This window comes from Clostridium sulfidigenes, from assembly GCF_000732635.1.
Classification (GTDB): Bacteria; Bacillota; Clostridia; order Clostridiales; family Clostridiaceae; genus Clostridium_J; species Clostridium_J sulfidigenes.
Genome location: NZ_JPMD01000025.1, coordinates 1 through 57,671, shown reverse-complemented (window position 1 = coordinate 57,671; position 57,671 = coordinate 1). Strand labels below are relative to the sequence as shown.

Here is a 57,671-nt window from a genome sequence, read left to right as displayed (position 1 = left end):
AAATTTACCTTTAAAATAGATAATAATTTTAAAGTCAGATAGTATATTAATTATTTAATTGATACATATAGAAAGGAATTAGAATTTATGAATAGTGTTGAGATGAAAACATTAATAAAAGTTATATTTGTATGTATACTGTTATTTATATTTTCTCCATTGATTTTTGGAATTTTAGGAATTGTATTCAAAGGAATCTTATGGCTTATTCTAGGGATTGTAATTATAATAACCCTTAGTATAATGTACTTAAAATATAAGGTGAAAAAGGAAACTAATGAATTTTATTCTTCTAATGAGAATGGAAGGTCACAAGGTAGCCATAGTGCCAATGTGACTCCAGACTCAGAATCTTATATAGACTATAGTGATTCTACTATTGTAGATGTAGAAGAGTATGAAGAAAGTAATGATAAGGAAGAATAGTTAAAGAGAAAATAAGAATTACGAACAAGAAGCACCGATGTTAATTTATTTTACGATTGGTGCTTTTGTACATTAGAGGTGAATATAATGAAGAAAATATTATTAATTGAAGATGAAGAACATATAAGAAAGTTTGTAAAGATAAGCCTTAAGAGAGAGGGCTTCCAGGTAGTAGAAGCAGAAACTGGAGAACTTGGTATTGAAGAAGTTGCAAAAGAGAGCCCTGACATTGTAATACTTGATATAATGCTTCCTGGAATTGATGGATATAAAGTATGTGAAATTCTAAAGAAAAGTTATCCACAGATGGGAATAATAATGCTTACTGCCAGAGCGCAAGATGGGGATAAAATTATGGGATTAGAGTTTGGTGCAGATCACTATATTATAAAGCCCTTCAACCCATTAGAGCTTATAGCTATTATTAAATCTTTACTTAGAAGAATGGAACTAGGTAATGGTCTTAAGAGTAGGGAAATTATATCTGGAGCTTTTAAAATAGATTTGGATAGTAAGGTACTATACAAAAGTGGAGTAGAGATAGAATTAACCCCTAAAGAATATATGCTTATAAAAATGTTTATGGAAAATCCCAACAAGGCCTTTAGTAGAGATGAACTTCTAGATATGGTGTGGGGCTATAATTACATAGGAGAAAATAAAATTATTGATGTAAATATAAGACGTATTAGAAGTAAGATAGAAGATAACTCATCTAAACCTAAATATATTGAAACTGTTTGGGGAACAGGATATAAGTGGAGGGAAGATTAAGTGAAATCCTTAAAAACTAAGATTTCTAGCAGTAATATAATTGTAATAGCTATAACCATATTTATAGTTCAAATTATGGTTTACATAGCTATCAAAGAATATTACTATAGCAATCTAGAGGATACTATATATGGTCAAATAAAGATATCATCAGATTTTTATAATACATACTTGTCCTCCAATACTGTAAAAGAGAATATATTTAATGATAATGATACATTTTGGAGTAATACGGATTGTAGAGTTCAAATAATAGACTTAGAAGGTAATGTTATGATGGATTCTTCGGGATATATTTCAAAGGACAGAATATTAACTAGAGAAGTTAAAGCGGCAGCTAGTGGTGATACTCGAGGAGAAGCAAATATATATCAAAATGAAAATAATAATGAAAAGATTATTTGTGTAGCATATCCACTTTCTTTTGATACATATGTAGATGGAATATTGAGATTTAGCGCCTCTACTGAAGGTATAGATAAAAGCATAAAGGAGATATTGTTTATAATAATTTTATTAGGTATACTAGTAATTTCTATTGCGTCTACTATAAGTTTATTTATTTCTAATAGTATAATGAAGCCTTTAAAACTAGTCTCTGTAGGAGCAGAAAAGATGGCTAAGGGTAACTTTAAAGAGAGTATACCAAATTACTCTAAGGATGAGATAGGAAGTTTAGCTGATACTCTAAATTATATGTCGGAGGAGATACTGAAAAATGAAAGACTAAAAAATGAATTTATATCATCTGTATCCCATGAACTTAGAACACCTCTAACTTCTATTAAGGGCTGGGCAATTGTGTTAGAGTCCTCAGATTTAGAAGATAAAGAAGAAGTAAGAGAAGGCCTTAAAATTATAGAGTCAGAGGTTGAAAGATTAACTTATCTAGTAGAAGAATTATTGGACTTTTCAAAGTTAATTTCAGGTAAAATCACTTTAAGAAAAGAAGTGATAAGTATAGGTGAGTTTACTCAAGATATATTAAGACAATTAGAACCTAAACTACTGTCTAGAGGAATAGAGGTCATATTTGAAGATTTACAGATTAAACCTATAGAAGTTGATAAAAATAGAATGAAACAGGTTTTAATAAATATTTTAGATAATGCTATAAAGTTTTCACCTAATGATTCTAAAATAATAGTTAAACTAGTGGAAGATGAAAAATATTTAACTATATCAATTAAAGATTATGGCTATGGAATTTCTAAAGATGAACTACCTCATGTTAAAGAAAAATTTTATAAGGGAAGAAATATAAATGCAAGCAATGGGATAGGGCTCTCTATATGTGAAGAAATTATAACTCAGCATGGCGGACTTTTAAAGATAGATAGTGAATTACAAAAGGGTACAGAGGTTATTATAATGTTACCTAGAGGAGATATGAGATGAAAAGATTAATAAGAATACTGATAACTTTTATGTTAGCACTTATTCTTACTGGTTGTAATAAATTTAACATAGAAGTAAAGAAACCGAATAATGATTCTATTTTAAAGGGACAATGGCAAGTTAAAAATTATGTGGGAATTACAGAAGAGGAAGTATTTAATTGTAATTTGTTAGACAGCAAAGTGAGTTTTAGTAATGAAGAAGTATTTATGTTTGATAAGGCATACAAGAACATAACTTATAAAGCTAAATTAGTAAATGGTGAACAATACGTTTATAATACTATAGGCTTTATACCTGATTATTTAAAAGATACTAAGGAAGTAGAAGTTGTAACCATATCATCTAAAAATACATATTTAAAGGAAGTTATTGTTATAGATAAAGGTATATTAGTAATACAGGACGATGTTTTACTTTATCTTGAAAAAATAGATGATAACCCCATGGAGAATATCAATGAAAAAACTGGTGTAGATGAAACAGCAGATAGTGAGAAAATTAGTAATGGAGTATTAATAGGTATTAAAGATAAAACTGATGAAGGTTTTACATATAAAACTCTTTGGATAGCCTATGATGGTAAAAAAATATATAGTAAAGAGGTTCCATTCCTGCTTTTACCACGTAAAAATGGATTTTTTAAGGTTTCAATTCATAGAGAATATATTGAAAACAATTATAAGGATAATATAGAATTTGTATTTTTAAGTGGCAATCCATCTGAAAAGCAAGCTGATCTAAAGGTAAATAAAGAACCAAATATAAATGTATCTAAAGAGATAAATTTTATAGGAAATGATTATATAAGTATTAAAATTCATGAAGAAGGAGAAGATCATAGGGCGGAAAAGTTAGGGACATATTTAATTGATACTATGAATATGGAAGGTAAAGGAGCAGTTTCCTTAGGAAATATTAGTGAACAGAAAAATATAACTAAATTTAATAATGATGCACAAGGACTGCATATAGAAGATATAAATAAATTTACGGATGTTTCTATCAAAAGAAATCAAGGAAGATGGCAGATTTATACTGTTCATAGTAAAAAGGATGAAAGTATTGAAAATAATATAAATATTCCTTTAAAAGTATCTAAGAATGTGGCTAGGTATGACAGGCTATTTACATCATGGCAAGGAATCAAAAATCAGGTTCCATCTGCAGAGGATGCATTGTCATCCCCTAATAAAAATATGACTATAATAAAGACAAAATCAAGTTTATATGGATATAAAATAGAAGATGGAAAAATCAGTGAATCACCAGAGTTAACTATTTCTTTAAATGGTGATGAGGAGATAGTTATGGCAGAATGGGCAATGGCAGAATTTGTAGGATATTGGACAGAACAAGTGAATTCATTACTTAAGTCAAGTAAATAGTGTAGTATATAAACCAAGGAAAAGCCAGGCAATAATTTGCCTGGCTTTTTAGTTATCATGTATAATTTTAGCTACATCCAGTGGTTGTTCCACAATCTTGACAAACCTTACATGTACCATTTCTCACTAAGTTTGTACTTGAACAGTTTGAACAAACCTCGGAGTAAATACGCTCACCTTTTATTTCTGATTTCGCATTATCAATAGAAGTAGTAGATACTTCATTATGATGAATTGTTGGTTTTACCATATCCTCAGGATTAGGTTTGATTTGGCAACGAGAATAGTCACCAAGCTCAATATCTATAACCTTACTGATTAAGTCAGAGATGGAGCTAACATGCTTAATGTAAGGATGTTTTTGTACAAATCCATAAGGTTCATATTTTTGGCCTCTAAGCATTTTAGCAATATCTGCTGCAGGAACATGATATTGTAGCATTACAGAAATAGATTTAGAAAGAGAATTTAAGAGTCCAGTTATTATAGTTCCTTCTCTATCTGTAGTTATATAAATTTCAGAAATTTCCCCATTTGTTCTTCTATTAACTGTAGTGTATATTTTAACATCATCTATTTGAGCAGGATGAGTAGTCCCAAATCTAATACCCATTGGTTTTTCACGAGTAAATACAGTAGATGAAGTACACTGGTTTTGTAGTTCTTTAGCTTTAGATAAAAGTGCTTCATAAGTTAGTTTTTCTAAATCTGCATCATTTTCTTCTTCTAAAACTGTATTTAAAGGTTGACTAGCTTTGCATCCATCTCTATAAAGAGATATTCCTTTTACCCCAAGGTTCCAAGAATCAAGGACAACCTTTTTAAAGTCATCTACAGTAGCTGTTTTAGGTAGGTTTACAGTCTTAGAAACTGAACCAGATATAAGAGGGGTGATGGCAGCATCATTAGAACATGTCCCATAGGCTTAATATATCTCTCGCCACTTCCACATTTGTTTGCTGTATCAAAAATGTGAAGATGTTCTTCTTTAAGATGAGGAGCTCCTTCAATCTTACCATCTATAATTTTTTCATACTCATATCCATTTTCATTAACCATTTCTTTTCTAAGAATATAATCTACTATGTCTTTAATTTCATTTTGTGAATATCCAAGGTTATCAAGGGCATCTTCTATAATTGGATTTACTATAGTCATAAATCCACCACCGGATAATTTTTTATAAACAAAGTGGGAGAAATATGGTTCAATAGAAGTAGCACCACAATCCATAGCAAATGAAATTGTTCCAGTTGGAGCTATTACAGATACTTGAGCATTTCTATATCCAAATTTCTCACCATACTCTACAGCTTCTTGCCAAAGAGTTTTTAAAAGTTCAGATAGCTCAGTATTACCTTCTGCCTTAAGAATTTCATGATTAACTTCCACAGGGCTATAGTGAAGGTCTTCGTATTCACTATCTAGCGCTCCTGCAACCCTTCCATGATTTCTTATTACTCTAAGCATTGCATCTTTATTAATGTCATATTTTTCGAATGGTCCTACTTTTTCAGCCATAAGGGCAGAAGTAACGTAAGAAGCTCCAGTAAGCACTCCAATTAGGGAAGCAGTTAATTGTCTAGCTTCTTCTGAATCGTAAGCATAACCCATTACCATAAGAAGAGAAGCAAGGTTTGCAATTCCAAGACCTGTTGTTCTAAACATATATGTTTTTCTTGCAATGTCTTCTGTTGGGAATTGACCCCAGTGAACAGAAGATTCAAGCATAAGTTGTAGTAAAGATACCATATGAACATATCCATCTAAATCAAATACTTTACTATCCTTATTATAGAACTTATATATATTAATTGAAGCTAAGTTACAAGATGTATCATCTAAGAAAGCATATTCACCACATGGGTTAGTAGAATTTAATCTATTATGCTTTGCACCAAAGTCTCCATCTTCACCACCGGGACATGTATGCCAAGCGTTGAAGGTGTCATCAAATTGAGGTGCTGGGTCAGCACATTGCCATGAAGCTAAGTTGAATTCATCCCATAGCTCACTCACTTTAACATCCTTATTAATTTTTTCATCTATTCTTCCCTTTAAAGTTATTACTTCATCTGGGTTTTCAGATAGATTTTCAACTTTTTTCATAAATTCATCGCTGAATCTTATAGAGTTATTACCGTTTTGACCAGATACAGTTTCATAAGCCTCACCTTCAAAAGAAGCGTCGTAGCCCATTTTACCTAAAGCACGAACCTTATCTTCTTCTCTAGCCTTCCAATTTATAAATTCTCTAATTTCTGGGTGATCTATGTCAAGACAAACCATTTTAGCTGCACGTCTTGTAGTACCACCAGATTTTATAGTTCCGGCGTTTCTATCAAAGCCCTTTAAAAAGCTCATAACACCTGAAGAAATTCCACCAGCAGAAAGCTTTTCGTCTTTAGCTCTAAGAGTTGAATAGTTAGTTCCACATCCAGAACCACCCTTAAATAGTTTAGTTTCTGTTACATATTGCTCAGAAATTGAATGAGGTCCTAAAAGTTTATCTTGTATAGATAAAATAAAGCAAGCAGAAGCTTGAGTTCTAGTATAGTTATCTACGCTTTTAACAACTTTTTTTAAGTTCTCATTATAATAAAAATGACCTTGATGTTCACCAGCTATATCATAAGAAAGCTTTAATCCAGTATTAAACCATTGAGGTGAGTTTGGTGCATACATTTGATTTAAGAAGCAATAAACTAATTCATCATAAAGTATTGTAAACTCCTCATCATTAGTTATCAAACCTTCATCCTTTAGAGATTCACACCAAAAATTAACTAATCTATGTGCCACCATTTTAAGACTATTTTCATAACCTACTTCATTAGGTACTAAAGCTCTTTTGAAATATTTAGAAGCAATTATATCACAAGCATTTTGTGAATAGTGAATTGGAAATTCTAAGTCCTTCATATCTACGAGAACGGTACCTTTTTTGTAGTCTTTTAAAATTACATCAACTTTTTTCCACTGGAATAAATCGTATACTGTCAAATCTTTATTAGTCTCTAACTCTTTTGTGTAGTATCTTTTTATTATATTGTTAATACTCTTCATTATAAAAGCTAATCACACTGTTATGATTAGCAAGTCACCCCCTAAATACTTCATATACTATATATTGTGTCCGAAATGTGCTTTTGCACTATATGTTGTATTATATTATATAAATTTTTTTCATACAACTATTGAAATTTCCATTAAACTATGCTTGTTCACACCTGAAAATAGCCTTAAATTAAGTAGATTTCAGTACCCTAACCACTTCAACTGATTAACTAATAAAATTTTATGACAAAGTTATAAAAATTATTACAAACTAATATAATTTCATAATACATATGGAAAAATAAATACATAATTCAGTAATTAGGTGATGAATAATAGGAAAAAATAAATTATTACACAATAGACTTTTAAATTATGGTATCATTACCTTATATAAAAGATAATAATTATTGTTGTGTTCATATAGTTTTAGGAAATTAAAATGGTTGAATGAAAATTATGGAAATTTCAAGTGTAAAGGATGGATGAAAAATGATAAAAGCAATTAAAGGAAAGGCACCAATTATAGATGATACATGTTTTATAGCAGAAAATGCGACGGTAATAGGGGATGTAACTATAGGGGAAAATACTAATGTATGGTATAGCGTGGTAATTAGAAGTGATATGGATACCACCATTATAGGAAAAAATACTAACATTCAAGAAAATTCTACAGTACATAATGATTTTGGAATATCTACTAGGATAGGAGATAATGTTACCATAGGTCATAACTGCATAATTCATGGGTGTAATGTCGGAAATAATGTGTTAGTAGGAATGGGATCAATAATACTAAATGGAGCTGAAATTGGAGATAATACAATTATAGGAGCAGGAAGCCTTGTAACTCAAAATAAAATAATCCCAAGTGGAGTATTATGTATAGGAAGCCCAGCTAAGGTGGTAAGGGAGTTAACAGAAGAAGAAATTAGATCTATAAAGTCTTCAGCTGAGCATTATGTTAATATGGGAAGAGAGCATAAAGAAATTCAAGAGTAAAATAATGCTATCAAAACAATATAAGTAGCCTTATAATAAGCAATTTGAATTTTATGTAGTTTTAGATAATAAAATTATGCTAGGAGAGATAATTTTGATAAAGTTAGATGTAATAAAAAAAATGACTACAGAAGAAAAATATAAATACATGTTAATCCTCTTAGAAGGCCAGTTAAGTTCGGAAAAAGACATATATGCAAATATTTCCAATGCATCTGCCATTATATATGCTATTTTTGATAAATTAAATTGGAGTGGATTTTACTTTGTAAAAAGTGAAGAGCTAGTTTTAGGACCATTTCAAGGTTTACCAGCTTGTAATAGAATAGCTATAGGAAAAGGAGTATGTGGAACAGCAGTAGCAACTAAGAAAATTCAAAGAATAGATAATGTTCATGATTTTCCAGGACACATTGCCTGTGATTCGGCATCAAATTCTGAAATAGTAATTCCAATAATAAAAGATGATGTGGTTTATGGAGTACTAGATATAGATAGTTATGATTTTAACACATTTACAGAATTAGAAGAAAAATATTTAATAAAATTTGTAGATAAGCTTAATAAATATATTGATTGGAGTCAATTATAAATATAAGCAAAGTTTTTAAATTGGATAGGAGAAAATAAATGATAGAATTAGGAAAAATTAATACTCTTAAAGTATCAAGAAGTTGTGAATTTGGATATTATTTAGACGCAGAGGGAAAGACGACTTCTGAAGACATACTAATACCAAAGGGAAATATAGTAGGTGAAATAGACGTAGAGGATGAAGTTGATGTATTTGTATACCGAGACTCTAAGGACAGACCTATAGCTACTATGAAGCCAGTAGAAGCTCAAGTAGGAGAGTTAGCTTACTTAAAAGTAGTAGATAAGACTGGAATAGGATACTTTATTAGCATAGGTATAGAAAGGGATGTATTAGTTCCATTTAGGGAAGCACCCTTTGAATTAGAAGTAGACAAAAAATATTTATTTTATCTATATGTAGATAAAACCAACAGAATAGCTGCAACAACTAGAGTAGATAGATACTTACATGATACTACTCATTATAATGTTGGAGAAGAGGTAGAAGGCGTAGTTTATGGAAAACATTCTAATGGAAATTTAGTTGTAGCTATAGATAATACATTCAGAGGCATAATACTAAAAAGTGAATGTTATGATGACATTTCCATTGGTGATAAAATAAATGCTAGAGTAAAGAAATACTTTGATGATGGTAAAATTCAAATCACCACAAGAAAACCTCGTCTTGAGGAAATGGGAGAATTAGAGGAGATTATTCTTAGCTACTTAAAGAAGAACCAAGGTTCAATGAGATTTAATGATAAGTCTAGTCCAGATGATATAAAAAAATATTTTAAGGCTAGCAAGAATGCCTTTAAGAGATCGTTAGGGGCACTGATGAAAAAAGGACTTATAGAGCAAGATGAAAATGGTACTAGGTTAAAATAAAAAATATAATTAAAGTTAAAAGCTATCTCAGAATTATTTTGAGGTAGCTTTTTAAGTAATATAAATATTTATTGAATAACAATAAATATTTATTGACGTAAATAGCCTCTTGTGATAAGCTTTGGTTAGAGGTGATAAATTTGAAAAATATGTTATTTAGAAAGATACTATATATTGTATCAGTTTTATCCGTAGTTATAACTATAATAGCTGGAGCAACATTACCTAATATAGTAAATTGGTATCTTAGTAATATATCTACTGCTGGGTTAGAAATAGGCGGAGGAATAAAAATATTCTTATATATAACTTATATACCATTTTTATTAATACTTATTTCAGTAATGAAATTAAGTGGAAAGTTATTAAAAGGAAGTCCTTTTTGTAAAGAGAGTATAAAGTCGCTAAAGGTGATAAGTATATGCTCATTCATAGCTTTTGTTACTTATTTAGCAGGAACAATATTCTTATATAAGAATTTAGTTTGTATAGTTATAACTTTTGCTACCATGATGGTATTTATCATTTCTTCAGTAGTAAGAGAGCTTATAAATAATGGAATTGAACTACAAGAAGAAAATGATCTTACTATATAAGGAAGGTGGATTAATTGATAATTGTTAACGTAGATGTAATGATGGCTAAGAGAAAGATGAGTGCTACTGAACTTTCAGAAAAAGTTGGCATAACCATGGCTAACTTATCTATTTTAAAAAATAATAAGGCTAAGGCAATAAGATTTACTACATTAGAAGCTATATGTAAGGCCTTGGATTGTCAACCTGGTGATATATTGGAATATAAGGAGGAGTAATGAATAAGAAAGTTTTAGCTACAATATTAGGTATTGTAGTTACGATAATTTTACTATTAACTTATATTAAAGTAAGACCTATAATATTTCCAACCTATACAGAATGCCTAGAAGCCAATTGGAACATAAAATTACCTAAACCAGATAAACTAACTCTCATAGGAAGTACTAGAGGGGGTTTTGGCGGTGATGGAGATGAAATTAATGAAGTAATTTACCATGATGAAGAAGACTTAGAGAAATTAAATAATTCTTTTCAGTGGTTTAACTATGAGGAGATACCTTTTAGAATATCCTATGATGGTGTTACGCTATTGGAAGATAGAGATAAAATAAATCATAAGGAAATTAGTATATCTGATGGTAATACTGAAAAAGTACTAGAAAAACTAAGCAAAGAAGCTAAATATTTTTATATGGATAAAAATAATAAAGATGATTTTATTGTATTTATTTTAAAAGGTAATACTTTAGAAATATACGAATCTTATAGATGAATTAAGACGGAATAAAAAGATTGGAACTTCCAATCCTCTTATTTCGTCTTAATTTATATATTATTTACTCGGAAAATAGTGTCTAACTTATTATATCCAATACCATCAGGCAAAAGGTTAGAAAGTTTTGAGTATATCTCCATAGTTATATTAGGATCAACATCTTTAAAGTTTTCTATCATTTCAGAATAGAGAGTTCTAAGTTCTTCAATATCATTTAGTTCTCTATATATTTGTTCTAAAAGACTATAGCCTAGTAGTAAATTTTCAATATCAGAATATTTTTTAGCCAACTCTACTCCATCCTCTATTCGAGAAATAGCTTTCTTATATTCACATTCTTTAATGTAGAATTTTGCTATGTCCATTAACGTATTAGCAAGATTAGGTTTATCATGTGATGTTCTAAAGTGAATAGCTTTATTAAAATACTTTAGAGCATCATTATTATTATTTTCATTTAAATAAGCTAATGCCAAATTATTATATAAATAACCTTTATAAATTCCTAATTCAGACCCAAAGTTATCAAGAAGTTCTTTATATAGGGTTATAGCTTGCAAAGTAGAATTTTTTCTAAGATAACAGTTAGCTTTTAAAATTGTTCCTTGAATATACATGGTTAGCTCATTATTAATATCAATAGTATCTAATAATTTATCTATATAAAGAATAGAATTATCAAAATCATCTAACTTTTTATAGGTTAAAGCTATATTATAGGTACAATTATAATAATTATTTTTATCCTTATTTTCTAAGGTAAAAGAGTGGCATGTACATAGATATGCTAAGGCTTCTTCATAACAAAGGGTTTTGATTTTACACTTAGCTAATTTATTATATATAAATATCATATCATCATCTTTGGTAGGAATAGCATTATATAATTCTAAGGTTTTAGCATAGGATACAAAAGCTTCATTGAATAGATTTTTATCATATAAGAGATTTCCCTTTTTAATATATAGAGAAGGAAGTATATCTATTAACTTATTAAGTTCTCCAACATAAATTACTTCATCAAGTTCATCATCAGTTAAGTTTAACCTAAGTTTATCTGTGCAATAAGTTCTAGCTTTAGTTTCTTCACTTAATATCAAATCATTCATCCCCTTATTCGAGTAAAAGAAAAATCCTTTTACTCATATTTAAGCAATTTAAATTATATTCATATATATTAGTCTATAGTAACTTAACAATTAGTGCAACATTTGGATAATATATATGAAGTGAAATTACTTGCAATAAAATCCTGTATCTACTATAAAAATATAGAACTAATTTCATGTATAAATAAAAAGATGAAATAAAATTAAATATATAGAAAATGATTGTAACTATAAATCCTATGTTGTCATCATTATGTCATTTTTTGAACATGAAAGTTCTAGAAATTTATAATATTTTATATGTTTGTAAAAGGATACATATTTTAAATAAAAAAGTGATTCAAATTTTTGAATCACTATTTAAAAGATTTTTTTAAATTATTAGCTTCGTATAGAATTTCTTTAGACTTATCATACTTTTCCATTTCAATATAGAGTAGAGATAGTTTAATATATATACTTAAAACTTTAACTAAATCTGCATCTTTAAAAATTTTTATTAATATAAGATATATTTCTTCAAGTTTATTATTATCATTTAATTTTATATAAATATCTTCCAATATAGAGTAGCCTCTTATTAAAAACTCTGCATCAGAATATTTCTCACATAAAGCTATACCTTCATACAATAGTTCTATAGCCTTATCATATGAATTTTCTTTTACATATGCAGAAGACATATCTATAATACTCCGATTTATATGTTCAATATCATGTACTTTTTTAAAGTTGATTGATCTAGAAAAAAAGTCAATAGATTTATCTATTTCATTTAATTCACAATAAATCAATCCTATGTTATTGTAAATCATTCCTAAATGAACTCCAATATTTTCACTAAAGTTATTTAGGATATCGAAATATATAGTTAATGCAATAGAGTAATCTTTTTTGTTAAGATAACAATTACATTTCAAGATAATAGTAGATATATATAAATCAAAATTGTGGTTAGTATTACATAAATTCAGCAACTCATCTATATATATAAGAGCATTATCATATTCACTTGATTTTTTATATGAAAGAGCTATATTATATAAGCAATTTCTAAGATTAGTATCATCATTAAACTCTTTACAATAGGAATAGGCTTTAAATAAATATGTGAGAGCTTCTTCATAGGATAGAGTCATAATCTTACATTTAGAAAGCTTAATATATGCAAAAGATTTATTACTGTTATCTTTATTATCATTATGAATTTCTAGTATTTTATAGTAATATACAAAGGCTGTATTAAATGAATTTTCATCATATAGTAGATTTCCCTTTAATAAGTAAGATTTTAAAAGTATGTCTTCTAATTTATATTTTTCACCTATTTTTATAACTTCATCTAAATTTTTGTGACTTAAGACTGAATCTAATTTCATATTACAATAGTTTCGTGCTTCTTCTTTTTCAGGAAGAAGTAGATAATTTACATCTAAATTTATATTAGCTTCAAGCTCATCAGCTCTGTTTTGCATAAACTTAAGATAATTTGCTAAGGTTACTCCAGTAAGATTTCTTTTATCACTTTCAACCATACTAATATAATTTCTAGAAACACCGATTTCTTCTAGTTCTACTTGTTTGATATTTAGTTGTTGTCTAAGAGCTTTTAATCTTTTTCCAGGACTTAAGAAATCCAAATCTTTCACCTCCTTAGTTAAATAAATGTAGTTAATTATATTTTATAGGTAATTATATGTAAAGGCAATGCATAATTAGTTCCAGTATATGTATTAAATTTCCTGTTTACTTATTATACCATTAGTTTTTTTAGCTATATCTATAATAAAAATTTATTATAGATATAGCTAAAATTTAATCAGCTAGTAATTATAAATTTTTAATAATTATAAAATTTTTACCAATTGGACCAGGATCAGATTCAGATAAAATTGAAATTCCGATAAAAGCAGTTAAAGTTAGTGCACATAAAAATACTATACATTTAGTAAGTTTAGTTTTCATAAAATTCACTCCTTTAATATTAATATTTATATTAAGCTTTACAATTATGAACAAGATAAAATTGAGATTTATTTTAATGCACAATGCATCTTAAAAAGTATTTAATTAACAGTTTTTAATAAAATATTGTTTATATATAAATACAAGTTGAATATTGGTATATATTTAAAATACAATTGCAGTAATTAATTATATTTTATAACATAATATGTATAATTACAATGATAAAATATAAAAAGTAACAACAAATTTACGTCATAAATCTTTCTTCATTGTATAAATATGTATAAAAATGAAAAAGTAATTAAAATGTATTATAATTTAAAAGTAACTCATAAAAGACATTAATACTGTCCTTTATGAGTTACTTGTAATTTTATTGAAATTTGTCTTTTTTTATTTATCTTTGATAAATAGTTTAATTATTTCATTTATAACTAAAGGTATTAAGCTTAGAATAATAACAAGTCCCCAATCTGCTAAAGTTAATGGTATAACATTGAACATTCTAGCAATTGGTGGTATATAAATAACTGCCATTTGTAATGCGATACCAACAACCATTGCATAGATTAAATACATATTTGAGAACAAACCAATTTTAAATATGGATTTATCAGAGCTTCTCATATTTAAAGAATGAATCAGTTGAGTTCCACTAAGAACTACAAAGGCTATAGTTTGAGCATGCATCAAAGCTTCAGGATTGTTAGCTATGTTAACAAGAGTAACTCCGGCATCTCCGTATTTATTAACTCCATAAATGAAACCTATAAGGGTTAATATACCAATTAACACACCGTTAAATAAAAGAGTAAATAAAGAACCCTTAAATAAACTATCCTTAGGATTTCTTGGTTTATCTTTCATAACATCCTTATCACCAGGGTCTACACCAAGGGCAAGAGCTGGGAAGGAGTCTGTTATAAGGTTAACCCATAATATATGAGTTGCATTAAGTGGTGCAGCCCATCCGAAGAGAATACCAAAGAATAGAGTAACAATCTCACCAGCATTACACGAGATTAAGAATATTACAGATTTTTTTATGTTATTAAATATATTCCTACCTTCTTCAATAGCTGCTACTATGGTAGAGAAGTTATCATCTGTTAATACCATGTCAGAGGCTCCTTTAGCAACGTCAGTACCTGTGATACCCATAGCTACACCAATATCAGCAGCCTTTAAGGATGGAGCATCATTAACTCCGTCGCCAGTCATAGATACAATATTTCCTTTAGATTTAAAGGCTTTAACTATTCTAACCTTATGCTCAGGAGATACTCTAGCAAAAACTCTTAGATTTTCACATCTACTTGCAAGTTCTTCATCAGTTAAGTTATCTATGTCAGCACCACTAGCTACTTGGTTTATATCCTCTGCTATAGATAGTTCTTTAGCAATGGCAAAGGCTGTATTTTTGTGGTCACCAGTAATCATTATAGTTTTTATACCAGAAGTTTTACAAATTTCTATAGAGTCTTTAACCTCTAGTCTAGGAGGGTCTATCATACCAACGAGACCAATGAAGGTTAAATCCTTTTCCAACTCATCAACTTCTACATGGGTAGAGTTAACAGTTTTAAAAGCAGCACCTAGAACTCTTAAAGCATCGTCTGACATAGCTGTAGCAACTTTTAAGAAACCATTTTTAATTTCTTCAGTCATAGGTACAACTTCACCATTAATATAAGCAGAAGTACATATATTAATAAGATTATCAGTAGCACCCTTAGTCATTACATTAAATTTATCTTCATAAGAGTTTACCGTAGTCATTAGTTTTCTATCAGAATCAAAAGGTATTTCATCAACTCTTTTATGAGTTTTATCTAACTCTTCTTTAAATACATTAAACATATTACCCATATCTAAAAGTGCTATTTCTGTTGGATCTCCAGTTTTTGATGAAGCAGTAGAAGTAGCATCATTACAAAGGACTATGTTTTCAAGTAAAAGTTTTTCACCTTTATTATTTATGTTAAATTCTTTAACTTCTTTTAGTTTATTATCTGTAAAGTATTTAACTACTGTCATCTTGTTTTGAGTTAATGTACCAGTTTTATCAGAGCATATAATATTCACAGAACCTAAAGTTTCTACAGAAGGTAATTTTCTGATAATAGCATTTTGCTTTATCATTCTTTGAACACCTAAAGCAAGAACTATAGTTACAATAGCAGCAAGACCTTCAGGAATAGCCGCAACAGCAAGGCTGATAGAAATCATGAACATATCAGTAACAGCTCTATCTTGTAATAAACCTACTGCAAACATAACAGCACAGATACCAATAGCAGCAATACCTAAAACTTTTCCCAGTTGTTCAAGTTTCTTTTGAAGAGGTGTAAGCTCATTTTCACCTTCATCAAGCATTTTAGCTATTTTACCAATTTCAGTATTCATACCTGTAGCTACAGCTATACCTGTAGCTCTACCATAGGTAGCTAAGGTAGACATAAATACCATGTTCTTTTTATCACCAAGAGATACTTTTTCATCTTCAAGGATAAGATTTGCATTCTTGTCTACAGGAACAGACTCACCAGTAAGGGCAGATTCTTCTACCTTAAGGTTAGCACTTTCTATAAGACGGATATCACAAGGAATAAATCTACCTGCATCGATAATAATTACATCACCGGGTACTACTTCCTCGGAAGGAATTTCTACTAATTCTCCATTACGCTTTACTATAGCCTTTGGTGTTGATAATTCCTTTAATGCATCAAGGGCCTTCTCGGCTTTAGACTCTTGAATCATTCCAACTGTTGCATTAACTAAAATAACAATACCGATAATAATTGCATCACTTATTTCTTTTCCTACAACTACAGATAGTATAGCTGCAACTATAAGGATATAAATTAGAATATCATTTAGTTGTGCGAAGAATAGTTGGACTTTAGTTTTTTTCTTTTTTGATGCCAGTTTATTAGACCCATACTTGGACCTAATTTCCTCAACTTGAGATGAAGTAAGACCAGTATCTGGGTTGGTGTTAAACTTACCTATAACATCGTCAATAGAGTCATTAAAATACATAAAATCACCTCATAATTAATAGTGTTAAGCCATACTCTAAATCTAAGATTTAGTTAGTAAAACTTACTGAAATTTAATAAAAGATATTCTTTTATTAATATTTGCAAAAACATAATCACATATGTAGGTAATGTATGTAAAAAGAAAAGACTCATATATAGCGTAAGCACTATACATGAGTCTCATTATTTAATGCAAAGCCAGACTTAAAGCCAAGATGTTGACATTGCCATAGGATAATCCTACTAATTACTCCCTCATATGTAATTATATTTTATACATTAATTATAAGGGATGTACTAATAAATTACAAGATATTTTTTATTAAAATTTAGCAAGCAAATTAGGTATCATTCCATAGAATAATATACCTAAAAATGCTGCAATAACAATAATTAATATAGGATGAATTTTAGTTTTATAAAGTAGAAAACCAATAATTGCAGCTATTATTAAACTGTTTAAATCTCTGTAGGATTCATAACTAAGAGTTATAAATACAGAGATTATAAGTCCAATAAGAGCAGGTCTCATTCCTTTTAAAGCATGAGCTAGTATCTTTGAATTTTTAAATTTATTAAAGAAGTAGTTAGCAAAGGATATGAGTATGAAGGATGTAGTGACAACCCCTAGTGTAGATAGAACACTTCCTATAATTCCGCCAGTTTTATAGCCTACAAAGGTTGCAGCATTTATAGCTATAGGACCCGGAGTCATTTGAGATATACCTATGATATCCATGAAATCAGTTTGAGATAGCCAAGCATTGTTGTCCACAATTTCCTTTTGAATTAAAGGAAGCATAGCGTATCCACCACCAAAGCCGAAGGTTCCAATTTTAAGAAATGCTAAATATAGCTTTAGGAATAGCATCTAATTTTCCTCCTTTGTATTTTTATAATTATCAATGTGGTGATTTCTATTAATATATATTCCATATACAGCAGCAATAAGAATTAAATATACTGGATTTACATTCATAAATACACTAAGAATTACAGTGATTATTACAATAATTATATTAACAGCTGTTTTATCTAAAACCTTTGCCAAGCTATTTACACCTACTAAAATTAGAAGAGGAACGGCAGCATTGATGCCTTTAAAGATAAGTTCAATGACATAAAGGTTTCTAAATTTACTAAAGGCCATAGCTATAATTACTATAATGATAAAAGAGGGAAGAGCTACACCTAAAAGTCCTAAGATAGCTCCTAGAACTCCATTAATTTTGTATCCAATGAAGGTACAGCTATTTATTGCTAAGGCTCCAGGAAAGCTTTGAGATATAGCTATTATATCTATAAATTCATCTTTGTCTATCCAATGGTTTTTATCTACAACTTCTCTTTCAATAAGTGGAATCATGGCATAACCACCACCAAAGGTAAAGGCACCTATCTTAAAGAAGGTTATAAACATATTAATTAAAGTTTTCATAATTGCCTCCTAAATTAATTTAATCTGTAAATAGTAAGAAAATATAGCTAAAATCCTTAACCTTATTTATAATATAATTAAAGGACAAGGGGGTGTTCACATGGAGATATCAAAAGTAGGAAGAAATACTCCAATACAAAGAGAAAGTAAAGTTGTAAATAACAAACAAGACTTCTCTAAAAATTTTAGCTTTGCTAGAGAGCAAAAATCAGAAGAAGATCTTAAGAAAATGCTTAAAAATATAAAATCTAAAGGTAGCAGACTTGTAATTTCAAAGTGCTATGCTGATGTTAGAGCTTATAAAAAAGAAATAAAAGAATACCTAGAATCAGTACTTTCATTTATGTATTCTATAAAAAAAGATATAAGCTTTTGGCAAACTCAGTACTTTGTTACAGTAGAGACTATTGACAATAAATTAGAAGAACTAACTCAGATGCTACTTAAAGAAGAAAGAGAAAACTTAGATATAGCTAGCACTATAGATGAAATTTCAGGTCTCATTGTAGATATTTATAGATAATTATAAATTAATATCTCTAATTATCTTCATTATTAAGTTATAGTATAATTTTATACTTTACATATTAAGTTAAGGACCACTGGTAATAAAAAGACAATTACCAGTGGTATTTAATTATATTTTTAAAGTTAAAGAAATCCGTTATAGCTAGCATCTGATGGCATTCTTAAATCTCCTCTCGGAGAAAGGCTTATAGATCCAACCTTAGGACCATCAGGTAGAGCAGAACGCTTAAATTGTTGAGTAAAGAATCGAGTCATAAATTTATTAAGCCATTTACTAATTACATCATCATCATATGTCCCCTTAAAAGCAACCTTAGCTAAGAATTCTATACGTTCCTTAGAAGCACCGTGCTTCATGAAATGATATAGGAAGAAATCGTGAAGTTCATAAGGACCTACAATATCTTCAGTCTTTTGAGTAATGTTTCCATCTTTGTCTTTAGGAAGTAGTTCTGGACTTACAGGAGTATCTAAAATATCAATAAGGATTTTACTTATCTCAGGAGTGCTTTCATGGTCAGCCACATAATCCACTAGGTATCTCACAAGGGTTTTTGGAATAGAACAGTTTACAGAATACATGGACATATGATCTCCATTATAAGTACACCATCCAAGAGCTAACTCAGATAAATCCCCAGTCCCAATTAACAGTCCACCTTCTTTATTAGCAAGGTCCATAAGAATTTGTGTTCTTTCCCTTGCTTGAACATTTTCATAGGTTACATCATGTTGCTCTACAGGATGACCAATATCTTTAAAATGTTGTAGGCAAGCAGGTACAATATTTATTTCTCTTAAGTCTGTACCTAGATACTTGCAAAGATCTAAGGCATTATTATATGTTCTATCTGTAGTACCAAAGCCAGGCATAGTAATGGTTACAATATTTTCTCTAGGCATTTTCAACATATCAAAGGTTTTTACTACCACTAGAAGAGCTAGAGTAGAATCAAGACCACCAGAAATTCCTATAACTGCCTTCTTTAAACCAGTATGCTCAAATCTTTTAGCTAGAGCTGAAGTTTGAATATTAAATATCTCTTTAGATCGTTTATCTCTTTCAAGAGGATTACTAGGTACAAAAGGATGTTTATCTATATATTTATCAAAATTATTAATAGCTATATTATTAAATTCAAAGTATATAGTTTCCATATCAAAAGGAATTAGCACTTTATTATCTCTAAAGCTTATATTTTTTAATCTTTCAGCCTTTAATTTATCTACATCAATAATTGCAGTAATAATTTCATTTTTGCGATTAAATCTTTCATTTTCAGATAAGATTCCACCATTTTCACTGATTAAAAGATGACCACTAAATAATACATCAGTAGTAGATTCAAAGACTCCACTAGAAGAATAGATATAGGAACTCATACATCTAGCACTTTGATTTTTAATTAAGTCTCTTCTATAATCAGCCTTGCTAACCAATTCATTAGATGAAGATAAATTACATATTACATTACAACCAGCTAAAGATAAGAAGCTACTTGGTGGAATAGTAACCCAAAGGTCTTCACAAATTTCCACTCCAATACTAATATCACCACTTCTAAATATTAGGTTAGTTCCAAAATATATATTGTCTTGGAAAGGAAGTTTAACTATTCTAGAAGTTATATTAAGACCACTGCTAAACCAACGTTTTTCATAGAATTCAGAAGCATTAGGTAAGTAACTTTTTGGAACAATACCTAAAACTTTTCCATTAAAGATAAGATAAGCTGCATTATAAAGCACATCATCATATTCAAAAGGAGCACCTACAGCAAATAAGATATCTCTTCCTTCGGAAAATACACAAAGATTTTCAATAGCTACTTCTGCTTTTTTTAGTAGTTTTTGTTGAAAGAATAAATCAGCACAACTATAGGAGGTTATAGATAATTCAGGAAAAACTAAAATTTTAACTTGTTCTTCTATAGCTTTTTCAACACATTTTTTTATTTCATTTAAGTTAAAGTCAACATCTGCTACCTTAGTAATAGGACAAGCAGAACCAACCTTTATAAAGTTCATTAAACATCGCACCTTTCATATTAAAGATATTTCTTATATACGAGTTCTTTTTTTAGTTTTAGTTTTTTTAGGTTTATTACTCTTAATATTTTTTTTTATTATGTAATTGTTCTTTCTCCACTATGGCAGTTTTTGTGGTTTCGTTATGTTTTTTTATGCCTTTATTTTTAAGTTTAATAGTAGCTTTTCTAGCCACAGAATATCCGAATTTTCCAATAGGCTTAGGAGCTAAACTAAAGTATTCACCATGAGAGTATGAAAGTAGGTCTCCTTTATCAAAGTGAATTTTTCCTTTTTCATCGATAAGTGTATTCTCCACATGGCAGTTAACTATTTCAGCTAAAAATAAATCATGGGTACCTAGGGGAGTTATAGATTTTACTACACACTCAAAGGCAACGGGACATTGATTAATAATACTACAGGAAATATCCTTAGCTTCACTGAGAGACAAGTTCATATCCTTAAACTTGTCATTGGTTCTTCCGCTTTTAACTCCACAGTAATCCACAGCTTTAACTAGATTACTAGAAGCTAGATTTACTACAAAGGAACCACTTTCTTTTATATATTCATAGGATAATCTTTCAGGACGAATAGCAACTGTAATCATAGGGGGCTTAGTACAAGCTGTACCTATCCAACCTACAGTAAACACATTATCCTTTCCTTCAGAATTTCTACTAGTTATCATTACTGCTGGAACAGGATTTAGCATAATACTACCCTTAAAAGTAGTTTTAGCCATAATATCACATCACTTTCTAATTTTAACATAAACCTAATATAAATAAACTTAATTATTTTTGTCTCATATGTATTATATAGCAAGTTGGGTATATTTATCAAAAATAATAGCCATCTAAGCTATAGATATTTATTATAGTACAATAATTTAAATTAATCTTTAGTTTTGATTACCCGTTTTAGTAGGTGTAAGAAATTTTGGGGAAATTTTAAGTATAAACAGTATGTTTTTATTCATAACTCTAGATTATAATATAGTTATAGGGAAATTCTTAACTTATATTAAGGAACATTTTGCTTCAATGAGTTAGGTTAAAATAGCAAGACATATTGACCTATAAAAAAATTTAATATATAATCAACTTGAACATAGTTCAAATGAGGAGTAGATATAATGAATAAGTTCTCAGAAAACCCAAGAGAGGTTATACTTGAAGGAGCAAAAGAAATTGCTTTAGAGCAAGGAATTTCAGCAATAAATATAAGGGCTGTAGCCAGTAGATGTAAAATTTCTGTAGGAACAGTTTATAATTCATTTTCCACAAAAAGTGAATTAGTGGTGGCAGTGGTTGAAGATTTTTGGAGAGAAGCATTTAATGATTTTCATAAGTGTTTAAAAGGAGAAAAAATATTTTTGAAAAGATAGAGCTATTATATAATAATCTTTTTGTTTACCTAGGTAAATTTCAAGAAAATTGGATTGAGCAGTTAGCTTTATTAAGTAGTAGCGAAAAATCTCTAGGAAGAAAAAGAGAACATGAGTTTTTTGAAAAGGTCTGTAAAAGTATAGTTATTCTTTTGGATTCACAAGACATTATTAGTGATAAAACTTGGACTGATAATTTAACTAAGGAGAAGATGGCTAAATTTATTTTTAGTAACATGTTAGCTATGCTTAAAGCTAGAGAAGAGGATATAACTTTTTTTATGGATGCTTTAAAGAGAATTATTTATTTAAAATAAAGTTAAACAATCATGCTGTACTAACGTATGGCATTTTATATACTTTCAAAATGAACGATGTTCAAATAAAATATGAGGTGATATATTATGCAAGGAATTATGGAAACACTTTTTGACATTCTTTATCTTTCTACAGTTATAATAATGGGAATTATTATGATTAAAAAAAGTGGACAAAATAAGCAATATAGATTATTTGGAATTATGGCAGTGATTTTAGGATGTGGAGATGCATTCCATCTAGTACCAAGGGCATATGGATTACTTACCACTGGTTTAGAAGCTAATGCTGTGGCTTTAGGCATAGGAAAACTAATTACATCTATTACAATGACTATATTTTATGTGGTGCTATATCATATATGGAGAATTCGTTATGATGTTAAAGCTGAAAAAAGATTAACTAATATTATCTATGGATTAGCTATTGTTAGAATTATATTATGTGCATTCCCACAAAATCAATGGTTATCATATAATGCTCCAGTTTCCTGGGGAATATATCGTAACATTCCTTTTGCGTTAATAGGACTTATAATCATATGGATTTTCCATAATAAAATTAAAGAAAACAATGATAAAGGCTTTAAATTTATGCCTATTGCAATAATTTTATCCTTTGGATTCTATATTCCTGTTGTGCTATGGTCAAATACTTTACCGAGCATAGGAATTCTTATGATACCTAAGACTTTAGCCTATGTATGGATTGTATTTATGGGATATAAAGAGATGAAAAAACTCTCAAACCCGCATGGTGTAAACAACTAGTTAACTATTTTAATATTTATATAGTTCTCTAGGTGACTATTTAAATAGTATCCTAGGTAAAATTTTAAATAGTTATATAAGATAAATTTTTTAAATTATAATATTTAGCATATTAAATGTTTTTAAATTATAAATTCTTAAACCGTTTGAAATAAATTATCCCTTTTAAAGACCTACTTAAAAATAAAATTTTTAAGTAGGTCTTTGTTATGGAGCTATGTAGTATAATATGTAAAAATAGTATAAAATATAGTTATTGAAATAGGTATAATGAGGAGTGATTAGGTTTATGGAATTAAGTTCGATTGATGTAGATAAAATTATAGAAGATCACTATAAGTTTTTTGAGTCAAAAAAAAGTCGTGATATAGATTTTCGTATTAATCAATTAAGAAGTTTAAAGTCTGCTATAAAAAAGTATGAATATAAAATATATGAAGCATTATATAAAGATTTAGGAAAGTGTGAGTTTGAATCTTATACTACAGAGGTAGGCTTTGTATTAAGTAGTATTAGTCACACTATAAAGAATTTAAAGAAGTGGGCAAAGAAAGAAAAGGTAAAAACGCCTTTGTACTTATTTCCTGCAAAAAGTTTTGTAATTTCTGAGCCCTATGGAACGGTTCTAATTATAGGACCTTATAATTATCCATTTCAACTTTTGATAGAACCTTTGGTGGGAGCACTTGCTGCTGGAAATTGTGTAGTATTAAAACCATCTGAAAATGTGCCCAATTTATCAAGAGTAATTACAGAAATGATTACTGAAACATTCCCTAAGGAGTATATACGCTCAGTGGAAGGTGGAATAGAAACTAACACTTCATTGATTAATGGTACCTTTGATTATATCTTCTTTACAGGGAGTGCTCAAGTTGGGAAAATAATAATGGAAGCTGCTGCAAGAAACCTAGTTCCTGTTACTTTAGAATTAGGGGGGAAAAGTCCTGTAATTGTAGATGAAAGTGCAGATATTAGAGTGGCAGCTAAGCGTATAATTTGGGGCAAGACTATAAATGTAGGTCAAACCTGTGTAGCACCGGATTATGTAGTAGTAAATAACAAGGTGAAAGATGAATTAATTAAGGAATTAAAATTGCAAATTCAAAGCTTCTATGGTAAGGATGCTATGGAAAGTAAAGACTACGGAAGAATTGTTAATGATAGACATTTCCTAAGGCTTAAAAACATATTAGATAAAGAGGCAGATAAAATAATATATGGTGGAAAAGTAAATAGAGAAAAAAGATATATTGAACCTACACTTATAGATGCTTCATGGGAAGGTGCAGCTATGTCAGAAGAGATTTTTGGACCTATTCTTCCAATTATAAGCTTTAGTAATTTAGATGAGATAATAGGGGAAATTAAGAAATTATCAAAGCCATTAGCTCTGTATTTATTTACTGAAAACTATGAAGTAGAGGAAAAGGTTTTGGAAGAGATCTCCTCAGGTGGAGCTTGTATAAATGACACAATAACTCATTTAGCTAATCCAGAGTTACCTTTTGGAGGAGTTGGAAATTCAGGTATAGGAGCTTATCATGGTAAAGAAAGTTTTAAGACTTTTTCTCATAGAAGAAGTGTTGTAAGAAAAACTACTAAAATAAATATCCCAATAGTTTTTCCACCTTTTAATAAAAAAAATCTAGATAATGTAAAAAAACTTATGAAATAAACGGCTGTATGTTAACTAAATCAGTATTAGAACTTATTATACAAGAGGATTTCACTAGGGGCTTTTAAATATATATAAATAAATTATATGGTGATAAAGGGGGATTTTCATGAAGATTTATATTTCTGTGGACATTGAAGGAATCAGTGGAGTAACTAACTGGGGTTTTACTCATGAAGGTGGCTATAATTATGAAAGAGCAAGAATGTTTATGACAGAAGAAGTAAATGCAGTTATAAGAGGAGCTAAAAAAGCAGGAGCAGAAGAAATATTAGTAAATGACTCTCATGGACCTATGACAAGTATCCTTATTGAAGAATTAGATGAGGATGTAGTATTAATTAGTGGAAATAAAAAAATCCTTGGCATGATGGAGGGCATAGATAATACTTTTGATGCAGTTATGCTAATAGGATATCACGGAAGACATAATACTTCAGGAATCTTAGCTCATAGCTATAATGGTTCAGTGGTATCGGAAATAAAGTTAAATGGAAGAGTAGTAGGAGAATTTGAATTTAACTCCTTAGTGGCAGGATATTTTAAAGTTCCAGTGGTAATGACGTCAGGAGATAACATTTTAACAAGTCAAGCTAAAGAATTTAACAAGAATATAGAAGCTGTAGAAGTTAAAAAATCTCACAGTAGATATGTAGGTGAATGCATACAGCCAAAGAGAGTTCATAAAATGTTAGAATTATCAGCAGAGAAAGCTATTAATAATAAATCAGTAATACCTAACATATTAGAAGGTAAGGTAGAATTAGAAATAGCTTTTATGGATAGTGGAATGGCAGAAGGAACCTTATGTATTCCGGGAGTTCAGCTTATAGCACCTAATAGAATTAAGTACAAGGCAAAGGATATTATAGAAGCATATAAAATAAGAGGTGGTTTATTAACTTTAGCTGGGGCTTGGATGCGATAAAGCTTTAATAAAACATATAAAACACATAAAACCTTAAAAAAAGTAGAAACTATTTAAGGAAAGGATGTGTTTATTATGAAGAGAAAATCAGGTTCTAACAACCCAGCTCAGAAGGGAAAAAGAAGACAAAAGCTTCATGAGAATCAAAACAATGTTGGAGATCCTCAAAATAAGCCTGAATTTAAAGATTTCAATGGAAATGAAATAAAATAGTTAAATTGTGTTTTAAGAAGCTGTCTCAGAAGTAGTTTATTTTGAGACAGCTTATTTTATTTCATTTATATATTCTCGGGGTGATTTGTGAAAGAGCTTTTTAAAGCTACGTAGAAAACTAGAGTAATCCTTAAATCCACAGAGGGAACTAACCTTAGTTACTGGCTCACCAGATTTTATAAGTTCTTGAGCCATAAATAATCTCTTCTGAATTATATAGTTATGAAGAGTATACCCAGTTTCATTTTTGAATTTATGCATTAAATAATATTTACTTATAAAGAATTCTTTACATATAAGTTCAATGGATAGATCTTGTGATAGGTTATTGTTTATATATTTTAAAATCTCTTCAATTTGTTTATCGTATTTTAAAGAATCCTTAGTAGTAATATAAGTTTTATCAAGATAAAGTCTGTTAAGATATATAATTAGTTGAATAAAGAGAGAGTTGCCTAAAAGTTTACTTCCAAAATCTTGAGAGTTAAATGATACTTCTAAGGAAGATATGATATTTTTAAGGTTATTTTGAAATTTATCTTCAAGTCTTATTAAATTAAAACTCTTCTCTTTTGCTAGTTTAAAGCAAGTTGATAAATCGCAACCTTCATAATTATGATTTTCAATAAAACCTGAATTAGCCCAAATAATTATACGTTCATAGGTCTCATTAGAATCGATAATAGGCTTGTGCACATCATGATTGTTTACAAGTAGAATATCCCAAGGCTTTAAATAATAAGCCTTCCCTTCAATTAAATAAGTAACTTTTCCAGATAAAAAGATTATTATTTTATTAAAGTCATGATAATGAAACTCGAACTCTTGATTTTTTTTGTCCTTTATATGAAAAAGCTGAAAGTCTTTATTAAGATATCCAGATTTGTTACTTGAATATGTGTTATCCATAAAGATACCTCCAAAACTAAATATACTTCATTTATAATATTATTAAAAAAGCAGTTTTTGCAATGTTTTAAACAGTATATTCAATATTTATTGTACATAGTGTTGAATATAATAAGATTATAACATATATGAGAATTAAATTACTAATTATATTATTTTATTTAAGGAGAAGGAAAAATGGAGATTTTAAAAAATTATAAGTCCTCGATATTTTTAATAATTTCAGTTATTATAGGTGGAGTTATAGGGTTGATCATGGGAGAAAGGGCAAGTATTTTTGCCCCACTGGGAACAATATTTCTAAATTTAATATTTACAATACTGATACCATTAGTATTCTTTAGTATTTCATCGGCTATTGCTAATATGGATAGCTCAAAAAAATTAGGAAAGATACTTGGGATTACCATAGTAGTATTTGCATGTACGGCTATTATATCAGGAGTAATAGGGGTAACTAGTTTCAAAATTTTTAATCCTGCACAGGGATTAAATTCGTCTATGTTTATAGAGTTAATGAATAGTGCTCAAGTTGTAACTAGGGAGCAAGTAGGATTTTTAGAAAAAATAGTTTCTAGTATTACTGTAGGTGATTTTTCACAGTTGTTATCTAGAAGTAACCTATTGGCACTTATAATATTTTCTATGCTTATAGGTTTTGGAACTATGTTAGCAAAAGAAGAAGGAAAGGAGTTTTCTAATTTTTTAAGTAGTGGGGCTATAGTAGTAAATAAGGTGATAAATATAATAATGTATTATGCTCCAATAGGATTAGCAGCATATTTTGCCAACGTAGTTGGTCAATTAGGAAGTCAAATATTAAGTGGATATGCAAAGGTATTTGTACTATATTTGATAGTATCTATAGTATATTTTATTATATTCTTTACTCTTTATGCTTATATAGCAGGGGGAAAAGATGGCATAAAAGTTTTCTGGAAAAATTCCACAGGACCATCAGTGACAGCATTAGCTACTTGTTCTAGTGCAGCCTGTATTCCAGTAAATATTCAGGCAGCTAAAAATATGGGAGTATCTAGTTCCTTAGCTAATATAGTTATGCCTTTAGGTGTAAATATCCATAAGGATGGTTCAGTGATAGGTGGAATATATAAGATAATGTTTTTATTTGCTATATTCGGAAGAGACATTAATAGCTTGGGAACCTTAACTATTATTTTCATGGTGGGTTTACTAGTAGGAGCTGTTGTTGGTGCTATACCAGTAGGTGGTTCCATTGGTGAGATGCTAATTTTAAGTATATTTGGATTTCCTCCAGAGGCTTTAGCAATAATGTTAGTTATTGCAACTATAATTGATGCGCCCGCAACCTTATTAAATTCTGCAGGTAACACGGTTTGTACCATGGTAATATCTAAATTTACAGAAAAGAAAAAAACACTAAAATAAAGGTAGGAGTAATTCTTATATAAAGGTATCATACTAAGTGTATTAGTATAAAAAGTAGTAGATATTTAAAGGAGAGGACTTTTATGCCTTATATAAACTTTAAAGAAGAAGTGTTTAAGGGAAAGGAAGAGCTATATAAAAGAATAGAAAATAATAAGGAACTATTTAGTGAAATAAAAAATAATAAGAACAAAATTAGTATCCAACCAGATGAAAAGTATAGTTTTAGAATCATTAAAGATAGAACTATAAATAATTCTAAAACTGAAAATGAGGGGGATTTTTTAGAGATTACTGATAAAAATATCGTATGTACTGAGTTTATAAAGTGTAAATTTTATAATATAAAATTTAAAAATTGCACATTTGTTGCATGTAGGTTCATAGAATGTGACTTTGGGGGTGGAGGAGTAATTTTTGAGAATTGTACTATGATTTTAGAAGAAATTAATAATGTACCATCACTAAATAAAAAGGATAATCTATCCTGCAGTTTTGAAAAATGTAAATTATACTGTAAGTTTTTAAGCTCTAATATCACTTATTTAATAATTGATGAATGTGAACTTAAAGATACATCTTTTGAACTTACAGATATGTCTAATGCTATAATTATAAATTCTTATATGAAAAGAATTAATTTAATGGATGTGGACTTATCAGGAGGAAAAATAATATCAACTTACATTGAGGATTTAGAATTTAATGATAAGTTAAAAAGCAAACTAGATCCAAAAACTTTTTTTGATAAAATTCAGCCAAAGAAAAAAACTAAGGATGAATATGAAGGGATATATGAAGTATATGAAACCATTGCTGATAAATATAATGAAAATAATTTGAAGAACAACTTTGGAGAATACTATTATCTTTGTAAGAATATGCAAAGAAAGAGTTTGAAAAAGCTATTACCCAAAACAATATCTTATATTTATTGGTTTACCTGTGGGTATGGAGAACGAATATTATATCCATTAATAACCTCTTTAGTTTTAATACTAATTTTTGCAACTATGTATTTGACTTTGGGATATTCATCACAAAGCCAAATAATTAGTTACTGGTGGGGTATAGGTTTACCAAAAAGCTTCAATGAATTTCTAAGTCAAGTAAATCAATGTATAAATATAAGTGTTGAGGTATTTACAGGACTAGGATCTGATAATGAAACGCCAATACCGGCTTCTTTTATAGTAGCTAATACTGAGATGATAGTTGGAGTAATTATGATGGGGGTTGGAATAGGTACCTTAACAAGAAAATTAGTAAGATAAATAAAAATTTAGTTGCGTAACAAAAGTTACAGACCTATTATAGAAATCTAGTTATAATTAAGCTATATTAAATATAGTTTAATTTAAATTTGGTGTTGAAATTAAACAAAAGATAAGTGTGATAAAAAATATAATTTTGAGAAATATGATAAATTAGATTAAATAATAGGTTTAGGAGGATTTGTTATGAAGAGAAAAATAATTAAGATCCATGAGGAAAAGTGTAATGGCTGCGGATTATGTGTTACGGCTTGTCATGAAAAAGCTATAGAACTAGTCAATGGAAAGGCAAAGCTTGTTAGTGATATATATTGTGATGGATTAGGTGATTGCTTACCTAATTGTCCTACAGCAGCTATAGAGATTATAGAAAGAGAAGCAGATGAATATGATGATGATGCGGTAAAGGCAAGAATTTTAGAATTGGATAATAAGTCTAAAGAGATTAAACACATAAACGTTGGTGGGGAAGAAAAGTTGCCATGTGGATGTCCTGGGACAATGGCTAAAACTATTGAAAGAAAACCAATAATCACGATGGAAACTATGCCTAAAAAAAGAGAGAATACTAATGAAAACAACTCTGAGCTTATGCAATGGCCGGTACAATTGAACTTAATAAATACTAGTGCCCCATATCTAAAGGATGCTAACTTGTTAGTAGCAGCAGATTGTACAGCTTATGCTTATGGAAATTTCCATAGAGATTTTATGAATGGTAAAGTTACAGTAATAGGATGTCCAAAACTTGATGACAATGAACATTATAAGAATAAATTAACTGAAATACTTAAGAAGAACAATATAAAGAGTATAACTGTAGTTAGAATGGAAGTGCCATGCTGCTCAGGAATAGTAGCTTCAGTTAAAAGTGCCATGCTTCAAGCACAAATAATAGTTCCTTATAAAGAAGTAATCATTGGAACTAATGGCGATATAATAGAGGGATAATTGAATATATTTTAAGTGTGGAGCTATTTATAAATCGGTTAACTTAATAGATTTAACTAATTTATAGATAGCTTTTATTGATGTGTAAATATTTACAAATTTTAAAGATGGGCAATAGAAAATTAATGGATTAAAAGGATAATATAATGTATAGTAAATGTAAAGATGAAAAAATCCATGGGAGGAAATAAGTACCTATGTCAAATTCAATAATAACAAAAAAAGCATTAGCTAAATCTTTGAAGGAATTAATGAATTCTATACCTTTAAATAAGATATCTGTTAAAGAGATAGTTAATAACTGTGGATTAAATAGACAAACATTTTACTATCATTTTCAAGATATATACAATCTACTGGAATGGATTTATGAAACAGAAGCCGTAGAAAGCATATCACAATACAGAAGTTATAACACCTGGACTGACGGATTTCAAAAGATTTTCAACTATATAGAAAGCAATAGAAGATTTTGCATGAATACTTTAAATTCTTTAGGAAAGAATCACCTAGATTCATATCTTTACACAGTTACTTATGATTTAATTATTGGAGTAGTTAATGAAGTTTCTCAGAATATGAGAGCTACAGAAGACAATAAAAAGTTTATTGCAAATTTTTATACTTTAGCATTTACAGGTTTGGTAATTCAGTGGATGAATGGTGGAATGAAGGAAGATTCTCATAAGATTATTGAAAAGTTAAGTGAATTAGTAGAGGGTAACTTTATGAGAGCTTTAGAGAGATATGAAAAGGATGCATAATAAATATATCCATCATGCATCCTTTAAAACTGATATATTCTTTAAAGGATTAGTGTAATTATAAAATAACTCATATAACTATGATTTAAAAGTTACTTTAGTTTATTACCAGCTTCATCAATATAAAACCATTGGTTATCTAATTTTACAGATATAGGAGCTGTATCCCCAAAAGAAGGAATAATTTCATCATATATGATATCTGTAAATTTATTAGAGAATTTGTTAAAAAGACCCCATTTATTATCTTTACTTACTAAAAATATATTTTCAGTGTAGGGGTTAATAATATCATATTCGCATTTTAAAATTTCCTTTTGGGTTTTATCTATAAGACCCCATTTACCATTTAGGCATACTTGAAATATATTTCTAGATGAATCAATATTATAAACCTCATCATAAATAGGAGGAACTACCTCAATTCCATTAGAAGCTAAGATACCACATTTGCTTGACTTATAAACGGTAGCAAAGCCATCATAGAATGGATAAATTTCAGTATAGTCTGTGTTAAGTATAATTTCACCTTGTTTATTTATAAATACATTCTTACGGTTACCATCTTCATCTACATAGCTAGCAGCAAACATATCATCTTCAGAACCTAATTCAATATGTTCAAACTTAGGTTCAAAGAGCAATTCTCCTTTAGCATTCATAAGAGCAACCTTGTTGTCTAAGGAAGCTAGCAAAACATCACTTTCCCAAAAGGAGTTTATATAATCATATTTAAATGGAATGACAACATCACCATTCTTGTCTATACATCCAGTCTTACCATCAAGATATACTGTAGCTAGTCCATTAATAAATAAATCAGCCCTATCGTAAATAGGTTTAATTATCATTTTATCGTTAGTATTTATATAACCAAACTTTCCATCTATATCTACAGGAGCTAAATCATCATTGAAGCTTAAGTAATAAGAATATTTAGGTTCTACTATAGTTTTACTTTCTAGATTTACAAAACCAAATTTTCCGTTACTTTCAAGATGAACTATAGAATTGTTAGGCATTATGGCAGTATACTTGGGCTCTACCTTTAAATTAGTATTTAAAGCTATAAAGCCTTGGTAATTGTTTTCTGTTATAATGGCTATATTTTCCTCTCCACAATTATATATTGAAATGGGGGTTTCAGATACGAAATCAACTACTATATTGTTTTTAAAGTCTATACAACCATACTTACTGTTCTTTTTAACAGAAATGAGAGTATCAGATTCAATAGTAGCTTCTTCATAATCAAAAGGAATTATCACATTATTTTTTTTATCAATAGCACCCCAAAATCCATCTTTTTTTACAGGGGCTATATTGTTATAAAATGAATGTGCTTCGTCATAGGTTGGAGTTATAACTAGATTTTCTTCTGTATCAATAAATCCCCAGAGGCCTCTAAGTTTAACTGCTGCTAGGCCATCAGTGAAAGAGGAGGCTTCTTCATATTTATTATTGTTATTACAACCACTTAGAACAACACAGAAAATTAATAATACTATTAATAGAATTTTATTTAAAATCTTCATATATCCTCCTTTTAAAATATTATTTACTATATTTTAACATTATATTTTCTATAGGTATACAAGATTTAGCAAAAAATAAAAAATGCAGTATTATGTAAAATACCGCATTTTGGCTATATATTAGATGTAAATCTATTTTCTTTTATTAGATATTTCAATGTTTACTTTTCTTTTACCAAACATTTTTCCTTTAGAATTCTCTAATATTATATTTACAAGATTGCTAGGTACATCAACAAAGGAGAACTTATCAAGGATATCAATTCTTCCAATTTCTTTACCTTTAACACCGGCAGTGTTATCTAAAAATTCAATAACATCTTTAGCTCTGGCCTTGTCGAGCTTTCCTATAGATAAGAATAATCTTGTTGTATCATCTACATCTACAGACTCTTCAGCATAGTTACAATTTAATTCTTTATCAAACATTAGTTTAAGTAAAGAAGCAGTAACATCTTCAGCACCATACTCATTTATTAGTTCTTTAGCCATAGGTAAGAATGTGTTGTATGAGTCTTCTTGTAATACATTCCCAATGTTTTCTATTAAACTTCCAGATTTAGCAGAGAATATATCAGCTAAAGTAGGAATGTCTTTTTTTACTATTTTACTTTTAGTATGATTTTCTATTTGTCTTATAAAAGAAACTTCTTTTCTTGAAGCAAAGCTATAAGCAATACCTTCTTTATTAGCTCTTCCAGTTCTTCCTATTCTATGCACATAAGATTCTATATCTTGTGGCAAGTCATAGTTAATAACATGAGTAACATCTTCAACATCAATTCCACGAGCTGCAACATCAGTAGCTACAAGGAAATGTAGTTGTCCGCTCTTAAATTTAGCTAATGTGTTCATTCTTTGGCTTTGTTTCATATCTCCGTGCATACCTTCAACACTATAGCCTTTACCATGTAAAGCATCAACTAATTCATCTACACCTTTTTTAGTTTTACAGAACATTATTGTTGTAGTTGGATTATCTACGTCTAAAATTCTACAAAGTGAATCAAATTTATTAGATGAGTTAACTAAAAAGTATGATTGTTGTATTTTGGATACAGTCATGGATTTTTTAGCTATTACAATATGTTGAGCATCAGGTTTCATGTAATTTTTAGATAGGTTTTTTATTGGTCTTGGCATTGTAGCAGAGAATAAAAGCGTTTGTCTTTCCTCATTTAAGTTAGATAGGATACTTTCAATATCCTCAATAAATCCCATGTTTAACATCTCATCAGCTTCGTCTAAAACTAAGAATTTAACATTTTGAAGTTTTAATGTTCTTCTGTTAATGTGATCTAATATTCTTCCAGGAGTTCCAACTACAATATCTACTCCTCTTTTTAGAGCAGCAAGTTGTCTATCAAAGGATTGACCACCATAGATTGGTAGGATTTTATACTTTTCATACTTGCATAATTTCAAAAGTTCTTCGCTAACCTGAATAGCTAACTCTCTTGTTGGAGCTAATATTAAGGTTTGGATAGCTCCACCCTTAGGGCCCATGTTGCTAAGAATAGGTGCTCCGAAGGCAAGGGTTTTACCAGTTCCTGTTTGCGCTTGACCTATTATATCGTAACCTTGTAAACTTACAGGAATGCTTTTCTCTTGTATATCACTAGGATTTTCAAAGTTTAAGTCATTTATAGACTTTAATATGGAATCCTTAAGTCCAAGTTCTTCAAATTTAGTTTTTATCATTCATATTCCTCTTCTCTTTTTTCTTTAAATACATCTAATAGTAACACAGTAAATCCATAATAGCAATTGTAAACTGAAATTTTATCCCTAAGTATTTATCCCTAAGTATAATGAAATAAATAAAAATTATGCAGGTGGAAATATAAAACTCTATTACATTTATAGAAAATCATATATTATATTATGTGTAGATATAATTAGAATTATAGGTATAATTATATATAGATATTTTAAAGTAAGGAGAATATATGAAAAAATTTTTATTTGATACAATGGAAACATATTTGGAAAATGGACTTAGGTTAATAACTATAAAAAAAGAAACCCAAATAGCTTCTTTAAATATAGGAGTTATGGTTGGAGCTGTTTGTGAAGAAAAGCAAGAACGTGGTATATCTCATTTTATAGAGCATATGCTTTTTAAGGGAACTGTAAATAGAGATAATGAAAAATTAAATAGTGATTTAGAAAATTTAGGTGGAGAGTATAATGCTTATACAGATTATATGTCCACTGTTTTTAATACTACTACTTTAAACGAAGAATTAGATGTAAGTTTAGAATTGATTAGTGACTTACTTCAACATCCTACTTTTTTAGAGGAACACATTGAGAAGGAAAGAGGAGTAATATTAGCAGAATTAAGAAGTGGTAAGGATGATGTAGAAGATTTATCTTTTCAAAAAATAAATGATATGGCATTTACTCATAGTCCATTAAAAGTTGATGTAATAGGAAAAGAAGAGATTGTAAAGTCAATTAGTAGAGAAGATTTGATAAGATATTATAATAATCACTATGTTTCTAATAATACAGTGATAACAGTGGTATCATCTTATGAACATGAATATGTAATAGAGTTAGTAAAAAAATATTTTAGTCAGTGGAAAAGAAAAGAAGTAAATAAGCCTATTTTAAATTTTGAAAAAAATAAAGACAAATTTAAGATTACTCATAGAGATAATATGGAGCAGAGTACAATAATATATTTATATACCTTTAATGATCTAACTAAGAAGGAAGAGTTAGCTTTAAGAATATTAAATCACAAGTTTGGTGAGAGTTCTAATTCTATATTATTTAGAGAGCTTAGAGAAGATAGGGGACTTGCTTATGATATTTATACAAGTCTTGACTTAACAAACAACTTGAAAACTTTATATATCTATGCAGCAGTAGCACCAGAGGATGTTGATGCAACTATAGAAACCATAAATAATTGTATAGAAAAGATTAAAGAGGAAATAATTGTATTTGATGGTAATACTATAAATTTAATGAAAAAGGTGTTTAAGACTGCTATAGCTTCTACTTTAGAGGATTCAACAGATTTAGGAAATTATGTAGTACATCAGGCTATGGAAGAGGATAATTTATATCAATTTAATGAAGATATGGAGAATTTGAATTATATAGTAGCTCAAGATTTATATGAAGTAGCTAAGAAGGTACTAAATAAGCCTACAATTCATGTGCTTCTATGTGATAGGGAGTAAGGTATAAAATTTCTATAGATGATGGGAAGGAAGAACAGTGAGTAAAATAATTACTAAGATTGAAGCCCAAAAGAAAAAGGATAACAGAGTCAATATATTTATAAATGGTGAATTTGCCTTTGGATGTAGCAGTGAATTAGTATATTATCATAATTTATCTAAGGGAAAAGAAATTAATATTGAAGAACTAAAGAAAGTTATAGTTGAAGATAATTTTCTTACAGCAAAGACAAAGGCATTAAAGTATATTGAGAGAGCTCTAAAGAGTGAGTTTCAAGTGAGAGGATTTCTACAAAAGAAGGAATATGAAGATAGTGTCATAGACAGAGTTTTAGAATTTCTAAAGGCATATAAATTTATTGATGATGAATATTATGCAAAAGCTTTTGTAACACAAAATATTAGAATAGAAGGCAAAGGAAACATTAGATATAAACTTATAAAAAAGGGTATATCTGAGGAAATGATAAATAACATACTAAATGAAATTTCTTCTAAGGATGAAGAAACAGTGGCTTTAAAGTTAGCAGAAAAAAAACTTAAGGTGCTATGTAAAAATGAAGGCAATATAGTAAAAATAAAAAGTAAACTTAATACTTTTTTAATATCTAAGGGATATAATTTTGATACTATTAAATCAGTAGTAAATAAATTAGAAATTAAGGAAAAAGAAAATATAGAAGACTTTAGGTCAGATGGTTATAATCAGGTTAAGGAAAATCAATGGGGTGAACTTCTCAGTATTGCAGAGAAAAGATATGAACGCCTTAGCAAATCAGAAGAGGATGCAATTAAAATAAAGAAAAAATTACAGGATTTCCTTTTAAGAAAGGGTTATAATTACAGCGATATCAAAACTGTATTAAACAAGATTATTAAAGGTGAAGATTCCTATTATTAAATCTAGAAGAAAATCTAACAGGAGAGAAAAGGAGGGATAGAATGGAATTTTTAGAGGAGTATAATATAAATATTGTTTCATTAGTATTGGTTATAGCATTTGTATATCCTGTAATAATGGGCATTGTATTTAAATTGAAAAGTAAAAGCATGGTGGTTACAATTAAGGGTGTATTAACTTCTATGGCAATGGTTTGTTCAATAATACTAACTACTGTGGTGGTAAAAAATGTGTTTGCATTAGATAAGTATGGATTAGTTGAATATATATCCTCAAAGATTTCTCCATCCTTTGCTTATCTTATTACTAAATCTAAGCTATTTAATGGGATTATACTATTGTTTACATTCTTAATTATTTATCAGATATTTAAAGCCCTTATAGAATTTATCAGCAGGACTACTTTATATCCAGCTTCAGATGCCATTGATACCAGTATTAGGAATACAGGCAGAGGTACTAGAGCTTTATTAGGAGGAATATTTCAAATTCCTAAGGCTATATGTTATATGATAATATTATCAGCACTACTTAGCTATGCATCAATTTTTTTAAATAATCCAAAGCTAGATAATAAATTAAATTCATCTACCATATATAGTTATATTAATAAAAAGATTATAGAGCCTGTTACGGATTCTGAGATAGCTAAAAGTTTCCCCAATATATTAGAGAATTCATTTAAAGTAGTAGATGAGAAAAATAATATAGTAGATGATGTAAATGGATATCTTCAAGGGGTAGTTTTTTATAATGGAGTAACATTAGATGAGGGAATAAGATCTAATGAGATCATAGATAATACTGCGTTAAGTATAACTAGTAAGTATGATAATGATTATGATAAAGCAAGATCTTTATATGAATGGATAGGGAATGCTATAATTTATGATGATGATAAGGCTACAGAAGTTATGAATAATCCCATACCTACAGAGATTAATTCTGGAGCCATAAATACTTTTAATACAGGAAAAGGCGTTTGCTTTGACTATGCATGTTTATATGTTGCAATGTGTAAAGCAAATGATATACCAGTAAGGCTAATTGTAGGAGAAGGTTATAATGGAATGTCTTGGGTTAGTCACTCATGGAATGAAGTGTATATAAAGGAAATGGATAAATGGGTAAATGTGGATTCAACTTTTTATAATGCAGGGAATTATTTTGATAATGATACCTTTAATTCAGAGCATAGAAATAGAAAAATCGCAGGAGAATGGAAGTAAAAATTTAATTAAAACTTAAGTTTTAATTAGTATTTTATATTAGATTTATATAACTTTTATATTATAAAGTTTGTATTATGAAATTAAAATAATAGTTAAATATAAAAAACAAGCTTATATGCTTGTTTTTTTATATTTAGAAAGTATGAAACTTATGGCCTTTTCACATTCAGTATCCGTATTATCTATGGACCATGCAGTATTAAAATAATTTAGGGCCTTTTTATTTTCATCCATCATTACATGACAATAAGCAAGGTTGAAATAATATTTACTTTCTTTTCGTAGATTCAAAGCTCTATGAATAAGAGGTATTGCAGCCTTATAGTTTTTTAGTTTAATAAAACATACAGCAGAATTATAAAATGAAGGTGCTTCATATTCCTTTAACTCTGCAGATTTTTTATACATATCAATAGCATTTTTATAGTCCTTAAGTTTATATAAATCATTACCTTGTGCAAAATAATTCAAGGAAAAGACCTCCTAATTAGTACTTTATCTTAATATTTTCCATTTTGTTCTAAAATATACTATAACATTTATAAATTTATGTAAATTATATTTTAAAATTTGTATTGACAAAAGAGTTGTATTGTATATAATATTATAAAAGAGAAATATATATAATACATAATAAATTGACTGTGATGAAGAGGAGTAAGAATATGAAATATTAAGAGAGGAAAATCCATGGGCTGAAAGGTTTTCTATAGGAAGTATTTTGAAGGTAGCTTCGGAGTTGCTTTAGCGAAATTAAGTAGCTAGAGACGGTGGTTCCTCATCGTTAAAATTAAGAGAGTCTTAAAAGCAATTTTGAGAAATAAAGGTGGTAACGCGCGCTGTCGTCCTTTGGGGTGATAGCGCTTTTTTTTATTAATTTTATACTAATCTATTAAATTACCCTAGTATTAAATATGTTAATAAATGTAATGCTAATTTATGTGTAATAGTTTAGTTAAGGTTTTGTACATTATAGCTACTAAGAACTGTAATTGTTAGAACAAGTAATCAAAAGTAAAAAATAAAAACAATAGAAGGGCAGGTAATAACAATGGATGAAAATAACAATATAGCAAAGAATTATGATCCTAAAGAGTTTGAAGAAAGACTATATAAGTGGTGGGAAGAAAGTGGATTTTTTACTCCACAAGTAGATAAAAATAAAAAGCCATATACAGTAATAATGCCACCACCTAATATTACAGGACAACTGCACCTTGGTCATGCTTTAGATAATACTCTTCAAGATATACTTATAAGAACTAAGAGAATGCAAGGGTATAGCACATTATGGCTTCCAGGAGAGGACCATGCAAGTATAGCTACTGAAGTACGAGTTGAAAAAGCTTTACTAGCAAAAGGAATTAAAAAGAAGGAAATTGGTAGAGAAGCCTTTTTAGAAAAAGTTTGGGAATGGACAGAGGAATATAGAGATAGAATTAAAACTCAGCTTAAAAAAATGGGTTGTTCTGCTGATTTTACAAGAGAAGCTTTTACTATGGATGAAAATTTAAGTAAGGCTGTTAGAGAAGTTTTTGTTAAATTATACAAAGATAATCTTATATATCAAGGAAATAGAATTACAAACTGGTGTCCTAAATGCATGACTGCTATTTCAGATGCGGAGATTGAATATGAAGAGCAAGGAGGACATTTCTGGCACATAAATTACCCTGTAATAGGTAGTGATGAAGTAGTTGAAATTGCTACAACAAGGCCAGAAACTTTACTTGGAGATACTGCAGTAGCAGTTAATCCTAAGGATGAAAGATATGCTCACCTAGTTGGTAAGAAACTTAGGTTACCATTAGTGAATAGAGAAATTCAAGTTGTTGCCGATGACTATGTAGATATGGAATTTGGAACAGGTTGTGTTAAGATAACTCCAGCTCATGACCCTAATGATTATCAAGTTGGTAAGAGGCATAACTTAGATGAAGTTGTAGTTTTGGAGGAAAATGGAACTATATCTGAAGGTTATGGAAAGTATTCAGGTCTTGAGAGATATGAAGCTCGAAAGCTTATTATAAAAGATTTGGAAGAACAAGGATATTTAGTTAAGATTAAAGATCATAGTCATAACGTAGGAACTCATGATAGATGTGGATGTACTATTGAGCCAATGCTATCTAAGCAATGGTATGTAAAAATGGATACTCTTGCAGCACCAGCAATTAAAACCGTAAAAGAAAAAGATATAAAATTCATTCCAGAAAGATTTGAAAAAATCTATTATAACTGGATGGAAAATATTCAAGATTGGTGTATTTCAAGACAATTATGGTGGGGACATAGAATCCCAGTTTGGTACTGTAAAGATTGTGGAGAGATAATAGTTGAAACAGAAGCACCAACTCATTGCAGTAAGTGTAGCTCTACAAATCTAGAGCAAGATAAGGACGTTTTAGATACTTGGTTTAGTTCAGCGCTATGGCCATTCTCAACTTTAGGTTGGCCTGGTGATACAGAGGATTTGAAATATTTTTATCCTACAAGCACATTAGTTACTGGTGGAGATATTATATTCTTCTGGGTTGCAAGAATGATATTTTCAGGTTTGTATAACATGGATGAAGTACCATTTAAAACAGTGTTTTTCCATGGGATGGTTAGAGATGATCAGGGTAGAAAGATGTCTAAGTCTTTAGATAACGGTGTTGACCCACTAGAAGTTATAGAAAATTATGGAGCAGATGCTCTAAGATTTTCCCTTGTTACTGGTAATGCTCCGGGAAGTGATATAAGATTCTATGAATCAAGAGTTGAGGCAGCAAGAAATTTTGCTAATAAGATTTGGAATGCATCAAGATTTGTTATGATGTACAATGATGAAGTTCTTATAGAGAAATATAAAGATTGTAAAAACTATTCTATAGCCGACAGATGGATATTATCAAGACTTAACAATATAGTTAAAGAAGTTACAGAGAATATAGAAAAATATGAAATTGGTATTGCACTTCAAAAGGTTCATGACTTTATGTGGACTGAATTCTGTGATTGGTATATAGAAATTGCTAAACCGTCTCTATATAGTGATAATGAAGAAGTTAAAGGAATAGCTTTAAATGTTCTCAATAAAGTTTTAGTTTCAGGATTAAAATTACTTCATCCAGTAATGCCATATATCACAGAAGAGATTTATACTCACTTAACTAAAGAAAGTGAATCTATTACAATTGCTAAATGGCCAGAGTTTGAAGCTGATTTAGAAGATTTCAAAGCAGAAGAATATATGAACTATATTATAGATGCCATAAGAAATACAAGAAATGCTAGAACAGAAATGAATGTACCACCTTCAAGAAAGGCTAAAACATATATATATGCAACTGAAGCAGCAGAAGCTTTCAAGGAAGGGAAAGTTTACTTTGAAAAATTAGCATCTGCTAGTGAAGTTATAATCTTAAAGGCTAAAGAAGAAGCACCAGAAAATATAGTATCTGTAGTTTCAAAGGGCGCAGAGATTTACATGCCACTTTTAGAGTTAGTAGATGTAGAGAAAGAGCTTGAAAGATTAAACAAAGAAAAAGCTAAACTACAAGGAGAAATTGAAAGAGTAGAGAAAAAACTTGCTAATGAAAGATTTGTTTCTAAAGCTCCAGCTGAGGTTGTTGAAGAGGAAAAAGCTAAGGGTGAAAAGTACAGAGAAATGTATAATTCCGTATTAGAGAGTATAGAAAAGTTACAATAAAAAAATTTAAGAATGTTTATATAAAAATAAATTTTAATATTAATAAACAGAAGGATATCTAAAAGTGTATAGACTATATATTTTATTTATAGTCTTATACTTTTGAGATATCCTTTTTAATATTGATAATTACTAGTGTGATATAGTTGAGTATGGATATGTAATGAGGTAAAATAGGTTATGAAATTAGAATTCAGGAGGGTTATTATGAATTATACTGAAGCTATTAACTATATAAAGGATACTGCTAAGTTTGGAAGTAAACTGGGCTTGGAAAGAACAGAAAAGATACTAGAACTCCTTGGAGATCCACATAAGAAGATTAAAACTATTCATGTGGCAGGAACTAATGGTAAAGGTTCAACCACAGCTATGATTACAAAGATATTAATACATAGTGGGTACAAAGTAGGATGCTATATATCTCCTTATATTGAAGAGTTTGAAGAGCGTATTCAGATAAATAATAAGAATATTCCCAAGGAAGATTTAGCTAGGATAGTTACAGAAGTTTCAATGGCCGTTAAAGAAGTAACCACTTTAGGTTATGGTAACCCTACTGAGTTTGAGATAATAACTTGTGCAGGATTCTTATATTTTTATAAAATGAAGGCTGATTTTGTTGTTGTAGAGGTAGGACTTGGAGGAAGACTAGACTCTACTAATGTTATAGAGCCAATTTTATCTATAGTTGGATCTGTAAGTTATGATCATATGAATATTTTAGGAAATACCTTAGAGGAAATTGCTTATGAAAAGGGGGGAATTATTAAAAATAATACTCCAGTAGTTTTATATCCACAGGAAGATAAAGTGACTAAAGTTATAGAGAACATTTGTAAAGAAAAAAATTCACCACTTATAAAAGTGAAAAGAGAAAATGCATCTTTAGTTAAAGTAGAAGAGTATAAGGAAAATACAGTGGTTCAAAATTTAAACATTATAACAGGAAGAGACAGTTATAATGTTAAATTATCTCTTTTAGGAACTTATCAGGTTCAAAATTGTAATGTTGTTATAAATGTTTGTGAAGCTTTAATAGATCTTGGAGTTAATATTACAAAGGAAAGTATAACAAATGGTTTATCTCAAGTTAAATGGCCAGGTAGATTAGAAATTATGAGAAAAAATCCTTTAGTGGTAATTGATGGTGCTCATAATATTGATGGTATAAGGAAGTTAACTGAAAGTATAGAAATTTATTTTAAGTATAGAAAACTAGTGTTAATAATAGGAATTTTAGCAGATAAGCAAGTAGATGAAATGATAAATATAATATGTCCTAAAGCAGAAAAAATTATAGCTGTAACTCCTCATAGTGAGAGAGCTGAGCTATGTGAAGATTTAAAGGAGAAGATTAATATTTGCCATAAAGAGTGTGAAGCTATTATGGATTATGAAGAAGCTTACATTAAAGCACTTTCTTATTGTGATGAAGATACTTTACTAGTCATATCTGGTTCTCTTTATATGGTGGGAGATATGAGGAAGATAATAAGAAACCATAATTAATTTTAAATATAATATATTTATGGTGTAACAAATTTTTCGTAGCATAATGGGAGGTTCCTTCATAGTATAATGTGAGGAGGGATTCCAATGAGGTACTTATATATTTGTAATACAACTCAAGATAGCATTAACAAAATTGGTATAGAGAAGTTTGCATTAGAAGATGTTATAAAGTTAGAAGGAGTTAATGAAAATAAAGTAGGTCCTCATGGATTGTGTATACAAGGGGATCAATTATTCACTTCAAATTGTTACGATGGTTCAGTGTCTATAGTTAATTTGAAGGATTTAAAATCCTATAGCTATTATTTAGGAAGAAACTGTAGAGATATTTGTGCCTTGGGAAATCATTTATATATTATTTGCGGAGACTCAAATAATGTAGTAACTTTTGATTTGAATAAAAAAGAAATAATAGAGATTATTCCTTGTGGAGACTCTCCACATAGTATTGACTGTTGTAATCACAGCAATGAAATAGTTGTAGCCAATAATGGTGATGATACAATCACTGTATTTGATTCGTTATATGGTAGTGACATTAAAAACATAAAGGTAGGGCAAGCACCAACAAAGGCGTTGTTTACTTTAAATGGGGATTATATTCTTGTTTGTGAAAGCAGTGCAGGTAGCTTGGATAAGGGGTGTGTAAGTGTTATATCAAGCAGAAATCATAAAGTAATACATAGATTATCAGTGGGAAATTGTCCTTTTGATATGTATTGCGATGAAAAGTATTGCTATGTTTCTAATTATGGTGATGGAACTATATCTATTATTGATATTATAAATTTTACAAATGTAAAGAGTATAAGAATTGGTGGTATGCCTAGAGGAATAATTTGTGATGAAAGGTATATTTACGTAGGAGATAGCTATAATGATTTGATAATTAGGATTAATAAAAATGATAATCATGAAAAATTAATCATCCCATTAGAGGGCCAGCCTACAGGGATGATTATAGATTAAAATATTTATGAAAATACTAAGGGTAGATTTATAATGAGCTTAATAAGAATTACTCAGTTAAAACTTTAATAATCTTAGTGTATAAGTCAGAGGGGTTAGCTTTCCATTTGGAACATAACTCTCTGGCTTGTTTATTTGATGCCACTGTTACCTTAATTTCCATGAGAGGGATATTATTTTCAGAAGCACCTAGGCTAACTACATAGCTATTGGAATTTTCAATGGTGTAATCAGCTGATATTGTAGCCTCTTTTTTTATAAGATTCATTTTCCCATCTATATAAGAATTTAATTTACTTAAACTATCCTTAGATAATCTATTTTTAAATAAAGATAGGACTTCTTTACCTTTACTTGATATTACTAATCTATCTTTATCTTTATAATTAATTTTATTTATTAGTTGAGACGAGATTAAATCATCTATATATTCTTGCAGTGTAAAATAATTTATAAAATTATTTTCAAGGACAATTTCTGTAAGTTGTATGTTTGATATAGGTAAATCAACTTTATCTATTATATGCAACAGTAGAAGCTTGTTTTCTGCTAAGTTCAAAGAATTATCAAACATAAAGTAACCTCCTTTAAACCATGTACTTTTATACATATTTATTATATTAAATTATAACACATATTTATTAAATATGAATTAAGTTTACATGATATAGTATAGCATATAATAACTGATTATGAATATAATTTTATAGAAAGTATGTTTATAAGTAAAAAGGAGGAATATGGATAGATCTAATAGAATTAAGATAAAAATAACAACTTATTTAGCATTGTTAATATTAATAGTGTGTATAAGTATTATGGGACGTGTATTTTATAAGGAGACCTTTATTCCAACAGATAGAAAGGTACCTATTTATTCAGTAGACACAAAAGAAAAGAAAATGGCTATAACATTTGATGTTAATTGGGGTGATGATAAAACTAATGAAATTCTAGATGTTCTCGATAAATATAATGTAAAGGCCACATTTTATATTATCGGATTATGGTGTGATGATTATCCAGACAAAGTAATAGAAATTTCAAAGAGAGGACATGAAATAGGAAATCATTCTAATAAACATCCTGATTATACCAATATGACAAAGGAGAGTATAATTAAGGATTTAGAAATAGCTAATGCTAAAATATTAAATTTGACTGGAGAAATGCCTAAAACGTTTAGATTTCCATCAGGCTCATATAATGATGTTTCTGTAGAAGCTATACAAAGTACAGGGTTAAAGGCAATACAGTGGGATGTTGATAGTGTTGACTGGAAGGCTAATGGAGCAGATATAGAATATGAAAGAATAGTATCAAAGGCAAGGGAAGGCTCTATACTACTATTTCATAATGATGGAAAGTACACCACAGAAAATTTGCCGAAAATAATTGAAAAATACCAAGCTATGGGTTATGAATTTATTACAGTGTCTAACTTAATATATAGTGATAATTATTATCTAGATCATACAGGGAAACAAATACTAAATGAAAATTGACAAAATTATTGCATATTTTAATTATAAGACTAAAAAATGTGAATTTTTGAAAATTAAATGTTGTAAAATTTAGACAATTATTCTATAATTAATTCACGGGGGTAATGTAAATAGAACTATAAGAAAAATATTTGATTTTTACTATAAATAGTTATATTTTTATTTTTTATGAATATAAATTATAGTAAATTTTACTAAAAAACCAAGGGAAAGAGGGGTTACCATGGATAATAATATTTTTAATAACAAAATTTACTTAGAGGGAAAAGTTATCTCAGATTTAGAGTTTAGCCACGAAATGTATGGAGAGGGATTTTACAATTTTGAATTTGAGGTTTCAAGACTTAGTGATACTTCTGACATATTAGTAATTACAGTATCAGAAAGATTAATTGCAGGAATTGATGTAAGTATTGGAAGTGAGCTTGTAATAGATGGACAGCTTAGATCCTATAACAAGTTTGTAGATGGTGCCAATAGACTTATATTAACTGTATTTGCAAGAGATATTCGCCAACTTGAAGAAAGAGGAAAAAATCCAAATCAAATTTTCTTAGATGGATATATTTGCAAGGCACCCGTTTACAGAACAACACCATTTGGCAGAGAAATAGCAGATATGTTATTAGCCGTTAATAGATTGTACAATAAATCAGATTACATTCCTACTATCGCTTGGGGAAGGAACTCTAGATTTTGTAAGAGTTTAGAAGTAGGGGATAACATTAGAATTTGGGGAAGATTACAAAGTAGGGAATATCAAAAGAAAGTTTCAGATTCAGAAGTAGTTAAAAAAATTGCCTATGAAGTTTCAATCTCTAAAATGGAAAGAGTTACTGACGAAAATAGAGATAATGTAACTATTATAGGAAAAGTGGACAATGATCCATCTACAGATGAGAGTAACAATATACAAGAAGCAAATTTAAATGATAATGAAGAGAAAGAAGTTATTTAATGAGATAAATCAACCAAAAAGCTATCATGAAGAAGTCCTTCATGATAGCTTTTGGTTGTTATTTTATAATTTATTATTTTCTTAAATCAGCTAAGATTTCAGTTTTACTCTTAGTTTTATCATCTACATGTTTAATTATTTTAGCCGGAGAGCCGGCTACAACTACATTTTCAGGTACATCTGTTGTAACGATAGCACCAGCAGCTACTACTGAATGATTTCCTATTTTTACACCTTCTAAGATTACTGCATTAGCTCCTATAAGTACATGGTCACCAATTTCACATGGAGACTTGCTAGGTGGTTCTAAAACTCCAGCAACTACTGCTCCAGCTCCAAGATGGACCCCTTTACCAAGCTTTCCTCTAGCACCTACAACAGCATTCATATCTACCATGGTTTCATCACCGATTTCAGCACCGATGTTGATAACAGCACCCATCATAATAACAGCATTATTTCCAATAGAAACTCTATCACGGATTATTGCACCTGGCTCAATTCTAGCATTTATACTTCTTGTATCAAGCATAGGTATAGCTGAGTTTCTTCTATCAGATTCAAGCCTGTAGTTATGTATTTTTTCTTTATTTGCATCTAAAAAATCATTTATATCAGCGCTATCGCCAAATAAAACATAGAAGCTGCCTTCGCCAAAACAGTCTACATTTTCAAAGTTACAATCCTTTAGATCACCTTTAACATAAGCTTTCACAGGGGTTGATTTCTTTGACTCCTTTATAAATCTAGCAATTTCATATGGATCAGTAAAATTATATTCCATACCTCTAACTCCTTTCGACAAGTAATATATATTCATTTATATATTATCCTAAAAAACTAAACAATAATTATAAATAAATAAGATATTTTTGAATATAATACTTAGTATATTTAATTTATCAATATAGTATATCTATAGTTATATCATAAAAATCATATATAATGGAATATTTTATTTGTAAATGATATAATAAAATTAAAAAAAGTAGACCTAGGAGGTAAATATATGGGAAACTTAAACAAAGGATATATTCAAATATATACTGGAAACGGAAAAGGAAAGACTACAGCAGCAGTAGGGCTTGCAACTAGAGCTGCTGGAAATAAATATAGAGTATGTATGGTTCAGTTTTTAAAAAGTGATGCAACAGGAGAATTAGAGTCAGCTAAACTTATGGCTCCATATTTTACTATTCATAGATTTGAAAGACCTAGAGGATTTTTCTGGACATTAAATGATCAAGAAAAGTTAGAACTAAAAGAGGATATTCAAGAAGCGTATAAGTTCTGTATAAAGCAATTGGAAGAAGGAAATTGTGATATATTGATAATGGATGAGATAATGGGAACTTTATCTAATGGGTTAATTACAGAAGAACAATTAATAGAACTGATAGATAAAAAACCAGATGATGTAGAACTTATAATGACAGGTAGAAATGTGCCAGAATCAATAATGCAAAGAGCTAATTTAGTTACTGAAATGAAGGATCTTAAACACTACTTTAATGAAGGGGTTCCAGCAAGAAGAGGAATAGAATTCTAAGGAGTATAAGGTATAAATTATGAGATTGTCAAGTAATATAGACAATATAGAAATATCAGGAATAAGGAAATTTTATAATAAGGTTGCTAAGATAGAAGGTGCTATATCACTAACTCTAGGTGAGCCAGATTTTAAAATACCTGAGGAAATAAAAGAGGCTATGAAAAAGTCCCTTGATGAAGATAGAACTACTTATACACCTAATGCTGGGATAGAAGAGTTAAGAGAAGAAATTTCTAAGTATCTAAAATCTTTAAATATAAGTTTCTCCAGTAAAGAAATATGTGTAACTGTAGGAGGAAGTGAAGGATTATTATCTACTTTTACTGGAATATTAAATCCAGGAGATAAAGTTCTAATACCTTCCATTGCATATCCTGCCTATGAAAATTGTGTTAAGATTCTTGGTGGAGAGGTAATAAATTATAGTATTAAGGAAGATTTATCTATAGATATGGAGCAATTGGAGAGAGTCATAGAGAAAGAATGTCCTAAGGTAATAGTAGTATCTTATCCATCAAATCCTACAGGACAACTTTTGACCAAGGATCAATGTGATAGATTATTTAATATATTAAAAGATAAAGATGTATTAATTGTAAGTGATGAAATTTATAGCTCTATTGTATTTGGAGAATTTAACTCTATATCACAGTATGGAAAGTTAAAAGATAAACTTATACTTATAGGTGGATTTTCAAAAATGTTTTCCATGACAGGAATTAGAATAGGATATGTATGTGCTGCTGAATGCATATTAAATAGCATAATAAAGGTTCATCAATACAATGTGTCATGTGCACCGTCTATTGGTCAATATGGAGCTTTAGAAGGACTTAAGAAGTCTATGTACCATATAGAACATATAAAATCAGATTTAAAGATAAGAAGGGATTATGTCTATGATAGACTAGTTTCTATGGGGCTTGAAGCTATAAGACCAGAGGGCGCATTTTATATATTTCCGTGTATAAAATCCTTTGGATTTAGTAGTGAAGATTTTTGTGATAAGCTACTTGAGGATACTAAGGTAGCCGTAGTACCAGGAACTGCATTTGGAAAAGGTGGAGAAGGTTATGTTAGAATTTCTTATTGCTACAGCATGGAAGATTTAAAATTATCTTTAGATTTAATGGAACAGTGGTTAAATCAGATAAAGCTTAACTAAGAGGAAATATAAAAGATAAATATTAAATAAAAGTGTTATGAAAATATAGATTTCATAACACTTTTTATTTGAACTAAATTTGATTTACTATTTAACTACATCGTCCATAGAATATATGCCTTTTGGTTTGTTATGAACATACTGACAAGCCTTTAAAGCACCTACAGCGAATACTTCTCTTGAAATAGCAGAGTGTTTAATTTCAATTACTTCACCCATACCAGCAAATATAACTTCATGGTCACCTATAATATTTCCACCACGAATTGCATGAATTCCTATTTCCTTGTGTTCTCTTTTAGAGATCCCTTCTCTACCATAGTTGAAGGTTGTTTCTTCTTCTATAGAGTCCTTTATAGTATTTGCGAGAAGTAGTGCAGTACCACTTGGAGCATCTACCTTTTGATTGTGATGTTTTTCTATTATCTCAATATCAAAATCTGTATATAGTTTATTGCTAATAGATTTTAATAAATTATTTATTATATTAATTCCTATAGACATATTAGCAGAATAGAACACAGGAATTGAATTTTGTAGATTTTTAATATGAACTATTTGTTCTTCCGTATAGCCAGTAGTGCAAAATACTACTGGTAATGAGTGAGCTAAAGCATATTTTGATATAGAGTCTAAACTTGAAGGTCTTGAGAAGTCCAGAATTACATCTACTTCTTCTGTTACTTTATCTATGGAATCATAAATAGAGTAATTAAAATTAGATTCTGTATTCATATCTACTCCAGCTTGAATATTTAGTGTTTCAGAAGTAGAAGCTACCTTTGAAATCATATGACCCATTTTTCCGTTACATCCAACTAATAAAATCTTTACCATGTATAGTCTCCTTTATAATAAGTGGTAGTTTTTTAGAGCTTCTTTCAAAGTCTCTAAATTATTATCATCCATATCAACTAATGGAAGTCTTAAGTTTCCAACACTTCTACCCATAAGATTTAAGGCAGTTTTTATAGGAATAGGGTTTGTTTCACAGAAACATGCATTAGTTAAAGGGATTGTTTTTAAAAATAACTCTTGAGCTGCTTTTATTTCTCCATTAAAGAATAATTCACATATATTATGAACATCTTTAGGTACAATATTTGCAATAACTGATATTATACCAAGTCCGCCTATAGCAAGAGTTGGTATAATTTCATTATCATTCCCAGAATATATATCTAATTTATCTCCACAGAGATATTTTATTTCTGCAATTTGGCTTATATTTCCACTAGCTTCCTTCACAGCAACAATATTATCTAGCTGACAAAGTTCATGGAGAGCCTTTGGTGAAATATTCATGCCAGTTCTAGATGGTACATTATATACTACTATAGGAGTATTAACAGCTTCAGCAATAGTTTTAAAATGAGCAATTAAGCCTTTTGCTGAAGTCTTATTGTAGTAAGGGTTAATTACTAAAAGTCCATCTACACCAACAGACTCAGCGTAGATGCTCATTTTAACAGAAGCCATGGTGTTATTACTACCAGTACCAGCTATAACAGGGATTCTCTTATTAACTGTATCTACAGTGAATTTTATAGTTTCTTTTCTCTCAGCCTCTGTCATAGTAGATGCTTCTCCAGTTGTACCACATACTATGATAGCGTCAGTTCCATTTTCAATATGCCATTCTAATAATTCTTTTAATTTAGGAAAGTCTACACCATCTTTGCTAAATGGAGTTACAATTGCAACACCAGAACCTTTAAAAATACTCATATATACACCTCTTAAATCATTATATTTATTTTATTAAATTTTCTTTTATAAAAACTTCTGCAATTTGTACTGCATTAAGGGCAGCACCTTTTCTAATATTATCAGCAACAACCCATAGGTTAACACCATTATCAACACTAAAATCACGTCTGATTCTTCCAATATAAACGTCATCCTGACCTTCTATATCTACAGGCATAGGATAAATATTATTTTTTATATCATCCATTACAGTAATTCCAGGTAAAGTTTTAAATAAGTCGAAAATATCATCCAATTCAAAAGTGTTTTCAAATTCTACGTTAATACTTTCGCTATGACCATGGAATACAGGTACCCTTACTGTGGTAGCAGTAACTTTGATTTGATCATTATGAAGAATTTTATGGGTTTCATTTATCATCTTCATTTCTTCCTTTGTATAACCATTATCTAAGAATACATCAATTTGAGGTATTACATTATAGGCTATAGGATATTGAAATTTCTTAGGAGGAACATTAGATACTCCATCCTTTAGATCATTAAACCCTTGAACTCCAGCACCGGATACAGCTTGATAAGTTGAGTATACAACTCTTTTTATTCCATATTTAATATCAAGAGGTTTAAGAGCGACCATTGCTTGAATAGTAGAACAGTTAGGATTAGCAATAATACCATTATGCCATTTAATATCTTCACCATTAACCTCAGGAACTACCAGAGGAACTTTAGGATCCATTCTCCATGCACTACTATTATCTATAACCACGGTATTGTGTTCTACGAATATAGGAGCAAATTCTAAGCTGACATCTCCACCAGCTGAAAAAAGAGCTAAATCAATTTTTTTGCTAATTATATTTTCTTTCTTAAGTTCTTCTACCAATATATCTTTTCCATTAAAGTGTATAGTAGTTCCAGCAGACCTGGCAGATGAAAAAAGATATAAATTTTCTATGGGAAAATTTCTTTCAGCTAAAATATTTATGAATTGTCTTCCCACCATTCCGGTAGCCCCGACTATAGCAACATTGTATTTCAAAAATACCACCTCACTTAACTTATATTTATAATACATTATATAACTTAAGTAGATAAAGTTATATAACTTTATTAAATTTATATATAAAATTTTATTATAGCAGAGATATATACCAAAGATGTAAATGGAAGTAAAAGCATAATACAATGAACGTAGATATTATTAAATCCAGATTGTTAAGAGGAGGATGAAAGTAGAGAAGTGTTAGGTCAATTTAAAGAATAGATAATAAGATTTTAGATATAAAAGAATCATATTAAAAATTCGCAAGATAATATTTTAAATAAAAAGATGCATTTGTTTAAATATGTAAAAATATGAAGGTATATAGAAGATTTAAATATATGAATTTAATATATTATCTAATATTTTGTTGCAATTTGTAATCTTAAGAACAAATTATGTATTAAAATAGTTTGACAACTTACAGAACCCTGTGTTAATATTATAAAAAATGAATTTATTATTATTTTTATTTTCATACTTTTAACAATTATAACTACTAAAATACATAACCACATATTATCTATGAAATATGTATGAATGAGTAAAAAGCTGAGAAATAATTTCTTAGTGTTGTGTTTGAAAAGGCAGTGGCTTTGATATTGTGGCAATTGTCAAAATATTTAAAAGGAACTAACTATTTAAATAAATCATTTTTGCTAATTTCATAATAGCATCTTAAGTGTGTTTTAGTAATGTTAAAGGAATGAAGCCTTACTAGATTTTATTAATAGTGTGGGAGGTGTTAGTAAGGGAAAATAATGCATTACATTTAAAAAGTTGATATGAGACAAAAAAGAATAAAAAGTGCTAAAGTTTTTATAATATCTTAATACAAATGTTGTGTTGCAAATTATAAAACAAGGACTTTGTATACGATATCATTAATAAGCTTAAGGTAATCTTAAATATTTACATTTCATTTATAGGAGTCTGTAGGTGAGATGTAATTTCTAATAATGTCTCATTGTGCTCAAGGTAGAAAAAGGTTAATGTTGGGGGAAATGCAGTAGATGGGGATTTTATTGCATATTTTTACTTAAAATGGAGGGATGACGATGTTTAAATTTACTCTAAAAAGATTTGGATATATGTTATTGACATTATTCATTGCATCATCAATAACATTTATGCTTATCCATGCTATGCCTGGAGATCCACTTGCGGTGGCAGCAAGAAAGCTTCCAGAACAAATCAGAGCTAACTACTATGCTAAATATGGATTAGATAAGCCACTTTTAACTCAGTATAGTTTATTCATTAAGAATGCTGCAAAAGGAGACTTAGGAGAATCTTTAGCATTTGCGGGAAGAAGTGTAACAGGAACTATTAAGAACCATGCACCTATTTCAGCGCAAATTGGTGGACAAGGACTTTTAGTTGGAGTAACACTAGGTATTCTACTAGGTATTATAGCCGCATTCAATAGAGGTAAATGGCCAGATTATTTAGTAATGTTTATAGCTATAGTTGGTATATCTATACCAAGTTTTGTTGTGGCATCACTACTGCAATTCTTCTTTACAGTTGAATTAAGATGGTTACCAACAACAGGATGGGGTGAGTTTAAGAATACAATATTGCCTACAATAGCATTAAGTTTTGCTCCTATAGCTACTTATGCAAGATATATGAGAGCTAACTGCCTAGACGTTATTGGACAAGACTATATAATAACAGCTAAGGCGAAGGGTGTTTCTAAGATTAGCTTAGTATTTAAGCATGTTATAAGAAATGCTATATTACCAGCTATTACACTTCTAGGACCACAGGTTGCTAATATTTTTACAGGTTCTTTCGTAGTTGAAAGCATATTTGCAATACCAGGACTTGGACAATATTTCGTATCATCAGTTACAGATAGAGATTATACTATGATAATGGGACAATCAATATTTGTATCAGCGTTATTTATAATTGCATTATTCTTAGTTGATATAATCTATGGATTAGTTGATCCAAGAATAAGAGTATCAAGTGGTAAGCGTTAGGGGGGAATAAGTATGTCAGAACTTTCAAAAGAAAAATTTCAAATTATAGGTTGTGATAACCTAGATTCAGAGGGGATACTTAGACCTAGTATGACCTACTGGCAAGATGCATGGAGAAGACTTAAAAAGAATAAGGTAGCTATGGTTTCATTAGTGTTATTAGGATTAATCGTATTAATGACGATCATAGGACCTTTGATAGGTAAATTTGAATATCAGGCTACAAATAATGATATGTTAAATTTAAAACCAAACTCAACATATTGGTTTGGAACAGACTCTTTGGGTAGAGATTTATTTTCAAGAGTTTGGATTGGTGGTAGAATATCTATCGCTATTGGAATAATTGGAGCCATTGTGGATACTGTTGTAGGAACAATTTATGGAGGTATAGCTGGATATCTTGGTGGAATTGCTGATGATATCATGATGAGAATATTAGAGATATTAGTTAGTATTCCATACCTTGTTTTAGTTATACTTATCAGAGTTCTTATGGATCAAGGTGGTATGACGCCACTTATTATAGCCATGACCATAACGGGGTGGTGTTATATGGCTAGACTTGTAAGAGGACAACTTTTACAAATTAAGGAGCAAGAATACGTACTTGCTGCAAAAGCGTTAGGGGCAAATGCATCAAGAGTAATAGCAAAACACTTAGTACCAAATACATTAGGTGTTATGATTGTTGCTATAACATTTGATATACCAGGATTTATATTCGCTGAAGCTTTCTTAAGTTTCTTAGGAATAGGTGTTCAATCGCCAATGACTAGTTGGGGAGCTCTTGCAGCAGCAGGACAACAGAACTTAATGTTTTATGCTTATCAATTAATTTTCCCTGCCTTAGCGATATCATTAACAATGCTATCTTTCAATTTATTAGGTGATGGTTTACGAGATGCACTAGATCCTAAATTACGTCAATAAGGGGGGAATGTCAAATGGAAAGAATTTTAGATGTAGAAAATTTACAAGTTTCATTTCATACCTATGCGGGTGAAGTAAAAGCAGTAAGAGGTGTAGATTTTCATCTTGATAAGGGTGAAACTTTAGCTATAGTTGGAGAATCGGGTTGTGGAAAAACAGTTACATCAAAAGCTATAATGAGATTGTTACCAGAACCAATGCCAGCAGAAATTAAGAAAGATTCTAAAATTATCTTTGATGGTAAAAATATCTTAGATATGAATGAAAAGGAATTAAGAAAATTAAGAGGATCAGATATATCTATGATATTCCAAGATCCTATGACTTCATTAAATCCTACAATGACAGTTGGAAAACAAATTGCTGAGAGTTTGATAATTCATAGAGGTATGAATAAAGCAGAGGCTATGAAAGAAGCAATAAAAATGCTAGATCTTGTTAACATACCAAATGCTGATAAAAGAGCTCATCAATATCCTCATGAATTCTCAGGTGGTATGAGACAAAGAGCTATGATAGCTATAGCACTTGCATGTAATCCTAAGATACTTATTGCAGACGAGCCAACTACTGCTCTAGATGTTACTATACAAGCTCAAATAATGGATCTTATAGGAGATCTTCAAAAGAAACTAGGAACTGCAGTTATACTTATTACTCACGATCTTGGAGTAGTTGCAGATACTGCGGATAGAATTCAAGTAATGTATGCAGGACAAGTTATTGAAAGAGGTACTGTAGAAGAAATATTTGCAAATCCTCAACACCCTTATACATGGGCATTACTTCAATCAGTGCCAAGACTTGAAACAAAAAATAAGGATACGCTTTACGCTTTAAACGGTACTCCGCCAGACTTAGTTAAACCACCAGTTGGATGTCCCTTTGCTGCAAGATGTGAATATTGTATGCAAATATGTTTAGAGGAGATGCCGGAAGTTACTAATGTAGAGAGCGATCACCAAGTGTTGTGTTGGTTAAAACACCCAATGGCACCTAAGGTTGAAGTTCCAGAAGCGTTAAGAAGAGGTGAATAAGATGGCTGAATCAAATAAAAAAGAAGTTTTAATTGAAGTAAAGAATCTTAAAAAGTATTTCGAAGTTGGCAAGAATGCTACACTTAAGGCAGTGGACGATGTTAGCTTTAATATATTTAAAGGTGAAACATTAGGTCTTGTTGGAGAATCAGGTTGTGGAAAAACAACTTGTGGAAGAACAGTAATGGGACTTTATGGGGCTACAGGCGGTGAAATATTATTTGATGGAGACGATATTAGTAAATATGATAAAAAGCAGAAAAAAGAATTTACTAGAAGAGCTCAAATAATATTCCAAGACCCTTATGCTTCACTAAATCCAAGAATGACTGTTGGAGATATTATTGGAGAAGGAATAGATATTCATAATCTTCACAAAGGTGATGAAAGACAGGCTAGAATTTATGAATTACTACAATTAGTAGGATTAAATAAAGAGCACGCGTCTAGATTTCCTCATGAATTTTCAGGTGGACAAAGACAGAGAATAGGGATAGCGAGAGCTCTTGCTATAGAACCAGATTTCATAGTTTGTGATGAGCCTATTTCTGCTCTAGATGTATCTATTCAAGCGCAAGTTGTTAACTTATTAATAAAATTACAAAATGAATTAGGATTAACATATTTATTCATAGCTCATGACCTTTCGATGGTTAAACACATATCTGATAGGGTTGGAGTTATGTATTTAGGAACTATGGTTGAACTTGCTAGTAGTAAAGATTTATATGATAAGCCTTTACATCCATATACTCAAGCATTATTATCAGCGATTCCAATTCCTGATCCTGATGCAACTAAGAAAAAAGCAAGAATACCTCTAGAAGGAGAAGTTCCTAGCCCAATAAATCCTAAACCAGGTTGTAGATTTGCACCAAGATGTAGATATGCAAAACCTATATGTACTGAAAAAAATCCTGAGTTTAGGGAAATTGAGCCAAATCACTTTGCTGCATGTCATATATTATAATTCGAATAAAAAAATAAGAGTGCTTTAGCACTCTTATTTTTTTATTTAAAAACTTAGCAAAATCATATTTTTGAATCACTGTAATTCCCGATGAAAAACTTTTATCCAATGACTATCAACTTTATTCAATCATTGAGTTTTATTACCAGGTATATAAAGTCCCTTATCTTTTAATAATAATATAAAAGGAGGTGGCATAATAAT

The 57,671-nt window shown here is 29.5% G+C and carries 53 protein-coding genes, 1 pseudogene and 1 other annotated feature (1 of these 55 running past the window's edge); of the genes and pseudogenes, 36 read left to right on the top strand and 18 right to left on the bottom strand.

From position 1 onward, the window contains the following. From ymfI to IO99_RS10405, 5 genes are all read left to right on the top strand, one after another. Nucleotides 1-2, top strand: a 2-nt sliver of a protein-coding gene (ymfI, locus tag IO99_RS10425) for an elongation factor P 5-aminopentanone reductase (RefSeq protein ID WP_035133138.1). 736 nt of this gene lie to the left of the window's left edge; just 2 of its 738 coding nucleotides fall inside the window; its start codon lies off the left edge, out of view; only part of the stop codon is in view: it crosses the left edge, with 2 bases visible at nucleotides 1-2. A gap of 85 nt (nucleotides 3-87) precedes the next feature. Continuing rightward, nucleotides 88-426, top strand: coding sequence for a hypothetical protein (locus tag IO99_RS10420; protein WP_035133136.1), 339 nt, complete (start codon nucleotides 88-90; stop codon nucleotides 424-426). An 87-nt stretch (nucleotides 427-513) separates the two neighbouring features. Continuing rightward, nucleotides 514-1,200, top strand: coding sequence for a response regulator transcription factor (locus IO99_RS10415; protein ID WP_035133134.1), 687 nt, complete (start codon nucleotides 514-516; stop codon nucleotides 1,198-1,200). Next, complete coding sequence (locus IO99_RS10410; RefSeq protein ID WP_035133132.1) at nucleotides 1,201-2,598, top strand: HAMP domain-containing sensor histidine kinase; 1,398 nt, start codon at nucleotides 1,201-1,203, stop codon at nucleotides 2,596-2,598. It begins immediately after the preceding gene. Continuing rightward, complete coding sequence (locus IO99_RS10405; protein WP_035133129.1) at nucleotides 2,595-3,986, top strand: hypothetical protein; 1,392 nt, start codon at nucleotides 2,595-2,597, stop codon at nucleotides 3,984-3,986. Before IO99_RS10410 ends, IO99_RS10405 begins: the two co-directional genes overlap by 4 nt. 67 nt (nucleotides 3,987-4,053) lie before the next feature. Here IO99_RS10405 and IO99_RS10400 read toward each other — a convergent pair. Continuing rightward, nucleotides 4,054-7,052: pseudogene (locus IO99_RS10400) on the bottom strand (vitamin B12-dependent ribonucleotide reductase). A gap of 483 nt (nucleotides 7,053-7,535) precedes the next feature. On the opposite strand from IO99_RS10400, the gene IO99_RS10395 reads away from it, so the two are divergent. From IO99_RS10395 to IO99_RS10370, 6 genes are all read left to right on the top strand, one after another. Further along, nucleotides 7,536-8,048, top strand: coding sequence for a gamma carbonic anhydrase family protein (locus IO99_RS10395; RefSeq protein WP_035133127.1), 513 nt, complete (start codon nucleotides 7,536-7,538; stop codon nucleotides 8,046-8,048). A 94-nt stretch (nucleotides 8,049-8,142) separates the two neighbouring features. Beyond that, nucleotides 8,143-8,640, top strand: a complete 498-nt coding sequence (locus IO99_RS10390; RefSeq protein ID WP_156964334.1) for a GAF domain-containing protein — start codon at nucleotides 8,143-8,145, stop codon at nucleotides 8,638-8,640. Nucleotides 8,641-8,678: 38 nt separating this feature from the next. After that, nucleotides 8,679-9,515 (top strand): CvfB family protein, encoded by an 837-nt coding sequence (locus IO99_RS10385; protein ID WP_035133124.1) that lies wholly within the window; start codon nucleotides 8,679-8,681, stop codon nucleotides 9,513-9,515. Nucleotides 9,516-9,664: 149 nt separating this feature from the next. Then, complete coding sequence (locus IO99_RS10380) at nucleotides 9,665-10,111, top strand: DUF2975 domain-containing protein (RefSeq protein ID WP_242844116.1); 447 nt, start codon at nucleotides 9,665-9,667, stop codon at nucleotides 10,109-10,111. Nucleotides 10,112-10,149: 38 nt separating this feature from the next. Then, nucleotides 10,150-10,329 (top strand): helix-turn-helix domain-containing protein, encoded by a 180-nt coding sequence (locus IO99_RS10375; protein WP_035133168.1) that lies wholly within the window; start codon nucleotides 10,150-10,152, stop codon nucleotides 10,327-10,329. Continuing rightward, a complete protein-coding gene (locus IO99_RS10370; RefSeq protein ID WP_035133122.1) occupies nucleotides 10,329-10,826 on the top strand; it encodes a hypothetical protein in 498 nt (165 codons plus the stop codon). The genes IO99_RS10375 and IO99_RS10370 overlap by 1 nt, the downstream gene beginning before the upstream one ends. Nucleotides 10,827-10,879: 53 nt before the next feature. Here IO99_RS10370 and IO99_RS10365 read toward each other — a convergent pair whose 3' ends face one another. The 6 genes from IO99_RS10365 to IO99_RS10345 all read right to left on the bottom strand — a co-directional run bounded on the left by IO99_RS10365 (nucleotide 10,880) and on the right by IO99_RS10345 (nucleotide 18,391). Further along, a complete protein-coding gene (locus IO99_RS10365) occupies nucleotides 10,880-11,929 on the bottom strand; it encodes a tetratricopeptide repeat protein (protein ID WP_035133120.1) in 1,050 nt (349 codons plus the stop codon). 365 nt (nucleotides 11,930-12,294) lie between these two features. Then, complete coding sequence (locus IO99_RS10360; protein ID WP_035133118.1) at nucleotides 12,295-13,578, bottom strand: helix-turn-helix domain-containing protein; 1,284 nt, start codon at nucleotides 13,576-13,578, stop codon at nucleotides 12,295-12,297. A 190-nt stretch (nucleotides 13,579-13,768) separates the two neighbouring features. Continuing rightward, nucleotides 13,769-13,903: a hypothetical protein gene (locus tag IO99_RS19655; RefSeq protein ID WP_278245242.1), complete on the bottom strand. Its 135-nt coding sequence runs from the start codon at nucleotides 13,901-13,903 to the stop codon at nucleotides 13,769-13,771. A gap of 396 nt (nucleotides 13,904-14,299) precedes the next feature. Next, nucleotides 14,300-16,951, bottom strand: coding sequence for a cation-translocating P-type ATPase (locus IO99_RS10355; RefSeq protein ID WP_035133117.1), 2,652 nt, complete (start codon nucleotides 16,949-16,951; stop codon nucleotides 14,300-14,302). Between the two features lie 324 nt (nucleotides 16,952-17,275). Further along, nucleotides 17,276-17,824 (bottom strand): chromate transporter, encoded by a 549-nt coding sequence (locus IO99_RS10350; protein WP_035133115.1) that lies wholly within the window; start codon nucleotides 17,822-17,824, stop codon nucleotides 17,276-17,278. Continuing rightward, a complete protein-coding gene (locus IO99_RS10345) occupies nucleotides 17,825-18,391 on the bottom strand; it encodes a chromate transporter (protein ID WP_035133113.1) in 567 nt (188 codons plus the stop codon). A 100-nt stretch (nucleotides 18,392-18,491) separates the two neighbouring features. Between IO99_RS10345 and IO99_RS10340 the strand changes: the two genes are divergently transcribed. Next, nucleotides 18,492-18,914, top strand: coding sequence for a YaaR family protein (locus IO99_RS10340; protein ID WP_035133111.1), 423 nt, complete (start codon nucleotides 18,492-18,494; stop codon nucleotides 18,912-18,914). A 128-nt stretch (nucleotides 18,915-19,042) separates the two neighbouring features. Here IO99_RS10340 and IO99_RS10335 read toward each other — a convergent pair whose 3' ends face one another. Continuing rightward, nucleotides 19,043-20,947 carry an NAD(+) synthase gene (locus IO99_RS10335; RefSeq protein ID WP_035133109.1) on the bottom strand — a complete coding sequence of 635 codons (1,905 nt, stop codon included), beginning with the start codon at nucleotides 20,945-20,947 and terminating at the stop codon, nucleotides 19,043-19,045. Between the two features lie 82 nt (nucleotides 20,948-21,029). Continuing rightward, on the bottom strand, nucleotides 21,030-21,695 hold the full coding sequence (locus IO99_RS10330) for a flavin reductase family protein (protein ID WP_035133107.1): 666 nt from the start codon (nucleotides 21,693-21,695) through the stop codon (nucleotides 21,030-21,032). Between the two features lie 393 nt (nucleotides 21,696-22,088). On the opposite strand from IO99_RS10330, the gene IO99_RS10325 reads away from it, so the two are divergent. The 6 genes from IO99_RS10325 to IO99_RS19335 all read left to right on the top strand — a co-directional run bounded on the left by IO99_RS10325 (nucleotide 22,089) and on the right by IO99_RS19335 (nucleotide 26,247). Continuing rightward, complete coding sequence (locus tag IO99_RS10325) at nucleotides 22,089-22,340, top strand: TetR/AcrR family transcriptional regulator (protein ID WP_051824045.1); 252 nt, start codon at nucleotides 22,089-22,091, stop codon at nucleotides 22,338-22,340. After that, a complete protein-coding gene (locus IO99_RS10320) occupies nucleotides 22,304-22,657 on the top strand; it encodes a hypothetical protein (protein ID WP_035133105.1) in 354 nt (117 codons plus the stop codon). The genes IO99_RS10325 and IO99_RS10320 overlap by 37 nt, the downstream gene beginning before the upstream one ends. 87 nt (nucleotides 22,658-22,744) lie before the next feature. Continuing rightward, on the top strand, nucleotides 22,745-23,428 hold the full coding sequence (locus IO99_RS10315; RefSeq protein WP_035133103.1) for a hypothetical protein: 684 nt from the start codon (nucleotides 22,745-22,747) through the stop codon (nucleotides 23,426-23,428). A gap of 280 nt (nucleotides 23,429-23,708) precedes the next feature. Then, nucleotides 23,709-25,106: an aldehyde dehydrogenase gene (locus IO99_RS10310; RefSeq protein WP_156964336.1), complete on the top strand. Its 1,398-nt coding sequence runs from the start codon at nucleotides 23,709-23,711 to the stop codon at nucleotides 25,104-25,106. A 109-nt stretch (nucleotides 25,107-25,215) separates the two neighbouring features. Continuing rightward, on the top strand, nucleotides 25,216-26,034 hold the full coding sequence (locus IO99_RS10305; protein WP_035133099.1) for a M55 family metallopeptidase: 819 nt from the start codon (nucleotides 25,216-25,218) through the stop codon (nucleotides 26,032-26,034). Nucleotides 26,035-26,109: 75 nt separating this feature from the next. Next, nucleotides 26,110-26,247, top strand: coding sequence for a clostri-philic family protein (locus tag IO99_RS19335; RefSeq protein WP_167403140.1), 138 nt, complete (start codon nucleotides 26,110-26,112; stop codon nucleotides 26,245-26,247). 51 nt (nucleotides 26,248-26,298) lie between these two features. Here the strand turns inward: IO99_RS19335 and IO99_RS10300 are convergent, their stop codons facing one another. After that, nucleotides 26,299-27,156, bottom strand: a complete 858-nt coding sequence (locus IO99_RS10300) for an AraC family transcriptional regulator (protein WP_035133097.1) — start codon at nucleotides 27,154-27,156, stop codon at nucleotides 26,299-26,301. Between the two features lie 177 nt (nucleotides 27,157-27,333). Here IO99_RS10300 and IO99_RS10295 point away from each other — a divergent pair, with 177 nt between their 5' ends. The 4 genes from IO99_RS10295 to dhaS all read left to right on the top strand — a co-directional run bounded on the left by IO99_RS10295 (nucleotide 27,334) and on the right by dhaS (nucleotide 31,555). After that, entirely contained in the window at nucleotides 27,334-28,566 is a 1,233-nt protein-coding gene (locus IO99_RS10295; protein ID WP_035133096.1) for a dicarboxylate/amino acid:cation symporter, read from the top strand. Nucleotides 28,567-28,649: 83 nt separating this feature from the next. After that, nucleotides 28,650-29,840 carry a pentapeptide repeat-containing protein gene (locus IO99_RS10290; protein ID WP_035133094.1) on the top strand — a complete coding sequence of 397 codons (1,191 nt, stop codon included), beginning with the start codon at nucleotides 28,650-28,652 and terminating at the stop codon, nucleotides 29,838-29,840. A gap of 186 nt (nucleotides 29,841-30,026) precedes the next feature. Beyond that, a complete protein-coding gene (locus IO99_RS10285; RefSeq protein WP_035133093.1) occupies nucleotides 30,027-30,791 on the top strand; it encodes an ATP-binding protein in 765 nt (254 codons plus the stop codon). Between the two features lie 197 nt (nucleotides 30,792-30,988). Further along, nucleotides 30,989-31,555, top strand: coding sequence for a dihydroxyacetone kinase transcriptional activator DhaS (gene dhaS, locus IO99_RS10280; protein WP_035133092.1), 567 nt, complete (start codon nucleotides 30,989-30,991; stop codon nucleotides 31,553-31,555). Between the two features lie 92 nt (nucleotides 31,556-31,647). On the opposite strand, the gene IO99_RS10275 is transcribed toward dhaS, so the two are convergent. Together IO99_RS10275 and IO99_RS10270 are read right to left on the bottom strand one after the other, a co-directional pair. After that, a complete protein-coding gene (locus IO99_RS10275) occupies nucleotides 31,648-33,090 on the bottom strand; it encodes a WG repeat-containing protein (protein ID WP_035133091.1) in 1,443 nt (480 codons plus the stop codon). A gap of 132 nt (nucleotides 33,091-33,222) precedes the next feature. Beyond that, nucleotides 33,223-34,791 carry a DEAD/DEAH box helicase gene (locus tag IO99_RS10270; RefSeq protein ID WP_035133090.1) on the bottom strand — a complete coding sequence of 523 codons (1,569 nt, stop codon included), beginning with the start codon at nucleotides 34,789-34,791 and terminating at the stop codon, nucleotides 33,223-33,225. 248 nt (nucleotides 34,792-35,039) lie between these two features. Here IO99_RS10270 and IO99_RS10265 point away from each other — a divergent pair, with 248 nt between their 5' ends. Genes IO99_RS10265 through IO99_RS10255 form a run of 3 tightly spaced genes read left to right on the top strand, consistent with a single transcriptional unit; the run spans nucleotide 35,040 to nucleotide 38,417 of the window. Beyond that, a complete protein-coding gene (locus IO99_RS10265) occupies nucleotides 35,040-36,287 on the top strand; it encodes a M16 family metallopeptidase (protein ID WP_035133089.1) in 1,248 nt (415 codons plus the stop codon). A gap of 37 nt (nucleotides 36,288-36,324) precedes the next feature. Further along, complete coding sequence (gene recX, locus IO99_RS10260; protein WP_035133088.1) at nucleotides 36,325-37,188, top strand: recombination regulator RecX; 864 nt, start codon at nucleotides 36,325-36,327, stop codon at nucleotides 37,186-37,188. 41 nt (nucleotides 37,189-37,229) lie between these two features. Beyond that, the gene (locus tag IO99_RS10255) at nucleotides 37,230-38,417 is read left to right on the top strand and encodes a transglutaminase-like domain-containing protein (RefSeq protein ID WP_035133087.1); all 1,188 of its coding nucleotides are present in this window, start codon (nucleotides 37,230-37,232) and stop codon (nucleotides 38,415-38,417) included. Between the two features lie 114 nt (nucleotides 38,418-38,531). Here IO99_RS10255 and IO99_RS10250 read toward each other — a convergent pair whose 3' ends face one another. Next, the gene (locus tag IO99_RS10250) at nucleotides 38,532-38,891 is read right to left on the bottom strand and encodes a tetratricopeptide repeat protein (protein ID WP_035133086.1); all 360 of its coding nucleotides are present in this window, start codon (nucleotides 38,889-38,891) and stop codon (nucleotides 38,532-38,534) included. 164 nt (nucleotides 38,892-39,055) lie between these two features. After that, nucleotides 39,056-39,273 (top strand) — a binding site (T-box leader). 198 nt (nucleotides 39,274-39,471) lie between these two features. Here IO99_RS10250 and IO99_RS10245 point away from each other — a divergent pair. From IO99_RS10245 to IO99_RS10235, 3 genes are all read left to right on the top strand, one after another. Next, the gene (locus IO99_RS10245; protein WP_035133084.1) at nucleotides 39,472-42,114 is read left to right on the top strand and encodes a valine--tRNA ligase; all 2,643 of its coding nucleotides are present in this window, start codon (nucleotides 39,472-39,474) and stop codon (nucleotides 42,112-42,114) included. Nucleotides 42,115-42,321: 207 nt separating this feature from the next. Next, entirely contained in the window at nucleotides 42,322-43,626 is a 1,305-nt protein-coding gene (locus tag IO99_RS10240) for a bifunctional folylpolyglutamate synthase/dihydrofolate synthase (RefSeq protein ID WP_035133082.1), read from the top strand. A gap of 87 nt (nucleotides 43,627-43,713) precedes the next feature. Then, nucleotides 43,714-44,598 (top strand): YncE family protein, encoded by an 885-nt coding sequence (locus IO99_RS10235; RefSeq protein ID WP_035133080.1) that lies wholly within the window; start codon nucleotides 43,714-43,716, stop codon nucleotides 44,596-44,598. Nucleotides 44,599-44,647: 49 nt separating this feature from the next. Here IO99_RS10235 and IO99_RS10230 read toward each other — a convergent pair whose 3' ends face one another. After that, nucleotides 44,648-45,172: a DUF4364 family protein gene (locus IO99_RS10230; RefSeq protein WP_035133078.1), complete on the bottom strand. Its 525-nt coding sequence runs from the start codon at nucleotides 45,170-45,172 to the stop codon at nucleotides 44,648-44,650. 166 nt (nucleotides 45,173-45,338) lie between these two features. Between IO99_RS10230 and pdaB the strand changes: the two genes are divergently transcribed. Further along, nucleotides 45,339-46,103, top strand: a complete 765-nt coding sequence (gene pdaB, locus IO99_RS10225; protein WP_035133070.1) for a polysaccharide deacetylase family sporulation protein PdaB — start codon at nucleotides 45,339-45,341, stop codon at nucleotides 46,101-46,103. A gap of 223 nt (nucleotides 46,104-46,326) precedes the next feature. After that, complete coding sequence (locus tag IO99_RS10220) at nucleotides 46,327-47,061, top strand: single-stranded DNA-binding protein (RefSeq protein WP_035133068.1); 735 nt, start codon at nucleotides 46,327-46,329, stop codon at nucleotides 47,059-47,061. A 73-nt stretch (nucleotides 47,062-47,134) separates the two neighbouring features. Here the strand turns inward: IO99_RS10220 and dapD are convergent, their stop codons facing one another. After that, entirely contained in the window at nucleotides 47,135-47,845 is a 711-nt protein-coding gene (dapD, locus tag IO99_RS10215) for a 2,3,4,5-tetrahydropyridine-2,6-dicarboxylate N-acetyltransferase (RefSeq protein WP_035133067.1), read from the bottom strand. Between the two features lie 225 nt (nucleotides 47,846-48,070). On the opposite strand from dapD, the gene IO99_RS10210 reads away from it, so the two are divergent. Then, nucleotides 48,071-48,610: a cob(I)yrinic acid a,c-diamide adenosyltransferase gene (locus tag IO99_RS10210; protein ID WP_035133066.1), complete on the top strand. Its 540-nt coding sequence runs from the start codon at nucleotides 48,071-48,073 to the stop codon at nucleotides 48,608-48,610. Between the two features lie 19 nt (nucleotides 48,611-48,629). After that, nucleotides 48,630-49,778 carry a pyridoxal phosphate-dependent aminotransferase gene (locus IO99_RS10205; protein WP_035133064.1) on the top strand — a complete coding sequence of 383 codons (1,149 nt, stop codon included), beginning with the start codon at nucleotides 48,630-48,632 and terminating at the stop codon, nucleotides 49,776-49,778. An 87-nt stretch (nucleotides 49,779-49,865) separates the two neighbouring features. Here the strand turns inward: IO99_RS10205 and dapB are convergent, their stop codons facing one another. Genes dapB through IO99_RS10190 form a run of 3 tightly spaced genes read right to left on the bottom strand, consistent with a single transcriptional unit; the run spans nucleotide 49,866 to nucleotide 52,533 of the window. Continuing rightward, nucleotides 49,866-50,615 (bottom strand): 4-hydroxy-tetrahydrodipicolinate reductase, encoded by a 750-nt coding sequence (gene dapB / locus IO99_RS10200; RefSeq protein ID WP_035133061.1) that lies wholly within the window; start codon nucleotides 50,613-50,615, stop codon nucleotides 49,866-49,868. A 12-nt stretch (nucleotides 50,616-50,627) separates the two neighbouring features. Further along, entirely contained in the window at nucleotides 50,628-51,506 is an 879-nt protein-coding gene (dapA, locus tag IO99_RS10195) for a 4-hydroxy-tetrahydrodipicolinate synthase (RefSeq protein WP_035133059.1), read from the bottom strand. A gap of 25 nt (nucleotides 51,507-51,531) precedes the next feature. Beyond that, a complete protein-coding gene (locus tag IO99_RS10190; protein WP_035133057.1) occupies nucleotides 51,532-52,533 on the bottom strand; it encodes an aspartate-semialdehyde dehydrogenase in 1,002 nt (333 codons plus the stop codon). Between the two features lie 1,061 nt (nucleotides 52,534-53,594). On the opposite strand from IO99_RS10190, the gene IO99_RS10185 reads away from it, so the two are divergent. From IO99_RS10185 to IO99_RS10170, 4 genes are read left to right on the top strand one after another with little or no spacing between them, the layout of a single operon-like run. Beyond that, the gene (locus IO99_RS10185) at nucleotides 53,595-54,527 is read left to right on the top strand and encodes an ABC transporter permease (RefSeq protein WP_035133055.1); all 933 of its coding nucleotides are present in this window, start codon (nucleotides 53,595-53,597) and stop codon (nucleotides 54,525-54,527) included. A 12-nt stretch (nucleotides 54,528-54,539) separates the two neighbouring features. Continuing rightward, nucleotides 54,540-55,460, top strand: a complete 921-nt coding sequence (locus tag IO99_RS10180) for an ABC transporter permease (protein WP_035133053.1) — start codon at nucleotides 54,540-54,542, stop codon at nucleotides 55,458-55,460. A 14-nt stretch (nucleotides 55,461-55,474) separates the two neighbouring features. Continuing rightward, nucleotides 55,475-56,497, top strand: a complete 1,023-nt coding sequence (locus tag IO99_RS10175) for an ABC transporter ATP-binding protein (RefSeq protein WP_035133051.1) — start codon at nucleotides 55,475-55,477, stop codon at nucleotides 56,495-56,497. Nucleotide 56,498: 1 nt separating this feature from the next. Next, nucleotides 56,499-57,467, top strand: coding sequence for an ABC transporter ATP-binding protein (locus IO99_RS10170; protein WP_035133049.1), 969 nt, complete (start codon nucleotides 56,499-56,501; stop codon nucleotides 57,465-57,467). The last annotated feature ends 204 nt before the right edge of the window (nucleotides 57,468-57,671 follow it).

Bases quoted from the DNA above. Each gene is read 5' to 3' on its own strand.
- IO99_RS10345 (WP_035133113.1), bottom strand. From the start codon at position 18,391: ATGAAAACTTTAATTAATATGTTTATAACCTTCTTTAAGATAGGTGCC.
- IO99_RS10340 (WP_035133111.1), top strand. From the start codon at position 18,492: ATGGAGATATCAAAAGTAGGAAGAAATACTCCAATACAAAGAGAAAGT.
- IO99_RS10240 (WP_035133082.1), top strand. From the start codon at position 42,322: ATGAATTATACTGAAGCTATTAACTATATAAAGGATACTGCTAAGTTT.
- IO99_RS10405 (WP_035133129.1), top strand. From the start codon at position 2,595: ATGAAAAGATTAATAAGAATACTGATAACTTTTATGTTAGCACTTATT.
- IO99_RS10300 (WP_035133097.1), bottom strand. From the start codon at position 27,156: ATGGATAACACATATTCAAGTAACAAATCTGGATATCTTAATAAAGAC.
- IO99_RS10380 (WP_242844116.1), top strand. From the start codon at position 9,665: ATGTTATTTAGAAAGATACTATATATTGTATCAGTTTTATCCGTAGTT.
- IO99_RS19655 (WP_278245242.1), bottom strand. From the start codon at position 13,903: ATGAAAACTAAACTTACTAAATGTATAGTATTTTTATGTGCACTAACT.
- IO99_RS10420 (WP_035133136.1), top strand. From the start codon at position 88: ATGAATAGTGTTGAGATGAAAACATTAATAAAAGTTATATTTGTATGT.
- pdaB (WP_035133070.1), top strand. From the start codon at position 45,339: ATGGATAGATCTAATAGAATTAAGATAAAAATAACAACTTATTTAGCA.
- IO99_RS10175 (WP_035133051.1), top strand. From the start codon at position 55,475: ATGGAAAGAATTTTAGATGTAGAAAATTTACAAGTTTCATTTCATACC.
- IO99_RS10355 (WP_035133117.1), bottom strand. From the start codon at position 16,951: ATGTATTTTAATGACTCTATTGACGATGTTATAGGTAAGTTTAACACC.
- IO99_RS10275 (WP_035133091.1), bottom strand. From the start codon at position 33,090: ATGAAGATTTTAAATAAAATTCTATTAATAGTATTATTAATTTTCTGT.
- IO99_RS10210 (WP_035133066.1), top strand. From the start codon at position 48,071: ATGGGAAACTTAAACAAAGGATATATTCAAATATATACTGGAAACGGA.
- IO99_RS10305 (WP_035133099.1), top strand. From the start codon at position 25,216: ATGAAGATTTATATTTCTGTGGACATTGAAGGAATCAGTGGAGTAACT.
- IO99_RS10335 (WP_035133109.1), bottom strand. From the start codon at position 20,947: ATGAACTTTATAAAGGTTGGTTCTGCTTGTCCTATTACTAAGGTAGCA.
- IO99_RS10230 (WP_035133078.1), bottom strand. From the start codon at position 45,172: ATGTTTGATAATTCTTTGAACTTAGCAGAAAACAAGCTTCTACTGTTG.
- IO99_RS10385 (WP_035133124.1), top strand. From the start codon at position 8,679: ATGATAGAATTAGGAAAAATTAATACTCTTAAAGTATCAAGAAGTTGT.
- dapB (WP_035133061.1), bottom strand. From the start codon at position 50,615: ATGGTAAAGATTTTATTAGTTGGATGTAACGGAAAAATGGGTCATATG.
- dhaS (WP_035133092.1), top strand. From the start codon at position 30,989: ATGTCAAATTCAATAATAACAAAAAAAGCATTAGCTAAATCTTTGAAG.
- IO99_RS10265 (WP_035133089.1), top strand. From the start codon at position 35,040: ATGAAAAAATTTTTATTTGATACAATGGAAACATATTTGGAAAATGGA.
- IO99_RS10270 (WP_035133090.1), bottom strand. From the start codon at position 34,791: ATGATAAAAACTAAATTTGAAGAACTTGGACTTAAGGATTCCATATTA.
- IO99_RS10350 (WP_035133115.1), bottom strand. From the start codon at position 17,824: ATGCTATTCCTAAAGCTATATTTAGCATTTCTTAAAATTGGAACCTTC.
- IO99_RS10290 (WP_035133094.1), top strand. From the start codon at position 28,650: ATGCCTTATATAAACTTTAAAGAAGAAGTGTTTAAGGGAAAGGAAGAG.
- dapA (WP_035133059.1), bottom strand. From the start codon at position 51,506: ATGAGTATTTTTAAAGGTTCTGGTGTTGCAATTGTAACTCCATTTAGC.
- IO99_RS19335 (WP_167403140.1), top strand. From the start codon at position 26,110: ATGAAGAGAAAATCAGGTTCTAACAACCCAGCTCAGAAGGGAAAAAGA.
- IO99_RS10220 (WP_035133068.1), top strand. From the start codon at position 46,327: ATGGATAATAATATTTTTAATAACAAAATTTACTTAGAGGGAAAAGTT.
- IO99_RS10180 (WP_035133053.1), top strand. From the start codon at position 54,540: ATGTCAGAACTTTCAAAAGAAAAATTTCAAATTATAGGTTGTGATAAC.
- IO99_RS10370 (WP_035133122.1), top strand. From the start codon at position 10,329: ATGAATAAGAAAGTTTTAGCTACAATATTAGGTATTGTAGTTACGATA.
- IO99_RS10205 (WP_035133064.1), top strand. From the start codon at position 48,630: ATGAGATTGTCAAGTAATATAGACAATATAGAAATATCAGGAATAAGG.
- IO99_RS10375 (WP_035133168.1), top strand. From the start codon at position 10,150: ATGATGGCTAAGAGAAAGATGAGTGCTACTGAACTTTCAGAAAAAGTT.
- IO99_RS10295 (WP_035133096.1), top strand. From the start codon at position 27,334: ATGGAGATTTTAAAAAATTATAAGTCCTCGATATTTTTAATAATTTCA.
- IO99_RS10330 (WP_035133107.1), bottom strand. From the start codon at position 21,695: ATGGCTAAAACTACTTTTAAGGGTAGTATTATGCTAAATCCTGTTCCA.
- IO99_RS10255 (WP_035133087.1), top strand. From the start codon at position 37,230: ATGGAATTTTTAGAGGAGTATAATATAAATATTGTTTCATTAGTATTG.
- IO99_RS10185 (WP_035133055.1), top strand. From the start codon at position 53,595: ATGTTTAAATTTACTCTAAAAAGATTTGGATATATGTTATTGACATTA.
- IO99_RS10285 (WP_035133093.1), top strand. From the start codon at position 30,027: ATGAAGAGAAAAATAATTAAGATCCATGAGGAAAAGTGTAATGGCTGC.
- IO99_RS10235 (WP_035133080.1), top strand. From the start codon at position 43,714: ATGAGGTACTTATATATTTGTAATACAACTCAAGATAGCATTAACAAA.
- IO99_RS10395 (WP_035133127.1), top strand. From the start codon at position 7,536: ATGATAAAAGCAATTAAAGGAAAGGCACCAATTATAGATGATACATGT.
- IO99_RS10325 (WP_051824045.1), top strand. From the start codon at position 22,089: ATGAATAAGTTCTCAGAAAACCCAAGAGAGGTTATACTTGAAGGAGCA.
- IO99_RS10170 (WP_035133049.1), top strand. From the start codon at position 56,499: ATGGCTGAATCAAATAAAAAAGAAGTTTTAATTGAAGTAAAGAATCTT.
- dapD (WP_035133067.1), bottom strand. From the start codon at position 47,845: ATGGAATATAATTTTACTGATCCATATGAAATTGCTAGATTTATAAAG.
- IO99_RS10245 (WP_035133084.1), top strand. From the start codon at position 39,472: ATGGATGAAAATAACAATATAGCAAAGAATTATGATCCTAAAGAGTTT.
- IO99_RS10315 (WP_035133103.1), top strand. From the start codon at position 22,745: ATGCAAGGAATTATGGAAACACTTTTTGACATTCTTTATCTTTCTACA.
- IO99_RS10415 (WP_035133134.1), top strand. From the start codon at position 514: ATGAAGAAAATATTATTAATTGAAGATGAAGAACATATAAGAAAGTTT.